The organism is Tolumonas lignilytica (assembly GCF_000527035.1).
In the GTDB taxonomy this organism is placed as follows: Bacteria; Pseudomonadota; Gammaproteobacteria; order Enterobacterales; family Aeromonadaceae; genus Tolumonas; species Tolumonas lignilytica.
On sequence record NZ_AZUK01000001.1, the window covers coordinates 1 to 57,671 of the forward strand.

The window sequence follows — 57,671 nt, forward strand, 5'->3', positions numbered from 1 at the left end:
TTTTTGTTATGTGATTTTGGCTGCAGCAAAAGACGGTTTTTTTGAGAGCAAAAGCTACCGCACTGACTATCGACAATCAGATGCCCAACAACCGTGTTCTGCTCTTGATTTACTCATATGAACATGATGCCGAATGGTACTGAAAGAGACAAATGAAATTGGGGACTCAATTAATGAAAACTGAGCTATATCAATGCTGTGCATCATATCTGTGCAAGGTGATGATAGATTAATCAGCATTAGAATTTAGCACTGGTAACAACACCCGAAAAATTAAGGCAGTCAGATATGCGCTGTTGCTGGACAGCACTGAGTTCTGAAATTGAGGCATAACGAAATTCAGAATGTTCATGACTGAGAATGATGTTAGAAGGCGAGGGCAGTTCGCAACGGAAAATGAAAGCCTGTGAATTATAGGCAGAATGGAAATACACACCGCTGAGATAATGGATAAGAATTTCAGACCCGAGTTCTTCTCGGCACTCGCGGATCAACGCTTCGTGAATGGTTTCACCGGGCTCTAATGCACCACCAGGAAGCCCCCAGGATTTGGAACCGTAATCGGCTTTTAAGAGTAAAACTTGCCCTTCGGAATTAAGAATGACCGCATGACTGCTGAGCCTGAATTTATCATCAAAAGCCATGACAACCCCTTAATCACATAACTTCGAATTGTGCGGTGGCTGAAAGCCATCCGACACTAATTTTTTGTTATATTGGTTTTTTTGTGGACAGGTGCTCTATTTTATATTTTTGAGATAAGTGAAAAATGTGAGATTTAATACCATCATATATGGCGATATTGTTATCACCAACCTCTATTAATAAACCTGTGACATTGATGTTGGAGTCTGAATCGAAATAATTTATACAATTGTTGAAATTCATTTTTGATTTTTCAATGCAACCAACCTTATTGAATCGAGCTAAATCAGCAAATGAATTGTCATAACCTGTTTGATATGCCCAGTATGGCAATAAACAAAGTAGCAACATGAAAACAAAAATAAAATAACCAATGGTGAAGATTGGCGATAAGATGTGAGCAAGGATTTTTGTTATTTCTATTTCGTAACTATTAGTTATGCTGTCAATTAGTTTGTTGAATTTTATTGAACTTATTTTTATATTCTTAGTGCGTCTAAATATTTGAGCTAGAGCCAAAATTAAAACCGCCACAACCAAAACAACCCAATGTATGTTTTTAATGATAAAGCTAAATTTTTCTATGAGCCATATGGTTATGTAAGTTGTTTTATAATAAATAAAATAAAAAGCATTTATATAATAATTAGGTATAGATAGCGGGAAATAACCAGAGTCTACACCATATGCATTTAGTATCCCTTGATGATAAAAAAGACCAATCATATATGATGTCGGAGCAATGATTATTGCTATGGTTGAGTAAAGTATTGTGGATATCTTCATAGATTAAACTCACAGAACCAATATAACTTCGAATTGTGCGGTGGCTGAAAGCCATCCGACACTAATTTTTTGTTAGGTTTTAGTCGAAAAAATCGTTTATATCGTTTTCTATGTTGTTAGCATTAACAATTATTGATTCGTATAAATGCTGCATAATTGAATAATCATCTTCATCATCTCTTACTGTAAATGGTGTTGATTTACCATCTGTAACCAGTCTGAAATGAAAAGAAGACATGCATCGATCTTCATCAAAATGGGAATTTATATGTAAAGTATGGTTTTTATGATCACAAAAATATGCTAGAGAGTCAGCTTCTTGCCATGATAATTGATTATTTTCAGTTGCGGACTGAAGTTTGAATATAAAATCTCTTAATTTTTTAGGAATCATTTTTTATACTCCGTGAAATTATTGGTCGCACCCTGAATCTCAGCTAAGTGACTTGTGATTGCAAATAAAGCTTGTTTAGTTTTCTTTGTCGAGGCATTCAGCTTATTTGTATTCGGATTATAAGCATAAGCCGCTATTATAGAACGATTTTTTCTGTAATCAGAGTTTTGGTCTTTAAGTTGCTCATGAAAAACTTGGGAATATAACCGAACAATCTGACAAAGTGTTATTGAAGCGATTGGTTTTCCTTCATCTAAAGTTGATATTGCTAAGTTTATTACACTTTGACACTCAATGATTTCTCTTGCACTAATCAACCCAGTTACAGCATGCAACGCTCGTTGAACTTCTTCACTTGCATGTTGAGATGCATTTTTCGTTCTTTTTAATTCGATTATTGCAAATATAATTCCGTATGCTGTTGCAAATGAACTTATTGTACCAAGCGTAGATGGTGGATCTTTGATTAGATCAGATTTCCATTGAACAACAGTTATAAACAATAGAGTTATGATTGTTGCACTAATGATATGAGTATGTTTTTCAATCATATTAATACCTGATTTATCATGAAACCTAACTTCTAATTAAACGGCGGCACGCAGTGCCGTCCAGTGAGCGAAGCGAACGTGTTTGAATTATTTGTTATAAGTCGTTTTGATTAATTATTTGTGCGGTCAGATTTTTATACGAACAGAGATTTATCTCATTTAGAACACCAAAAAACTCTTCATCAGCATTTTCAACCGCAATAATTGCATCAGCAATAATGTTATTGCCTTGAGCTGTTAACTGAACATTGACTGCTCGTTTGTCATGTTCATCAGGTGTTCTTACGACTAGACCGAATGATTCTAGCTGTCTAATTGCTTTTGACAGCGTCATTTTTTCAATTTTTGTATGCGTAACAAGTGCTGCTTGAGTAGATAGTTGTTGGTGCTCCTGAAACCAACGCAAAGAGGCAAGAATGGCATATTGTGTTTGAGTGATTTCAAACACAGAAAGCGCTTGCGATAATCTGGCTTGCCAGAGCCCCATGAGTTTCCATAATAGAAATCCTGGACTGGCATCTGCGACATCATATTTAAAAGGGCTGTTTTCTGACATCGCGCACTTTCTTAAGTAGATTTTCAGTTTGAGTCGGTAAGCTTTCAACAATGCCTTTTGCGATAAGTCGTTTCCATAAAAAAGCCAAAGGCCCGCAAATGCGGATAGTTGATTTCAGTTCAATACAGTCAGCATGAGATATAATTTCATGTTTATCATACATTTTGGCCAGAGGTAGTTTAGTTAAGTCTGTGAAGAGACTATTTTCAACTACTTCGGTGATTTCAATTGAGAAGGTCGGCGCACCTTTGGGTTTAAATTTAAAAACGGAGCCAACCTTAAAATCAACATCTAATCGAGCAAATTCAATGTCATCTTGCCAAATATGCCATTGATTAACATCTGTCCAGACATTCCATACTTCTTCGACGGTAACGTCCGACACCATCTGACTATAACTTTGCTGCCACATAACTAACTCCTCATGCTGTTGTGTTATCAATATAGTAAACTAGTTTACTATATGCAACAACGCGCGAAGACTTATAACTTCGTTTTATGCGGTGGCACGTAGTGCCATCCGACATTAAAATTTTGTTAGATATGAACAAATAAATGCTGTTTATTATCAACCAAAAAGCACGCTAATTGGTGCCACGGACTTTCGTTTTTCACTGTGCTTGATTCAAACAACCGCTTGGAATTACTCGCCGGCAATATCGAATCAGCGAACTTTGCCGAATTTTCGAATCAGCTGATTTATGAGCGGGAAGTGGTTGCTAAAAAAACTACGCCCCGATGATGAGCCGCTTAGGCGTTACACGCTGACGGCGTTGAAGGTTGCCGAAGACGTAACCCGCGCAGGCTTTCAGTTTGCCGAATCAACGTGAATTCATGTGTTGCGCGAGGCAACCCACGCACAGATAGTGAGCCGTAAACACCACTGGACCCTCTGCACAGCCGCTTTAAGGCTTGAATTCACCCGCCAACAATTAAGCCGTTTTTATTATCTAACTTTTACTTAAATGGCTGCACGAAGTGCAGTCCAGTGAGCGAAGCGAACGTATTTCAAGTTTTTGTTAGATTTTATTATCTGGGCCAAAAATGATGCTGATTATATTTTTTGATGATATATCACTGCTATTGATAAATTTGTCATGATGTTTTTTTATGGTGGATTGTTCTAGTAAAAAATTATCAATCGAATTAATTGATTCATATCTGATTTTGCTTAATACCACAAAATTAATAATCATATCCAAGTAATAATGAGCTATTTCAACAATATTTTCACCTCGTTGAATTAAGGCGCCTTGGTGAACAATCCTATTTCTTGTTCTATATACTCGACGTATATCTTTTATAGATTTTTCTTCTATGAATTTTTTTGATTTCTTTATGAGTTCTTTATTTTGGAACTCCTTAACTAGCAGCATGAATTTATATCTAAGAAGTGGGACCTCATTCATTTCTGCCAACAATAATTCTGCTTGAGGCTCAAACTCTTTGAGCGCAACCAATGCTAAAGTGCTTCGAATATCGCTAACTCTCCAAAGCTCGGGAAGTTGTTGAACTACTCTATAAAACAAATCACTATTCCATTCTTTAAGATAGACGCATAAGATGTCAACTCTATGTTTTAAATATTGATTCGATATTACAGTTTGAATTGCGTTTTCTATCGATGATATATGAGAATCTTTTGTGTTTATTAATAATGTTTCAAGACAGATCCATAAGTTTAAAATCTGAGACGAAGCATCTTTTGTCTCTAAGGAAAGTGAATGAATGTCAATAGCTCTGGTGAATCGTTTTAATGAGTCATCTAGTAAGCCAAACTTGCCAATAAAAACCGGTAATATCTCTTTTGTATCCTCAATATCATAATCGTGCAATTTAGACATCGAGTTCATTGTCGCATTTGCTTGAAACGCACGTTTTTTATGATCATCTCTAACTAAACAATAATTTGATATCCAAACCTTTTTCTTGTGGTGGAATAACGTGAATATATCACTTATTCGAGATATTAGATCTTCAGCTCGTTTCATTGCCCCTAGATAATCTTTCGCTTTGACATTATTGCATTTTATTATAGATCTTGAGTTATTTCTTTTAAAAAATATTTTCTCTGCTTTTGAGTTATATTCAAAATCTTTATTTTCGATTATTTCAGCGTTGAACTCACTGCATGAGTCTTGAATTTCATCAAATAACTTTGAACAGTGAAAATACACGTCATAAACTCTATCTCTTAGATCGAATTTATCTAAAAATAAATTAATATCTTCGTTTTTTGTTATTTTTTGTTTTTTGTTGAAAAAGGTTGTATTTATAAAGTGATATATCGTACCTTTAGCATAACCATTTGATATTAAAAACTCAAACATTAACGTTGCAATATTATGGATTTTTCCTTTTTGTTTTGGCTGTTGTAAAATTTCATTAATATGTTTTCTTAGTGTTTTAAGGTAATTTTTTGGGCTTAGCTTAAGCTTTAATAACTCAAGTGTGTTAATTTTGTTTTTTTCATTTCCATCTTTTAATGAAATAATATATTCCTTTAACTTATCACCTATTAGCTGTGTGGAAATAGGGTCGTTTTTAATTTTTTGCTCAAGCTCTTCTTGTAATAAATCAACTTCCTTTGCGTTAACGCTTAAAGAAAATTTCTCATATGTTTCTAACAGTTCGATATATTCATCAATTATATCTTGCACTGTGGCTGATATGTTTTTTTCTAAAAACTCTGAATGATCGTAAGATAGTTCTTGTATTCGTTGCACAAAAAATAGCAGTGATTCTAATTGTATTATGTTTTGCCAGTTGTCTGTTGTATTAAAAATCATAATTTCCCTTAAAATCTAACTATAAGTTAAACGGCGGCACGCAGTGCCGTCCAGTGAGCAAAGCGAACGTGTTTAAACGCCTTGTTAGGTAGGAGAATAAAGGATATATCTTTTATTCATCACCACTGAACTGGCTAATTGGTACACGGACTTCAATGCGGCCACTGCACCTGCTTTAAACCACCGCTCGGAATTACCCACCGACAGAGTTGAAACTGCCGGTTTACTTTGTGTTTCACTGACATCATTCAGGAAATGGGGAGTGGGCATCTCAAATCGAAACGCCCGGATGATGAGCCGCTCCAGGCATACACACCGACGGCCTAGAAGGTTGCCGAAGACATAACCAGTGCGGAATCGAATTACACACCGGAAGTGAGATCATGAGTTATGCAAGGCAACCATTTCACCGGAAGTGAGCCGCAAACAACACGGAACCCTCATACCAGCCGCTTTAAGGCTCGAATTTACCGCAAAAAATTAAGAAAATTAATTACCTAACAATTTATTACTACGAAATTATCCCCAAATACCTCAAAAAACATCATTAAAAGCGGAAAGATCTCTTCGCTAGTAAAAGCGATATCGGGGCATACAGGGGGATGAAATACGGAAAAAATCCGCAAATCAGCTTTAGGAACGCTACCGCCCCTAGCTGTCGTTGCCAGAGCCCGTGAATGTCTGTTGTGCTTGTGGATATGCCGTAACTGTCATCTTTAACAGCCTAAATATGTCTGTCTAAGTTGGCAATTGAAACCATAAGGTTGGAAGTGATCTAGATCAAGGTTGGTTGTTTTCATTTGAGGAAATGCCCCTCTGTGGTGGCTCAGAGGGGAGTGAAGCAGGGGGTTAATCTTGTAATTTGATACCGTTTTCTTCAATAGTGATGAGCCCCTGTTTGTATAGGCCACCAATCGCTTTTTTGAAGGTGCCTTTACTCATGCTGAACTGAGAATATATTAATTCTGGCGAGCTTTTATCGCTGACGGCGAGATAGCCTCCGGATTTTTTTAAGCGGGCGAGAATTTTCTCACTTGCTTCATCTTTACGGGCCAGACCTGGTTTGTTGAGTGTAATATCCAGTTTGCCATCATCGTGAATTTTCTTGATATAGCCTTTGGTTCGTTGCCCAATTTTGATATTGGCAAATATTTCATTGCGGAAAATGAGACCCCAGAATTTATTTTCTACAATCACTTTATAGCCAAGATCTGTTTGTTCACAAATTAAAAGATCAACTTCCTGCCATGGTTCATAGCGAGGCATCTCGATGCTCAGATAATGATCCAAACGGCTGGTTGCGACAGTTCTGCTTTCGCGATCGAGGTAGATATAAACGACATATGTATGGCCTGTCTGCATCGGTTTTGCCTGCTCTCTGGCCGGAACAAACAGATCTTTTTTTAATCCCCAGTCCAGAAATGCGCCGATTCGACTGGCTGAAATGACTTTTAAACCTTCAAATTCGCCTACCTGAGCCCGTGGTTTTTCAATACTGACTTGCAGTGTTCCATCACCATCTAGAAACAGGAAAACAAGAAGTGTTTGCCCAACAGTACAGCCTGCTGGAAGTTGGCTTTGGGGGAGAAAAGCTGTCCCTAAGTCATCTGCATCCAACCAAGCGCCTTTTTCGTTGATTTCTTTTATGTGTAAGGTATTCATACGGCCAAGTTGGATCATGGGTTTCAGTCTCTATGATAAATAACGAATAAATATGTTCACATGATATCACTTTCTGATGAAGGTCTGAGAATTTTGCCGTTGGGTGAATATTATCGATTAAACTTTATATAGGTTTTCGCATGTAGCCATTGGATGGGTGAGTAAAGAAGGTTGATATGAAATGGAATAGTTACATATGCCTGTTACTCATATTTGCGTTTCTGGATCCGCTCAGCGTCTATGCGTATACAGGGTTAATTCCTGACCGGATAGAACTGAGTTCACAGACAATTGGTGCAACATTAATTTTTGCTCTCGTCCTTATTATTTATCTGTCGTATCAAATTTATCGGCTAAAAACTCGGCTGCACACCAGTCTATTGCACGAAGATCGCTTACGCACGCTTTACACCGCAATAAATCAAAGCCCGGCTTCCGTTGTCATTGCAGGGCTTGATGCCAATATTCGGTATGTTAATCCGCGCTTTACCGAAGTAACGGGGTATTCATTACAAGAAGTGATGGGGCTTAATCCCAATATTCTTCATTCTGGATTAACAAGCACTGATGTATATGAAGAGATGTGGCAAACACTACAGAGTGGACGGGATTGGTCAGGTGAGTTCATTAATCGTAAGAAAAATGGCGAAATATATTGGGAGCAGGCACATATTTCTCCAGTTTTTAACGCGGAAGGGCAAGTTATTCAATATGTTGCCGTAAAATTGGATATTACAGAGCGTATTCACAGGGAGCGCTACCAAAAAGCACATAATCGGGTGTTGGAATTGCTTTCGAAAGGCGCGCCGTTGAACGAAATATTACTGGCTATCGTGGCTGGCGTGGAAGCTGAAAACCCGGAGATGATGTGTTCAATCTTATTGCTGGATAAGGCTGGAAAGCATCTCTTAACGGGCGCAGCGCCCAGTCTTCCCGATTTTTATAATCAGGCGATTAATGGCGTAGAAATTGGGGAAGGGCGCGGTTCTTGCGGAACGGCAGCTTTTACTGGGAAACGAGTTATTGTTGATGATATTGCCACGCATCCCTATTGGGTGCCTTATCTGGAGCTTGCTACGCAGGCACATTTAGGCGCCTGCTGGTCTGAGCCTATCTATGGTTCAACTAACAAAGTGCTGGGAACATTTGCCATTTATCACAAAGAGAAACATTCACCACAAGAAAAGGACATTAAGCTCATTGAAGCATCGGCTAATCTGGCCGCCATTGCGATTGAACGTTATCTCGCCACTGAAGCATTACGGTTAAGTGAAGAAAAACATCGGCTCTTAGCTCATTATGACTCGCTGACAGGGTTGCCAACACGGGTATTATTTTCTGACCGACTGAAACAGGCGATACGCTCGGCAAAACGTGGTGGCAAGAAATTTGCGCTGATGTTTATTGATTTAGATAACTTCAAACCGGTGAATGATTCCTTCGGACATGAAATTGGTGATCTGCTGTTAAAAGAAGTCGCAGATCGGATGGTTCATTGTTTGCGGGATTCAGACACGGTCTGTCGAATTGGTGGGGATGAGTTTGTCATTTTATTAGACGATGTCTCTTACGCCGTGAATGCAGTAGGTGCTGCAGAAAAAATTTTGATGTCATTGAGTCAACCGTTTGAGTTGGCTGATACACAAATCAATATTTCCGGCAGTATTGGTATTGCTTTATATCCTGATCATGGCACGGATGAACGTACACTCACTAAAAATGCCGATGCAGCTATGTATCAAGCAAAAGAAAATGGTAAAAATCAAATACAAGTGTTTTAAACTAGCGGCTTTCATATTGTGGAATAGGGTATCTCATGGCGCTGAAAGCCACTATCTTCAAGGCCGTATTGAATATTGCCGATATTGACCGAGGGATTTATCTCGACGCAAACCTGACATTGGCGCGACATCCGTCAGAAACAGACCAGCGCCTGATTGTCCGGTTATTGGCCTGGGCACTGAATGCTGACGACGCGCTGACTTTTACTAAAGGATTGTGCGCCGATGATGAGCCGGAATTGTGGTTGAAGAATTTACATGGCGGAATCGAACACTGGATCGAAGTCGGTTTACCCGATGAACGTCGTCTAAAAAAAGCCTGCAACCGTTCAGAGTTAGTGACGCTTTATACCTATGCCGGGCGTAATGTTGATCTTTGGTGGCAACCAAACGCCGCTTTGCTAAACAAACATGACAATTTGCGTATTATTGACTTGCCTGAAGAGGAATTGATCCCCGTGGTGGCATTGGCTGAACGAAATATGCAGTGGCAAGTGACCATCAGCGAAGGACAGATCTTTATCACCGCAGGTGAAACAAATCTGACGATCACACCTAAAGTCAGAAAAGAATGGGTGCAATAAGCACCCACTTGATCTATTTAAATCTTTTTATCAGCATCAAAAACTAATCCTATTTGCTGACGGATCGTCTGCATAATGTCAGCTACGCGTAAAGCCAAGGTGTAGTTATTCAGGGCGGATTCTGTTTTCCCTTGTTGGATGGTGCTGATAAATTCGGCCAACTCATATTGCATCGGTGAGGATGATTGAAACTCGGTGATATCTTCCTCCCGACCATCTCTGTAGACAATTTTGACGCTATTTTGCTGAGAGATATGTTCGATCAGAATAGAACCTTCTTCACCCTGAATTTCTGATGGCGTTTTCATGTCGCTGATTTTGGAATAAGAAACCGTAGCCACCAGATCGGGATATGAAAGTAATGCGGAACCCATACCGTCTACGCCAGTGTGTAACATTACTGCACTGGCTTTGATGTCATTTGGCATGCCAAACAAATCAATGACGGGATAAAGTGCATAAACACCAAGGTCCATCAATGCGCCATTTGATAATTCAGGGCGGAACGCATTCATAATTTCACCCGCCTTAAATTTGTCATAACGGGATGAGTACTGACAATAATGGCTTTGCACGTAGTGGATCTTACCTATTTTATGCAGATGCTTTTTCAGTGATAGGTAATTAGGCAATGTTGGCGTTTTCATCGCCTCCATGAGTAATACGCCATGTTGTCGGGCGGTTGCTACCATTTTTTCTGCTTCAGGAAGATTGGAGCAAAGCGGTTTTTCACATAACACATGTTTACCATGTTGCAGGAAAAGACAAGTTTGTTCGCAATGCAACGCATTGGGGCTGGCAATATAAACGGCGTCAATTTCCGGTGATTTTGCCATTAACTCTAAATCGTCGAAGGTATAAGTAGCACCATATTTTTCCGCAAAAAGCTGCGCTTTCTCCATGGTTCGGGAATATACCGTCGTGAGTTGAAACCCAGTCGTATTCTGTGCAGCAGTAAGAAAGGATTCTGTGATGGTATTGGTACCGATGATGCCGAATCTGATCATGAAGTTGTGTCCTGCGGAATAATTGCCGGGAAGTGTACGTTTTTACTGGCGATTTAGGTGATGCAAATCAATACTGTAAGTGAATAACGCATACAACGCCATCTGCTTTTCTGCGGCTTTTTGATGTTCGTTCAGCCTTACTGTCGCTGTTTTAAGGAAACCACAGATGCAGATGCGGCACATAAAGGAGCGGGCGGTATGGATAAAATCACCAAATATTCTCTTTATTCGATTGGCACCATTGCAGTTATAGTGGCGGGCGCGGCGGTTTATGTCTCTTCGGTGTTTGATGCAAACACCCTTAAGCCGAAAATTGAGACATTGGTTAAGACAGAAAAGCAGCGGACCCTGAAATTTAATGGGCCGCTAAGTTTAACGTTGTTTCCAAAGCCGGGCATCGTGCTCTCTGATGTCAGTTTATCTGAGCAAAATTCGGATCAATTGTTTGCGCATGTGGCTAATGCCAAGGTTGTGATGCAGTTCTGGCCACTGTTATCGAAAAAAATAGTCATTGACCAAGTTGCTATCGACGGCGCCTCGATCAATCTGCTCAAGGATAAGACCGGGCAATATAATTTTGCCAACTTGCTCGCCACAAACAATGCGGTTCCTGTCGAAAATCATCAACCCGTTACCCCTGTAGTCAATTCATCTGCAGCCGGTGATGCAGTGGCTCCCAGCTTTAAACTTTCGCATTTCAGTCTCGCTAAGAGTGATATTAAATATCAGGATGTAAAATCAGGTCAGCAATTTGCGCTGAAAGATTTATCGCTGTTTGGTGATTCGCTTACGGCTAATGGCGGAGAACATATTGATTTCAGTTCCCGATTACAAAGTGTATCGCCAGCTTTAGACGTGCATATAGTGACCAAGCTGGATCGGGTTAATTTCGATCAAAAATCAGGGGGGGTAAAACTTGAAGGTTTACAGTATGCCATCGACGGGAAAGCCAATAGTGATACTTTAAAATTAACACTCAGTGCACCCAAGCTGAACATTGCTGGGAATAAATCTGACGCGGATATGTTGCTGTTATCTGCGCAACTTGATGGTCCAACTCATAAAGCGGATGCGTCTTTGAAATTGGATGGTATTTCTGGCGATAATCAGCAAATCAGTGTCAAAACACTGAAGCTGGATCTAGCTGCCAACCAAGGTAATCAGTCAGTGAAACTGACCGCATCCAGCCCGGTAACTTATAGTTTGGCGGCACAAAATATTAATTTGCCGCAACTGACTATTCACAGTGATGTTTCAGCCGGTGATGTAAAGTCAACACCGATTGAGCTGAACGGAAAACTGGCCGCTGCACTCAATGCACAGCAAATCAGTACCGCAATGAAGGGCACTATCGATCATAACCCACTGGATTTTGATGCCAATATAAAAGGGTTTGCAAATCCTGCGGTTCATTTCAATGTTAATGCGCAATCACTGGATCTGAATCGCTATATCACGCCCAATCAGAAATCTTCTGGCAATGAACAAGGCACCAATAATTCAGCCAATTCAGCATCTTCCTCAAAGATCGATCTATCAGGGCTTAATGCTTTAAATCTGGACGGGAAGGTCACTCTGGGGCAATTGAAATATGCAGCGATGGACGCCAGCGACATCCGATTAGCGATGAATGCGCAAAAAGGGTTAATTTCGGTACAGGAATTAAGCCTGAAAGCGTTTGGTGGAACGATAACGGCAACAGGAACCGCGACAGCAACATCCAACCCTAAGTTTACGGTTAAACCGGCGATATCTGGTGTCGATATCTATGCGCTACTGAAGCAATTTGCTGGTTTTGAAAAGATAGAAGGAAAGGCGACGGTTAACGGCAGCCTTGTTACTCAAGGGGCTGATACCACTGCACTGAAAAATAACCTGAACGGTAATATGAATATCAGGGTTAATGATGGTGCCTGGCGAGGGATCAATATTGCTAAAACGATTCGTGATGCTAAAGCTGCATTGTCAGGTATGAGTGGGGGTGAACAAGCAATAGCGGCGAATAATGTAGAGAAGACAGACTTTACTGAATTAACAGCTTCCATTTTATTCAATCAGGGTATTGCAACGAATAAAGACCTTGCTATGAAATCACCGTTGCTGCGGGTAAGTGGTGACGGTGAGGTTAATTTGAGAACAGACACAATCGATTATTTATTGAAAGCGGCGCTGGTTGATAGCATCAAAGGGCAAACAGGTGCTGAGCGATCTCAGTTAAGCGGCGTCACGGTACCAATCCGCATTAAAGGGCCTGTCGCCACACCCAAATATTCACTCGATTTAACGGCGTCACTTAAAGACAACGCCAATGCGAAGCTGAATGAAAAGAAACAAGAGCTTCAGCAAAAATTGGAACAAAAGGCTGGTGGGGCATTGTCTCAGGGGCTGAAAAAGTTGTTCTAACCTCTCACTTGGTAATTGCATCAACCATATAAAAGAAGCCGCAATAAGCGGCTTCTTTATTCTGAATTGTCAGATTACAGATAACGTGACCAGACATAACTGACATTGGGGGACGTGTTAGGAGGGGTGTTGTTATTGTTATTGTTATTATTGTTGTTACCACCGGAGTTGACCTGTGATGGATCATAAGTCGCAGGCAAGTTGCTCAAATCAATGGTTGTGCTGCCTTTGAAAGAGGAACCGTCAGTGCTATTACTCTGATTACTGATCGTGATATAGCCGTAAACCTTGGTGCTTCCTGTGGTGGAGAGCAGATCCCCGGCCATGATATCGCCATGCACATCATTAGATGAGCCCAGACTGATGTCACCGCCTGAAAAGACATTTGACACATACCCTCCCGCCAGCAATGCAATATTTCCAAGAGGGCTGGAGACATAAGCGCCGTTCTGACAGAAATTGGTCGGATAAAAGGTTAGGAAGTTACTATTAACGCATACACCAGAATAACCCGCATAATTAGGGGCATATAACGAAGTGCTGCCTTGTGTAGCAATATTTCCCGTCGCAATAATGGTGTTATTGTAAGTGCCATTCCCGGCTGTGACATTACCATTAAACCAAATAACCCCTGGTGCCATCATGCTGCCATTAAGGCTCCATGTTGCGGTTTTGGTGTTGTAGTCAAAGCAACTGTTATAGTCAGAATAGCCAACGCAAACTTTTTTATAGCAAGTATTGGCATTGTAGGTTGAAGTTGAACAGAGATAGTCCTGATTGCCTTTACTACCAACAAGGAAGTAGGTGCCGTTACTGATCCCATACATATTGGAGACAGTGACCTTGATGTTGTTTGAGGCATCTACATCAAACGCAAGATTGGCAGAGGATTTCAAGGGCCACGCATCAATCACCGTTGTTTTTATTGTTGTCGCAGTTAATGGTGTGATCGGCACGGTTAATCCATTCACCACGGTGACATGAATATTATTATTCCAGTCGGGTTTAGTTACGGTTCCACCTATTTGCCCACTGGCAACACTACCGTTACTGGCTTCCGTCAGGTTACCTTGGGCCATCAACAGGCTCGTGATTGAGCCGTTGCTCATCGTGACGTTACCATCTGTATATACGTTAGCGGCCTCAGCGCCGCCTCCGGTCAGGGCAACATTACCGATAGATTTTATCGTAGTGACTTTGGCACTGGAGTTCAGTGTTGTTGTGCCGTTGGTATTCACATTCACGGCCGAAACACCACCACTCATGGTCACATTAGTTAATGAATTGATGGTTGTGTATGTTCCGCTTCCAGAGAGTGTGACATCCTTTTCGGCACTGACAGTGTTAATGTTTGACTGAGAACCCGATAAATTAACCGTACCGGTTGCATATAGCAGGCTAAAGCCACTGATGCTTCCACTGGCCGAAATATTACCATTAACAATGAAATTCGTATTTACATTAGACCCATTGATGACGCTGATATTTCCTGACAGCGTCAAGTCACCATTGATATTGATGGTATTAATAATAGTTGGTGGAGTATTACCTGAACCACCTGTAACACAATAAACCGATTGCACCGTGGCGGTAGCATTGGCGCTGGTTCCCGTTAAATTCGCGGTTACTTGTGTACCACTGCTGCATGTTGTGGCAGTAGTTGAAACAGCGACAACAGTGCCGGTCACGCCGGAGATCCCGGTAAAGGTAATCGCGTTGCCAGCAGCAAGGGATGCAGCACCACTACTCTTGATCTGGTAAAGATATTGGCGAAAACCTTCTGCACCGCTCCATGCGCGCATTTGTGCCTGTGTGAGGGCATGCGAGGCAATGGCGCTATCCTGATCGCTACGGGAATAGTGCATGGCTCCCATGACAATGCCCAGCAGAGAAACACCGATGATTAGCGTAAACAGGATAGCGGCAATTCCTTTTTGCTGATGCATTGAATTGCTACGATACATATGCATTTCTCACGAAGTAAAGTTGATTAAACAAGACAACCAGGGCGTGCTGCCAGACAGTGTGCTCCAGTTGAATTGCAGTTTTAGCCCGGCTGTACTCGCTGACGGTGTGTTTATTCCTGCATCATCAGAAATTGCAGTCGACAAGGCCGTTGACGCAATTTCTGCACCGAACGGGGAACATTTTGCAGTATCCAGGAAGGCGGTAAACGTTAACGCGGTTGCCAATGTATTAGGCGATACAATGCGGGTAACCGTCCAGATTTGAGAAGCCCATTGCGTATAAACCGGATGACAGGAAGTGGTCGACGTCAGGAAATAAATTGCCTTGGTTGTTTGGTCTGATAAAAGCCCCTGACAACCCCAGCTAGCATCTAGTGTTTTATTGATTTCCCAGAATATGGCATTTCCACTCACGCTACTGGCGGCAATACTCTGCAACGAACCCGCAGTTGTTAATTGGGCGTTACCACTGACAGTATTGAGTGCAGCCCCCGTCAGTAGAATAAATTGCCTGTTTGTCGCAGGTGAGGTGACCCCGAAACCGGCTCCCTGAACCAAATTTTGTATGGTCAAAAGCCCAGTAGCAAGCTGACGATCCTGTGCAGCGCGTTGTTGTATACCTGAGTTTGTATCAAACAAATTATGTATGACAACCCGATAGAGTGACATGATTGAAATGGTCGCAAACATGGCTACGGTCATGCCTATCATGATACTGATCAAACTGTATCCTTGTTGTCTTTGCCGGATCCGGATCATCTTTCCCTCTATATTCATCGCGGTTCAGTTTTGTAACAGTAATGAACTAGCGCCTAACCGACTGTCAGTTACTGAATAACTGACGGAAGGAAGCAGAACGGTTTTGGTTGTTGCACTGACGGTGACGCTCAATTGTGTCAAAGTACATGAACGAGTTAATGTACTTTGTGCACTGCTGTTGGCCGTAGAGAGTTTAATTGTGGTATTGGTCGATGAGTTGGTCGTTGTGCAGTTACTGTTCATCCCGGAACTTTGCACTTCGCCTCTGATTTCATTCAACGCAGAGATCTGAGCATTTAATTTGCCTTGCTGTAACGTCCCTTTGGCCAAGTTATAGGTAATGGCTAGCCCCACAATAGTCATGAGCAAAATGGCAATGAGTGCTTCCAACAAAGAGGTGCCATGCTGTCGGCTGAATGGCTGATAGCCGCATTTATTCAAGGTAGCCGGTCGCATTCTGACCTCCGCTTGAAATTGAATAACTCAGGGTGGTAGTACAGGTGGTACCGCCCAGCGTGGCGGTATCTGGCAGGCCCATACTATTCCAACCAATACATTGCGTTGATGCCGAGTCGATACTCGCTGATACGGATAATTGAGTTTGCCAGACAGGGTTCGTGCAGCCTAAGGTGTTCGCTGTGCCATTGAGTACGCACAACGTATTGTTTTTCAATACCAAAAATGAAGACACCGTATTGCTGTTAGTGCCCGAGCCATTCCGTAATGCCAGTGATTTGGCATGGGCTGTACCCTGTGTCAGCAAATTTTTCCCGAGCTGCAACTGGTTAGCACTACTCCAGCTTTGTGTCAGTGCAATACCCAATGTGGCTAAGATGCTCATGACAGCTAAAACGACCATTAATTCGATTAATGAAAATCCAGATGATAGCTGTAATGGGGGCTCTCTTTTTACCATGATGTAAACCCACACTGGCTGGTTGCTGTTCTGGCATTACTATTATCAAGCGTTAATACGCATCCACTCAGGCCGGTTCCCGTCTTGCCTGTTGCCGTCAGGGTATAACTACTCGTTGAACTGTTTACGGTATATGTAAAAGAGGAAGATGCGGTTGGGCTCCAACCACTAAACAACGCAGTGGTTGCGGTTGTGCCTGCACTATAAACCGGGTATTGCAGTTGTAGTTGATAGGTATTTTCAAAATTCAGTGCCAATGCCGTGAGATCAGATGAAGCATCTTTTGCTTTCCCTGAATTAATGAAGCTGCTGTATGAAGGTAATGCTATTGCCGCTAATATGGCCACAATACCCACAGAAACCATCAGTTCAATGAGTGTAAATCCAGGCGAATGCCGCCGGGAGATTGTGTTTTTATGTGGAGTATTTGCAGACATTCTCTCTGGTCTTCATCTTAAAAATTTCAGTCGAATAACCATCATATATGAAACTGGACTCAAAGAAAGCGATAAATGTCAATTAAATAATTCCATATTTGCCCTGTTAGTTATGGCAGGTTTAGTTAGGTAAGTTTTTTATATTGTAAGTTAATAATTCGATTCGCCTTTTTACCTCTGTGCTATATCTGCTAAAAAACTCAAAAGGTACACTGATGAAACAAGCCGTATTTTACATTTCTGACGGCACCGCCATTACCGCAGAAGTATTAGGGCATGCCGTATTATCTCAATTTCCGATTGACCCAGAGTTTCACACGATCCCTTTTGTCGATAACATCAATAAGGCAATCGCGGTACGAGACAAGATCAATGAAGCCTATCTGCAGTCAGGTATTCGGCCTCTTGTTTTTTTCTCTATTGTGTCAGAGCAGGTCAGGGACCATATTCTGAGCAGTAAGGGTTTTTGTCAGGATGTTGTTCAATCACTCATTGCCCCGTTGCAGCAAGAGCTGGGCATTGCGCCCATCGCATCATCACTGCGTCGGCCTTACGGGCTAACTGAAAATAATATGCTCAAATATGACGCCCGAATTGCTGCAATTGATTATACCTTGGCGCATGATGATGGAATTTCGCTGCGAAATCTTGAATTGGCTCAAGTCATTTTGTTGGGGGTTTCCCGTACAGGAAAAACACCCACCAGCCTGTATCTGGCTTTGCAATTTGGGGTATATGCGGTGAATTATCCCTTTATTGCTGATGACATGGATCATCTTACGCTGCCATCAGGCTTGTTGCCGCATAAGGCAAAGCTATTTGGTCTGACTATTGATGCGGAACGGTTATCGGCCATTCGGCAGGAGAGGCGGGAAAACAGCCGATACGCGAATTTACGCCAATGTCGTCTGGAATTGTCTGAAGTTGAAGCCCTGTATCGGAAACATCAAATTCCCTATTTAAATACGACGAATTTCTCAGTAGAAGAAATCACTGCAAAATTGATGGAAACCATGAATTTGCAGCGACAAAAATAACAGGCATTACCAGAGAAAAAAGCCACCGGCTTAGTGTAGAGGCACACAATCTCTCAGCTAAGAACGGTGGCAAACGGACTCAATTATTCAGCTAAGTCTAGCCAGGTTTGAACAACGGTATCAGGATTGAGCGACAAACTGTCGATACCTTGTTGTTGTAACCAGGCAGCGAAGTCAGCATGGTCTGAAGGGCCCTGACCGCAAATACCCACGTATTTCCCTTGTCGTTTTGCTGCTTGAATCGCCATGGCTAACAATGCTTTGACGGCATCATTTCGCTCATCAAACAGCTCTGAAACCAGGCCGGAATCACGATCAAGACCGAGTGTTAATTGGGTCATGTCATTAGAGCCGATAGAGAAACCATCAAAATGGGCTAAAAACTGATCCGCTAAAAGCGCATTCGCCGGAATTTCACACATCATGAATATTTTCAGATCGTCTTCACCCCGTTTCAGCCCTTCTTTCGCTAATTGTTCAATCACGGCTTGTGCCTGCGCAACGGTTCGTACGAATGGGACCATCAGTTGGATATTGGTTAATCCCATAACGTTGCGTACCCGTTTTACGGCTTCGCATTCCAAGGCAAAACAATCGTGGAATGATGAGGATATGTAACGACCAGCGCCGCGGAAACCCAACATCGGATTTTCTTCTTCAGGCTCATAGCGGGCTCCGCCCAACAAGTTCGCGTATTCATTGGATTTAAAATCGGACAGGCGAACAATCACTTGTTTCGGCCAGAATGCGGCCGCCAGCGTCGAGATCTCTTCAGCCAAGCGGCTAATATAAAATTCAACAGGATCATCATAACCCGCCATGAGCTTGCAAATTTGCTGTTGCAGTTCAGGCGTCTGCTGGTGGAATTCCAGCAAGGCCTTAGGATGGACACCAATCATACGGTTAATAATAAACTCAAGTCGTGCCAGACCTACACCCTGATTGGGCAGGCGCGCAAAATCAAAAGCGCGGTCGGGATTGCCCACATTCATCATGATCTTCAGAGGTAATTCCGGCATTTCATTAACTTGTAACCGACGAACGGTGAAATCCTGCAGATCGCGGTATACAAAACCGGTATCACCTTCAGCGCAGGATACCGTCACATTTTGCCCTTCCTGCAGTCTCTCTGTCGCGTCACCACAACCCACGACGGCAGGAATGCCCAGCTCACGAGCGATAATGGCGGCATGACAGGTGCGACCACCCCGGTTAGTCACAATGGCCGATGCGCGTTTCATGATGGGTTCCCAATCAGGATCAGTCATATCAGTCACCAGCACATCACCCGGGTTAATGTGGTCCATTTCACTGATGCTATGCAGTATTTTGACCGGACCGGCACCAATACGCTGGCCAATCGACCGGCCTTCGACCAAAACCTGCCCCCGAGATGCCAGCTGATAGCGCTCCATGACTTGTTCATTAGATCGCACTGTTTCCGGACGCGCCTGCACAATATAAAGTGCACCGGTATGACCATCTTTGGCCCATTCGATATCCATCGGGCGACCGTAATGTTGTTCAATTAACAATGCCTGATGGGCGAGTGCTTCAACTTCCTGATCCGTCAGTGAAAACCGACGTGAAAGTGCTTCAGGAACATCCTCAATTTGTACTTGTTGCCCATGCTGCTGATTGTTGGCATAGACCATACGAATTTTCTTGGAGCCCAATGTGCGGCGCACAATCGCGGGTTTGTTTTTGTTTAACGTTGGCTTATGAACGTAAAACTCATCAGGGTTAACCGCGCCCTGAACAACCATTTCACCCAAACCGTAAGAAGAGGTAATAAATACCACCTGATCAAAGCCTGATTCCGTATCTAAGGTGAACATGACACCAGAGGCGGCCAAATCTGAACGAACCATACGTTGTACACCCGCAGAGATCGCTACTCCCTGATGGTCATAGCCTTGATGAACACGGTATGAGATTGCGCGGTCATTAAACAAAGACGCATAAACATGCTTGATAGCCAGCATGACCGCATCGATACCTTGCACATTCAGGAATGTTTCCTGTTGCCCGGCGAATGAGGCATCCGGCATATCTTCTGCCGTTGCCGAAGAACGTACAGCAAAAGAGGCTTCCGGCTGATCAGAAACGAGTGTGGCATAGGCTTCGCGAATGGCTTGTTCAAATTCGAGCTGGAATGGCGTATCAATGATCCATTGCCGGATCTGTTTGCCAGCCATATTTAATGCTGAAATATCATCGGCATTTACCTGAGACAGCAGTTGGTAGATTTTGCTGTTAAGATCGCTTTGTTCCAGAAAGGCATTAAATGCCTGCGCGGTAGTTGCAAAACCATTCGGTACAGATACACCGGATTCGGCCAGGTTTGTGATCATTTCTCCCAGAGAGGCATTTTTACCTCCCACTCGTTCAACATCCTGCATATTGAGTTGGTTATACCAAAGCACATTATTCACTTTGCTCTCCCTATTGGAACTGACCTGACGACATGTCATATAGAAAGATCCTTCTTCCGAAGTGATATTTCCGGTTATTGGAATTTGTCGTTGTAACCACTTTGTAACATCAATATTCCAAAGGTGCGGTTTATAGGGAAACGAATAAAAATTACAAAACTTATGAAAGCGGCAAAGAGAGAGGCGGCTCTTAAAAATAATAATATTATTAGACGATGAACCCGCGTTGATTTGGTAAAGTGATAGTGAATCGGTTTTGCCATTCTCTCTGATAGAAGGATAGGTCAGTTGAAACGATGCATTCTGATCACTGAATTCCTTTCTTGGCGCAACGCGAAAACTCGTGTGATTTACCGTCTCTTATTCCTTTGGGTGCTTTGTTTTTCCAACGAAACAACGGCTATGAATCTGTTTTCAACAGAATCTAAGTCTGAAGAAATTGTTCATCTCTATATTGTGATTGCAATAGTGACAGTGATCAGTTTCTTGTGCGTTGGCTTGGCCGCTATTTTTATTCGTCTTAATCGGCAATTGAATACAGAAATTAAAGCGCGGCAGGCCACTTTGGCTGAACTCAGGGAAAATGAACGAAATTTACGGTTCATCACCGAGAATTCTGCCGATGTTATTTGGACGATGGATATCGAATCCGGCAAATTTACCTATGTCAGCCCATCGGTATATAACCTGCGGGGTTATACGGTTGAAGAAGTGATGGCGCAATCTGTAGAAGAGCTGATGACGCCAGACTCTGCCGAGCGGGCATTTAACTCATTGGCAGAGTCAATCACCCGCTGGAATTCAGGTGATCACAGTGATACCCGTCGAGTGACTGAAATTGATCAACCGCATAAAGATGGTCATCTGGTTTCCACTGAGGTGGTAACTACTTTACATGCCAATTCACAAGGGCAACTGACATCGATCATTGGGATCAGCCGTGACATTACCGAGCGGAAAAAATCAGAGGAAGCAATTCGTAATCTGGCATTTTATGATCCGCTGACAACGCTACCGAACCGGCGTCTGTTATTTGATCGTCTTGAGCAAGCTATTTCACATGCCAGAAGAAACGAAGGTAGGTTGGCATTGATGTTTATTGATTTGGATAAATTCAAACCAATTAACGACCAATATGGCCATGCAACAGGGGATAAACTATTACAGACTGTCGCCCGACGTATGCAACGTTGTTTACGTGAAACGGATACGGCAGCACGCATCGGCGGTGACGAATTTATCGTGTTATTACCCGAGATTAGTAATCGGGATGATGTATTGATGATTGCTGAAAAGATCCGTGAAGCACTTAACAAGCCGTATCCGAATATCAACAGTAACGAGCTGCATATCTCTGCTTGTATTGGAATTGCGTTATATCCCGAGCATGGTCACACAGAAAAACAATTACTGAAAAATGGAGACAGTGCCATGTATCAGGCGAAAGAATCGGGCAGAAATTGTGTCTGGATTTATCAGCCTGAGGCTGATGTCATCGCCGAGCAGGAAACGCAACTTCTACGTTTAAATTGGAAAAAGGCATATGAGAGTGGCAATGACCAAATTGATCATGAACATAAAGAACTTTTCCAGCTTGCCGCGATTCTGATTAATAATGCCATGGAAAAAGACCGCTATCATGAAGCGTTTGATCACGCATTTCAGGCATTGCATGATCATGTGGTTCAGCATTTCGCGGAAGAAGAGAAAATACTGGCTGCTTACGACTATAGCGATCTTGCCGAACATACCAAACTGCATCGTGAGCTTATCGATCAAGTTGAACATCTGTATCAGTCTATGCGGGCTGAACAACTCTCAATGGGATCACTGATCGATTTCATTATTGATGATTTAGTGAAAGGTCATCTGCTGAAAAAAGACAGAAAATTTTATCCTCTGTTTCGACAGGCACATAAACAGCACTAATTCACATATCACCGTCAATTTTCGATAATGACGTGATTTCCCGTTCTTCTTTCTGAATAATGTTTTGGCATTCAGTACATTTCTTCGAGGATCACAATGACAGACATGGTTTTTAGCCTGCCCATTTTCGTGTTGGCATGCGTGTTTACCGGTGCAATTACCTGGTTATTATCTTATGTCCGATCACAAAAAATAATTGCGGAAATACACATTCAACTCGCCAAATTTGAAACAGAGCGGAATTTGCTACAAGAGCGTATTAACGAACATGATTTATCGAGAAATAAACAAGAACTCGAACTGAGCCAATTACAGGGCAAACACACAGAATTATTACGTCAATATAGTGTGCTCAGAACATCGCTTGATGAAAAACAGAACCATTTCAATGAACAATTGCAACAGCTCTCAGACAGTCGGGCAATACTGAAGCAAGAGTTTGAAAATCTGGCCAATGAAATCTTGGAGCGTAAGGGGAAAGCATTCAAGGAGTTGAATCAGGAAAGTCTCTATCACTTATTGAAACCCGTACAGGCAGAAATGCAGGGATTCCGTCAGAAAGTGGAAAGTATTCACGTTGAGGAATTGAAACAGCGCAGCGAATTACGTGCAGAATTAATTAATCTCCAAAATCTGAACCGGCAAATTACAGATCAAGCCGATAAGCTCACGAATGCACTCCAGGGACAGAAAAAGGTGCAGGGGAACTGGGGAGAATTAATGCTGGAAAATGTGCTGGATAATTCCGGCCTTCGTTTAGGCGAAGATTATCAGCGGGAAGTGAGTTTTTCGACAGAAGATGGGCGTCAACGACCCGATGTGATTGTGTATTTACCGCAAAACAAACATTTGATCATTGATGCCAAAACCTCTTTGGCGGCGTATACCCGCTATGTGAATGCAGAAAATGAGCTCGAATCTCAGCAGGCATTGGCTGAACATGCGCAAGCTGTTTCTGCCCGCATTAACGAACTGTCAGAACGCGATTATTTCAAATTGCCAGGGCTGAACTCGCCAGAAGTCGTGATCATGTTTATTCCTATAGAATCCGCTTATGTAGAGGCATTGAAATTTGATCATACCCTTTATCAGCGAGCCATTGAGCGCAACGTATTGGTTGCCACGCCGACCACCTTATTGACCAGTCTCAATATTGTTCGTCAACTTTGGCGTTTCGAAGATCAGAATAAGCATACGGCCGAGCTGGCAAACAGAGCAGAGCGGTTTTATACCAAATTAAACAATTTTCTGAGCAGTATGCTCGAGGTTGGTAAACAACTGGATAAAGCCAAAATCAGCTACGAAAAGTCTTTTTCACAGCTTTATTCCGGGAAGGGTAATTTGATCAAGCAAGCGGCAGAATTTAAAGATCTGGGCGTATCCATACAAAAAGAATTGCCGGATGAGCTGATTGAACTGGCACAATTAGAAGTAGGCGAATTGGAACCAAGAAAATTAGAAATAGGAGAGAGTTAAACTCCCTCCTGTCGGATGAATCAATCAGGGGTGGGGTGTTTCGGTTGTCAGAATATGGTGATACAAAGCCCCAACCAGATTGGCATCATTCATGAAATGGCATCGAACAACTTTCGGTGTAATGAGGCGCATGGGCAATGTTTCTTCCAGGTAAGCGATATTTTGGTTGATGTATTGCAAGAGTAACGGTTGCGCGCTGATCCCACCGCCAATAGCAATTAATTCTGGGTCAAACAAAGCCTGCAAATTGAATAACTGCATGGCTAAACGATAGGTGTAGGCATCCAGTGCCTCACAGACATCGGCGTCGCCTTCATTGACCCAGGCAAATACCTGCTTCCCGGTGACACTTTTGGCGGGTAACCGTTTGATATGTTCAACTGCCCGACACAAACCCCGCACACCACCATCATGTCCCCAATAATGGTAGGGTTCACCTTTACAATGCCAGCTATCCGTCAGCAGAAAACTGAGTTCCCCGGAGGCGAAATGAGCGCCTTTATAGAGTTGACCATTCAGAATGACGCCACCACCCACACCGGTTCCCAGAACGACAACAACGCCATTTTGACACTCGGCTAAACTGCCTTTCCAGGCTTCAGCCAGTGCGGCGCATTTGGCATCATTTTCAATGGTAATCGGTATGTGACAGTGCTTTTCCATCTCAGCGACAAAATCGCGGTTCTTATTGTAGGATAAAGAGCCACCGGTAATACTGCGCCCCTGTTCGCTATCAATAATGCCCGGTAAACTGAAGGCTATCCCTGAAATCTGAGTCTGGTATTGCTGGTATAATTTGACGATTTCAGCCTGGAAAAGATCAAACCTTTCCTGCGGGGTAGGGATTTCCCCTTTTTCCAGACTGTTTGCCTGATGATCTAATAACGCATATTTGATGGCAGAGCCGCCTACATCTATTGCAAGATATTTCATGACGATACACCTCACGGTGGGATTGTTTTTCTTAGTTTAGTTCAGATCGTCAATATCTTCGATTTGTGTATGTCGGACATCTTTTCCTTTCACGTAATAAATAATGTAATCACTGATATTTTGACAGCGGTCACCAATGCGTTCGATGGAATGCGCACAGCGGATAAGTTCCAGCACCTGAGGAATAGAACGCGGGTTTTCTGCCATGTAATTCATTAATTCTTGAATCAGCAATCCATATTGTTCATCAACGTGGGCATCTTCCTGATAGAGTTTTACCGCATCTTCAACGTCCATACGAGCAAACGCATCCAGCGCACGGTGCAGCATTTTATTGGTTAAACGACTCATGCCATCGAGATGTTGGGGCAATATATGCGGTTGGCCGGCATGTTTCCGCACTAAACGAGCTACTTTTCGGGCTGAATTCCCGATCCGCTCCAGATCTGACACGGTTTTGATAATGATCTGGATAAAACGTAAATCTCTTGCGGCGGGCTGACGTTTTGCAATGATACAAGTACATGCTTCATTGATTTCGACCTCCATGGAATTTACTTGCCGATCGACCTCAATAATTCGATGTGCCAGTTCTAAATCCTGACTGTGTAATACATGAAGTGAATCACGAAGTTGCTGTTCAACAATGCCGCCCATGGCCAGTAAGCTGTTTCGAATAACATTCAGTTCCCGGTTAAACTGACCTGAAACATGATCTGCGATTTCCATTGTTACCTCTCAGGTCAATCAATAAAGCAGTTTTGTCTAATTTACATGCAGCAAATGACATTATCATGACCAATTCAGATAAAAAAGCAGGTGAAATGATAGGCAATATAGGCACCAACACAGAAAAACCGGGGAAACCCCGGTTTTTATATAAATCACAATACGGCAGAAATAAAACTTTGCAATTCGGGTGTTTGAGGGTTACTGAAAAGAGCCCGGCTGGGGCCGCTTTCCCATATTTTGCCTTGGTGCATGAATACGATCCTGTCACCCACATCGCGTGCAAAGTTCATTTCATGAGTCACCAGAATGAGTGTCATTCCATCTGCTTTAAGTTGCTCCAGCACTTTCAGCACTTCACCAACTAATTCCGGGTCTAATGCGGATGTAATTTCATCGCATAGTAAGACTTTCGGATTCATAGCCAATGAACGGGCAATAGCGACACGTTGTTGCTGACCACCAGACAGATTTCCCGGAAATTGATCGGCTTTATCTGCCAGGCCCACCTTTGCCAACATATTTTCTGCCAGTTCCCGGCATTCCGTTTTGCTCTTTTTCAGCACTAGCCTTGGAGCCAGCATGACGTTTTCAGCTACGGTCATGTGCGGAAACAGATTAAAATTCTGGAAGACCATGCCCACTGAGCGGCTTAACTCCCGCAAATGATTTTCATCGTCAGAAACCGCCTGACGGTCAACAATAATTGCACCATCATCGAATTTCTCCAGCCCGTTAATACACCGCAGTAACGTACTTTTGCCTGAACCGCTGCGCCCGATGATCGAAATTACTTCACCTGCCGCTATTTTTAGTTCAATACCTTTCAATACATGGTGTGAACCATAATATTTATGAACATTTTCAATGCTTACCAGAGACATTTAATTTCCTCTCCAGAAATTGGCTAAACAGAGACAGTGGATAGCAGATCATGAAATAGATCAGTGCAACCCATGCGAAGACTTTGAATGGTTGGAATGTTGCGTTATTCAGCATCGTGCCGGCTTTGGTGAGTTCGACAAAACCGATGATAGAGGTCAGCGCAGTGCCTTTAACGACCTGTACAGAAAACCCGACCGTAGGCGCAATCGCAACTCTCAGCGCCTGAGGCAAAATGACATAACGCATGGTTTGGAAAAAAGAGAGCCCCAGACAGCGTGATGCCTCCCATTGTCCTTTCGGTAATGATTCTATACAGCCGCTCCAGATGTCGCAGAGAAAGGCACTGCTGAATAACACCAAAGCCAGCGTAGCGGCAGTCCAGGCACTGACATCCAGACCCAATAAAGACAGCCCGAAAAATGCGAGAAACAACTGCATCAGTAAGGGCGTTCCCTGAAACAGCTCTACAAATCCGCGCACTAGCAACACCAGTGGCTTGCGTCGTGATGTGCGCATAAATGTCAGGACTAGGCCAAACAGTGTGCCGCCAATAAATGCAATCAGGGAAAGCAGCAATGTCCAGCGAGCTGCCAGCAGCAAATTTCGGAAGATATCCCAATCAGTAAATTGCATCATCGTGACTGACTCCTGAAAACATAGCGGGCTAACAGGCCGAATCCTCGACGCATAAGCATAGCTAGCAGCAGATACAGCAGGGCTGTTACCAGATAACTTTCAAAACTGAGAAAGCTGCGTGACTGGATGAAGTTGGCGGCAAATGTCAGTTCCTCTACCGAGATCTGTGATATGACCGAAGAGCCGAGCATGACAATAATGCACTGTCCAACCAGCGAGCTGTAAATACGCTGAAATGCAGGCGGCAATACAATGCGGGTAAAGATTTGAAACCGGGTCAGACCGAGCGTACGACCGGCCTCCCATTGTCCTTTCGGTGTGGCTTCAATTCCGGCACGCAATATTTCGGCACTATAAGCCCCCAAGTTAACCACCATCGCGATGAGACCAGCCTGCCAGGCGGTGAGTTTGATATTCAACGCGGGTAAACCGAAAAAAATGAAAAAGAGCTGCACGATGAAAGGCGTATTTCGAATCAACTCGACATAAACACCGGCTAATAAACGGGTAGGGCGAGTTCGGCTGATTCGCGCTGCAGCAACGATTGTTCCGAGCAGTATGCCACCAACCGTGGCATACAATGTCAGCTCCAGTGTGACCAGTAATCCTCGGCCCAGTTCAGGCAGATAAGGAATCAGATCATGAAAATTCAAGCGATAACTCATAGCGTCATCCGTTTTATAAATCAGCCGGGAGCGGTGCTTTCAACCAGTTTTCAGAGAACTTATTCAGTGAACCATCCTGATGAGCGTCATTGATTAGCTCGTTAACTTTCTGCTGCAAGCGAGTTTCACCTTTGTAGATACCGATATAACACGGTGAATTTTTCAGCAGGAATTTGGTGAGTGGTTTACGATTTGGCATGCGGGAAGAGATGTCGGCGACAACAACGTTACCTGTCGCAATCAAATCGATTTGACCGGAAAGATAAGCCGATAACGTTGTATTGTTATCTTCAAAGCGCTTGATGGTTGTGGAGGCCGGAGCAATTTTACTTAACTCCATGTCTTCGACTGCGCCACGGGTGACACCGATAGTTTTATTTGCCAACTCGTCAGCTTTTTTAATAGCAATCGATTCTGCACCGAAAACACCTAAGAAAAATGGGGCATAGGCATTACTGAAATCGAGCACTTTTTCTCGTTCAGGATTCTTACCCAAACTGGAAATGACCAGATCGACCTTTTTAGTTTGTAAATAAGGTATGCGGTTTGCACTGGTTACAGGGATCAGTTCCAGCTTAACATTCAGTTTGTTAGCCAGATAACCTGCCATATCAATGTCATATCCATGTGGTTGCATGTCGGCACCCACCGAGCCAAACGGAGGGAAATCCTGTGGTACAGCGACTTTCAGTACCCCTTTTTGCTGAATGTCAGCAAGTTGATCTGCGTTTGCGACACCGAACATGCTGAGACTTAATAGTAAAGCGCCAGATAACTGTTTCCATGCTTTCATAACCGACCTCTCATCCATCTTAAAGTAACTATCATTTCACTATCGAGATTGTTAGAAACAAAAGTTTCTTTTTATCCTAAAGCAAATACAATACCAACCTGCTATTAACCTCAAAAGCAGTAGCAAATAGTGGCTTTCCGGGGTCATTCAAAGCCTTTTTTTGGGCGAAACAATGAAGTGGTATGAACATACAGAAACCTTGATGCACCATTAATGAGCAACCAAATCATTGTAGTGCACAACAATAGAGATAATAAGGAATCACAATGGAGTTAAATAATGCAGAGGTCATTGCTGAAGTTACCGCCCTGTTTATGCAGTATGAACAGGCATTAGTGACAAATGATATTGCCGTGTTGGATAAACTTTTTTGGAATCACCCTAAAACCATTCGTTACGGTGCAACTGAAAATTTAGTCGGATATGAACAGATTAAGGCATTTCGCAACCAACGTTCCTCTATCGGGCTGGCAAGAACATTGGATGATACAGTGATCTCGACATTCGGTTCAGATATGGCAACAGCCAATACCACCTTTACCCGTGAAAACGATAACCGAGTTGGACGTCAAAGTCAGACGTGGATCCGTTTTCCTGAAGGGTGGCGAATTGTAGCTGCTCACGTTTCGTGGATGGGGTGAACATATGTGTATTTTCTTGGCTAATCACTGTCTCTTGTTTATATTAAATTAACAAATTCTTTTTAACTTTAAGCAGTTATGGGGGAGAAAGTCATTTATGCAGCCCATTCCTCATTTTCCCCCAAATAATTTTACCGATTTATTATTGGATGCGGTGTGTGTGGTTGACCGTGAAGGGTATTTTCTATTTGTCAGCGCTGCCAGTGAGCGGATATTCGGATATAAACCAGATGAAATGATTGGTCAGCCCATGATCAATTTTGTTTATCCGGGTGATCGCGAGCGGACACTGCAAACGGTCAACGAAATTATTAATGGAGAGCCGAAACCTTATTTTGAAAATCGTTACGTGCGAAAGGATGGGAAATTAGTTGATATCATGTGGTCTGCTCGTTGGTCTGAAACGGATCAGGTCAGAGTGGCCGTAGCCCGCGATGTGACTGAACGTAAACGGGCTGAATCCATGCAGGAGGCAGTCTATGCGATTTCTGAGGCTGCGAATGCACCAGGAAATCTGAATACATTGTTTCAACGCATTCATGATGTTGTCGATGCACTGTTGTTGGCTACTAATTTTATGGTGGCTCTCTACGATGCAGAAAAAAAGGAATTAACTTTTCCGTATTCAGCCCATCCATTTGGCGATGCCGATTCAGCAAAATTGATGGTTGAAATGATAGCCACACAAGTTATCCATACGGGGCGTACGCTGTTGCTGACTCCGGAAACGCTTCCGTTAGTGTTACCTAAAACAGTCATCGATTCATACACCGAACCACTTAATTGGTTGATAGCCCCCATCAGAGCGCCAGATGGTATTAAAGGGGCTTTGTTGATCACCAGCGCAGGACCCAGCGGACGTTTTACTGAACAAGATAAAGAACTATTACAATTTATATCTGTTCAGGTTGCCGCCGCGATTGAGCGTAAACAGATGCTTTCACGATTAGAGTATATGGCTCAGTATGATCAACTGACACATCTTCCTAATCGAACATTGTTTTTGGATCGCTTAAAAAATTCGTTGGGAAGAGCGCATCGAGAAAAAACATTGCTGGCTGTTTTTTATCTGGATCTGAATAAATTCAAACAAGTAAATGACACCTATGGCCATGCAACGGGTGATCAATTGTTGTATGAAGTAGCTCGTCGTTTGACGCATAGTGTTCGGGAGTCAGATACGGTCGGAAGAATTGGTGGTGATGAGTTCGTCGTTCTTGCGGTGAACATTAAACGACATGAGGATATCGGTAAAATACAGACTAAAATCATGTCAACATTATCTGTGCCCTATATATTTAATGAGATACAACTCCAGATTTATCCCAGCATTGGATGCGCTATTTATCCTGACAATGGACAAAATGAAAGTGAGTTAATTCATTTTGCCGATAGTGCTATGTATTCAGTGAAAAAAGAACATACCCTTGAACGAATTGCTGGGATTCAGCCAGAAGAAAGCCATCTTTATACAGATGGCTTTCAGACTGCTATGTCCAGTGGTTATTTAAAAAGCGAAAGGTGACTGCGAACATAAGCCGTCAATGTACGCGGTGCATGCCCCGTTAATTTCTCTACTGCATCCGTCGTTAATGCTGTCCAGCCTTCACGTACCGGATAAAAGATCGAAGCAAGAAAACCGGCATAATCATTGGGAACACCAGCCTCTGTCAGGATATTAACGAAGACACTGTCTTCAATCGCCTGATATTGGATCGGATGTCCGGATTCTTTACTCAGTATTTCTGCAGCCTCGGTATAACTCAATGCAACCGGGCCTGTAAGGTTGAATGCCTGCCCATCAAATTCACTGGTTGTCAGCGCACTTGCGGCTGATTCGGCAATATCCCGAACATCAATAAAACTTGATTTTCCTTGTCCGGCAGGTACAGCAATCACACCTTGTTTGATCCCTGCCAGCCAGAAGGTATGGAAGTTATCAGAAAACCAGTTAGGACGCAGGATCACAAATGGTACACCTGAGCGTTCAATTTTTAATTCCAACTGGCGATAGGGAATATTGTCATCGGCATCAACACCCAAAACAGACTGGAATACAATTTTAACGCCTCTTTTAATGGCAGCATCTAAAACCGGAGTCACTAAAGAAACCACATCAATGTGACCGGTTGGTACCATGACATAAATTCGGTTAACGCCCTCAAGTGCATTATCAATGGTTGTCAGGTCGGTAAAGTCAAAGATCACCCCTTCGGCTCCTACAATGGCTTTCCCAGTTCGGGAGGCTGCTTTCACTGTTTCACCTTTTGCAATTAATGCGGCTGTCAACGGTTTGCCTATGTTGCCGGTTGCGCCCAGAACCAGAATTTTATTTGTCATAATGAACTCCGTTTATTTAGTTTGAATTAACTATTTTGAGAACTAACGAACTGTTTAATTGAATGAATCAGTTGGGATGCGCCGTTATATAGATCGGCACCGTGCAAAATCAGCATCTGCTCATGAATGCAGACAAGCAGCATTGGAACGCCTGAAATGCCGAGATGTTGCATATATTGTTGCGTCAGCCCGATCCTTTCTTTTGTCGTCATTGCCAATGATGGATCACTGCTAATTTGTGCTGAAAATTGGTCTGCAGAGATATCTAAACCCCGCAGAGCAGCAAATTGTTCCGCTATCTGACCCAATATTTGCGCATTGGCGGTGTCCATCCCCTGGATATAACGAGCCTGTTGAATCGCACTCAGAAATTCATGCTCCAACGTCGGTTCTATCGATCGGATAAGTGTCATGGCTCGCGAAGCCGGACCCGAATCAAAAAGCAAACCATCACCATGCAAAACGTGGTTGTAGTACGCAGCACTAAATGGCTGACCTGTCATCTGTTCAATTCGTTGGTCATTTTTCCAGGCATATGCAGCCCATTCTGGTGAAATATCCCGTGCGTTTTCGTCAGAGAAAAGACCTGAGGGCATCAGCAGTAACGAATTCGGGAACGCTTCGGCCAAATCAGGCAAGACGGGGGCACTGGCATAACACCAACCGCATAGTGGGTCGAAAAAATAATAAAGTTTTAATGTGTTCATAGATTGCTCCAGAGCAGTAATAACCTGATGGATAAAGTCTATTGGATATTGAAATGAGCGAATAGAGGTATATAGTTGACTATTTGTTGCATATTTTGAGCATATATGGATAAGTTCACTGCAATTAAGGTGTTTCTCGAAACCGTAGAGCGAGGCAGCGTCTCTGCTGCATCAGAACATCTGGATATGTCGCGGGCGATGGCTTCGCGTTATGTGGCGTTTATGGAAGAGTGGGCCGGAGCGCGCTTGTTGCACAGAACAACACGAAAGCTCACCCTCACTTCAGCGGGTACCCAACTGCTGCCTCTGTGTCGTGAAATGCTGAATTTAGCCGAAAATATGGAAACCACCGTGGCAGAGCAGGAAGGGGAGCCTCGAGGGCAATTACGTATCACCACCAGCGCTGTATTTGCGCATCCGCATATGACCAGCGCGGTGATGGCTTATCTTGAGCAATATCCATCGACATGTATTGATCTGCAAGTGGTTGATCGCACGGTTAATCTGATTGAAGAACGTATTGATCTGGCTATCCGCATCACCAACAATCTGGACCCCAATTTAATCGCCCGAAAAATTGGCATGTGTCGATCGGTGTTATGTGCATCACCTGCGTATTTGGAGAAAAAAGGGGTACCCACTTCACCTCAGGAACTAACCCTGCATAATTGTCTGACGTATGCGTATTTCGGGCAGAGCTTATGGCAGTTTGAACATCAGGGGCAGCCCATTTCGGTGCCGGTACAAGGTAATTTCAGTGCCAATGAAGCTTTGGTATTACTGCAAGCCGCTGTCGCTGGTGGAGGGATCACCATGTTGCCGACATTTGCCGCAAATGACTACCTTAAAACAGGGAAACTACAACCCGTGTTACCGGATTATCGAATGGCAGACATGGGAATTTATGCGGTTTATTCATCTCGAAAGCAGATGTCACAAGCGTTGCGGACCATGATTGATTGTCTGGTTGCGCGTTTTAATGAGAACCCAACCTGGGATTAGTAATTAAAGGCGTATCAAGAAAAAAGGGTATGTTTCCATACCCTTTAACTGACTGGTTGCTATAGATTATTTATTTTCAACCTGTGGCAGACCAGTACTGGTAGAAGCCGTCAGCAAACCTGTCTCAACATAATTCATCAGTTTGGCACGGGTATCTGTGATATCCAGATTACGCATGGTCAGTTGACCAATACGATCGTCAGGAGAGAACATGGATTCACCCTTTTCCATCGTCAGACGTTCTGGCTGGTAAGTCAGATTGTCAGATACTGTATTCAGGATGGAGTAGTCATTACCGCGGCGCAGTTCCAGAGTCACTTCACCGGTAATGGCACTGGCAACCCAACGCTGTGAAGAATCACGCAGCATCAGCGCCTGAGAGTCGAACCAACGCCCCTGGTATAAGAACCGACCCAGTTGACGGCCATGCGCATGGTACAACTCGATGGTATCTTCGTTATGAATGCCCGTCACCAGACGCTCATAGCAGATGTGCAACAGAGCCATACCTGGTGCTTCATAGATACCACGGCTTTTCGCTTCGATGATGCGGTTTTCAATCTGGTCGCTCATACCCAGACCATGACGACCACCGATTCGGTTAGCTTCCAGCATCATTTCAACGTCATCCGCGAAAGTCATGCCGTTGATCGCAACCGGATGACCACGTTCAAAACGGACTGTGACCGTTTCAGCCGGGATCTTCACGTTTTCATCCCAGAATTTCACGCCCATGATTGGGTTAACAATCTTGACGCTGGAGTTCAGGTATTCCAGATCTTTTGCTTCGTGGGTAGCACCCAGAATGTTTGAGTCAGTTGAGTATGCTTTCTCAACAGACATCTTGTAGTCAAAACCAGATTTGATCATGAATTCAGACATTTCATGACGGCCACCCAGCTCATCAATGAAGTCAGTATCTAACCATGGTTTGTAAATCTGTAATGATTCATTGGTCAGCAGGCCGTAACGATAGAAACGTTCAATGTCGTTACCTTTGTAAGTGGAACCATCGCCCCAGATGTTTACGCCATCATCTTTCATGGCGGCAACCAGCATGGTGCCAGTAACGGCACGGCCCAATGGGGTCGTGTTGAAATAAGCAACACCAGCGGTTGTATTGTGGAAAGCGCCACATTGAATTGCCGCGATCCCTTCGGCAACCAGTTGCTTACGGCAGTCGATTAATCGGGCATTTTCTGCACCATATTCCATAGCTCGACGCGGAATGGCATCATAATCTTCTTCGTCTGGCTGACCCAGATTAGCAGTATAAGCATAAGGAACAGCCCCTTTCTGACGCATCCATAACAAGGCTGCGCTGGTATCCAGACCACCAGAAAAAGCGATACCAATACGTTCGCCAACTGGAAGATGCTTGAGAATTGTAGTCATAAAATTTAATCCTGCTCGAAAGAACGATGGGAAAACGCACAACCAGATTGAATATGCGTTTTCCCTCAAACCCGTGATTGAAACCTAAAGTTATGATAGCCCTGATTTTCTATTAAATGGCCATCTATAGCTTACATCCATGCACATCAACAAGAAAATATTCTGCAATTGTTTGCGGGTCAATGACTCTGAGCAAAGCAGGGTCATCATCTTTTTCCTGTGCTGCCGAATTTAATTCAATTATGCATATTTATGCACAATTAATGAGTGAGAATTTAAACATCTTTTTCCGCTTACGGGAAGAGAAATGCAGATATTTATTTGAAAAAAATATGGTTTAACGGCAAAGCACGCGATTTTGTTCCTACTTTGACATGGTGAGCTGCAATTTAACACGATTGAGATCTGCCTCTAGGAAATGAAACCGCTCTCTGTAACCGGTTTCATTTTTGGTTATAATGATTTCAATTTCACTGAACATCATTTTAGGAAATGAGAATATGACTAGTCTTTTACCAAAAAATTTTTTATGGGGTGGGGCTGTTGCGGCGCATCAGGTTGAAGGTGGTTGGAATGAGGGCGGTAAAGGCGTCAGCATTTGTGATGTTCTATCGGGTGGTTCTGTCAACGAAGATCGGGTGATCACGGGTGACATCAAAAATGGTTACTACTATCCGAATCATGAAGCGACTGACTTTTATAACCATTATAAAGAAGATGTCGCCTTATTTGCTGAAATGGGCTTTAAATGTTTCCGTACCTCTATTGCTTGGACTCGTATTTTTCCGAATGGCGATGAAACCAAACCCAACGAAGCGGGTTTGCAGTTCTATGATGATCTATTCGATGAACTGCTGAAATATGGCATCGAGCCGGTGATCACGCTGTCGCACTTTGAAATGCCGAATCATCTGGTCAAGGAATACGGTGGCTGGGCAAACCGGAAGGTGATTGATTTCTTTGTTCATTATTCCGAAACCGTGATGAAACGGTATAAGAATAAAGTGAAATACTGGATGACTTTCAATGAAATCAATAACCAGAAAAATCATCAATATCCGTTGTTTGGTTACTGCTGCTCTGGCGTGGTGTTCAACGATTATGAACGTCCGGAAGAGGTGATGTATCAGGTGGTACACCATGAATTGGTGGCCAGTGCCAAGGTGGTTAAATTAGGTCATCAGATCAACCCTGATTTCAAAATCGGTTGTATGATTTCTTTTGTTCCGCTTTATCCTTTCTCTTGTCACCCTGATGACATCATGTACGCGCAGGAGTCGATGCATGATCGTTATCTGTTTGGCGATGTACATATGCGCGGTGAATATCCGGCCTATGCGTTGAAAGAATGGGAACGCAAAGGGTATCACATTGAAATGGCTCCCGAAGATGCGAAAACCCTAAAAGAAGGCTGCTGTGATTATGTCGGGTTCAGTTACTACATGTCTAATGCTGTCAAAGCGGATCAGGTTGCGGCAGGAAATGGGATCACGGGTTTTGCGGGTAGTGTTCCGAATCCTTATGTGAAAGCATCAGATTGGGGATGGCAAATTGACCCTGTAGGTTTGCGTTTCGCGTTAAATGCACTGTATGAACGGTATCAAAAGCCTTTGTTTATTGTTGAGAACGGTTTTGGAGCTTTCGATAAAGTCGAAGAAAATGGTGAAATTAATGATGATTATCGTATTGCCTATCTGAAAGCACACATTGAACAGATGAAAAAAGCAGTGACGGTGGATGGTGTTGACCTGATTGGTTATACCCCATGGGGATGTCTGGACTGCGTTTCTTTCACTACCGGTGAATATCGTAAACGTTATGGCTTTATCCATGTTGATAAACATGATGATGGTTCTGGCACCATGGCTCGAAGCCGCAAGAAGAGCTTTGGCTGGTATCAGAAAGTCATCAGCAGTAACGGCGAAGAATTATAATTAGAAACCTTAAAATCCCCGCTCTGAAAGCGGGGATTTTTTTATTATCGATATAGTTCAATGAAATAGATCTCAGGGAAAAAATTGTTCATTTTTTATTCGTTTTTATGAGGCGATTTTGCGATCTCTGACTATAATACTAATGATAATGATTTCTATTGGTGTTTATTTCCAAAAGAGAGAGGTGTTCAAAGAGGATTGTTTTACACTGGAGGTAATTACATCTGATATAAATCATTAGGTTGTGTTTTTGGCAACGCAGTTCAGGAGTAATAGACATGAAAAACTCAGTATCTCTGACGGCTCTGGCAGTTTTTTCACTGATTACAGCAGTTGCTGCTCAGGCTGAGATAAACAGCTATCGAGTCCATGGCACTGTGCAACAAATCGATGAAGCAAACCAACAGGTTACCTTAGCGCAAGATGGTGTTTCCGAACTGGGATGGCCAATGCGCACAATGACCTACAAGGTCAACAGTAATGATGCTCTCAAGGGGTTGGCAAAAGGTCAGCCAGTAGATGCCTCTTTTACTGCCGATTCTCCATTTAGTCCTGTCATTCATGATATAAACAAAACCGCTCATTAATCATCGATTCGGCAGCCGGATTATCATCCGGTTGCCTTTAAACTGTTCCTGCCTAAATCATCTTCAGTATTGTCTATGTAAAGTGCAGCAAGGTAATGCAGTAGTTTGTTATTGCTTTGATGAGAGGCATGATCGGCAAGATCTGTATTTTGGTGTTAACCTGGATCAGGATGATTAGTAGCAACCCCCATGTGCCATACGTGTACACCAATTGAAATAGTCTGGGATTTGTTTTCTGCAGGAAGGTTGTATAGATATGGGAACCATCGAGTGGGGGGATAGGGATAAGATTAAAGAAGAAAAGTCCGAAATTAATGACAGCCCAGGAAACCAGTAGATTAATGATTTCTATTCCCGTCGCTGTGTAATGGAAATAGGGTAAAACGAACAAACCTCTGGCGCAAAGCAATAAGAAAAATGCCAGCGCAAAATTAGAAATAGGCCCCGCCAGCGAAATCAGAATTTCGTCTCTGTGCTTATTTTTAAGATGTTCCGGATTAAAGCTAACTGGTTTTGCCCATCCAAATCCCGCAATAACAATCAGAATGAAACCCAGCGGATCGATATGTTTCAGGGGATTGAGCGTTAATCGCCCCTCATTTTTGGCCGTCATATCTCCAAGTTTGAAAGCGGTATAAGCGTGAGCTAATTCATGTATGGTTAATCCAAGAATGACGGCAGGAAGTGATCTGAATAACCAGAACAAATCAAAATTCATATTTTCTCACTTAGGTGGAATGCCTTTGATCTTCATTATGACAAAAAACGACACTGGCTAATGTTGCTATTCCTTTAAATAAACGCACCGGAGTCTTTTTTTATATCTATTTTATGGGGATCTCCTTCATTTTTATCACGTCTTTATCTCCTCTTTCTTATGCTTAATGAAAGGACGCCATATCTGAAAGGAGATAACAATGTCTTTTGTCTTGTGGTTAGCCGGGCTGATGGCCGCGGCTTTGTTTGTCTATTTGATTTATGCGCTGATCCGGGCTGAGGAGTTCTGAGATGTTCAGTTCAGGTGTATTGCTGCTCATCAGCTACATAACGGTGTTATTACTGCTGGCGTGGCCGCTAGGTATTGCGTTGACTCGGCTGGTTGATGAGCGTTTACCGTTATGGCTGGTCAGGTTTGAGTCACGTATAAAAATTGTAGATAACAGCCATATGAACTGGCAGACCTATGCGGCTGCCGTTCTGCTTTTCAATATTTTGGGTGCAGTCGTGTTGTTTTTCATGCTGCTGTTTCAGGATCTATTACCGCTGAATCCGCAACATTTGCCCGGTGTTTCACCGTTGCTGGCGATGAACACTTCAATTAGTTTTATCACTAACACGAACTGGCAAGCGTATTCTGGGGAAACGACTTTGTCGCCGTTGAGCCAGATGCTGGGGTTGACCGTGCACAATTTTCTTTCTGCTGCAAATGGCATCGCCGTGGCCTTTGTGTTGATGCGGGCACTGGCCCGTACCGGCACACAGCAACTGGGTAATGCCTGGGCAGACATCTGGCGGATCACGGTTTATCTGTTGCTCCCCTTAAGCCTCGTTTATGCGCTGTTTTTGGCTCAGCAAGGGGTCGTGCAGACCTTTGCTGCTCAGATCGATGTGCCGGGTCTGAATGGTGTTGCACAACATATCCCGCTTGGGCCGGTTGCTTCACAGGAAGCGATCAAAATGCTGGGAACAAATGGCGGCGGTTATTTCAATGCCAACTCGGCTCATCCTTTTGAAAATCCAACTGCACTGACCAATTTTGTGCAGATGATTTCTATTTTGCTGATCCCAGCAGCCTTGTGTGTTTGTTTCGGCCGGGTGGCCGGCGATCACCGGCTGGGCTCATCATTACTGTGGACGATGGGGATCATGCTGGTTGTTGCCGCATTAACCATCATGTGGGCGGAAAGCCACGGTCACCCTGTGCTGGCCCAGTTACCGGTCGATCAACAGATCTCTGCCTTACAAAATGGCGGTAACATGGAGGGCAAGGAAACCCGCTTTGGTATCTGGGCTTCTTCGCTGTTTGCCACGGTAACGACGGCCGCCTCATGCGGTGCCGTTAATGCGATGCATGATTCGCTGACTCCGCTGGGCGGCATGGTACCCATGATATTGATGCAGCTCGGAGAAGTAGTATTTGGCGGTGTCGGCAGTGGTTGGTACGGCATGATGCTGTTTGTTTTTCTGACGGTCTTCCTTGCCGGATTGATGATTGGACGCACGCCTGAGTACATGGGCAAGAAGATCGAAATTTATGAGATGAAGATGGTGACCATCGCGATCCTCATTCCGCCTGCTCTGGTGTTGTTAGGCACGGCGCTGGCACTGATCTTACCGCAGGGGCTGGTTAGTCTGCATGAATCCGGTGCACATGGATTTTCTGAAATGCTGTATGCCTTTTCATCGGCCGCCAATAACAACGGCAGTGCTTTTGCTGGTCTGAATGCCAACACGCCGTTCATGAATATCACACTGGCAGTGATGATGTTTATCGGTCGTTTTGGTGTCATGGTGCCGGTACTGGCTGTAGCAGGGTCATTGGCGGAAAAACGCCATCAGCCATCCAGTGCCGGTAGTCTGGCCTGCCATGGCCCCTTGTTTGTCGGCATGTTGATTGGTGTGGTGCTGTTGATCGGTGCTCTGACATTTATTCCTGCGCTGGCATTGGGTCCGGTTGTTGAACATCTGATCCTCTGGCAGACTCATTAAGGGATTATGTATATGTCTCGTAAACAATTTTCACTGTTTGATCCTGAATTACTCAAACCGGCCCTGTGGCATGCGGTCTTAAAACTCGATCCGCGTGCGCAATGGCATAACCCGGTCATGATGGTGTTATGGTGCTGCTGTGTTTTACTGACCATTGTCTGTGGAGTACAACTAGCAGCGCATGCCTCATCCGAAATTATTTTTACTGTCGGTGTAGCGGTGTGGCTTTGGTTTACCCTGTTGTTTGCCAACCTGGCCGAAGCATTGGCCGAGGGGCGGAGTAAGGCGCAGGCGGCCAGCCTGAAAGGGCTGAAGAAAACCGTCGTTGCACATAAGCTGTCTGCACCTAATCACGAAGCTGTCAGTCAGCCAGTGGCAGCCGACAGTTTGCGCAAGGGCGATTATGTTCTGGTCTCTGCCGGTGAAGTGATCCCCTGTGACGGTGAGGTCATTGAAGGGGTAGCATCGGTTGATGAAAGTGCAATCACCGGCGAATCCGCACCAGTGATCCGGGAATCCGGTGGTGATTTTTCTGCTGTTACCGGTGGAACGCGTGTACTGTCTGACTGGCTGGTGATCGGCTGTACGGTCAATCCCGGTGAAACTTTCTTGGATCGCATGATCTCGATGGTCGAAGGCGCCAAACGGCGTAAAACTCCGAATGAGATCGCGCTTTCGATTCTGTTGGTGGCGCTGACGCTGGTCTTTTTATTGGCGGTGGTGACCCTATTACCGTTTTCCCAATACAGTGTGAATGCCATCGGGCATGGTGAGCCTATCTCTGTCACCGTGCTGGTTGCATTGCTGGTTTGCCTGATCCCAACCACGATCGGTGGGTTGCTTTCTGCCATCGGGGTGGCGGGAATGAGCCGTATGCTGGCCGCCAATGTAATTGCCACCTCCGGACGTGCGGTAGAGGCGGCAGGGGATATCGATGTGCTGTTGCTGGATAAAACTGGCACCATCACGCTGGGTAACCGCCAGGCTGCGGCTTTTTTACCAGCCCCGGGGGTTAAAGAGCTGGATCTGGCCAGTGCGGCACAACTCGCCTCGCTAGCTGATGAAACGCCGGAAGGGCGCAGCATCGTCGTACTGGCCAAGCAACGTTTCAATTTGCGTGAACATGATCTACATGCGCTGGGCGCAACCTTTGTGCCATTTTCGGCGCAAACCCGCATGAGTGGCGTCAATATCCATGAACGCATGATCCGCAAAGGCTCGGTGGATGCGCTACGCCGCCATGTGGCGTCCAATCAGGGCTATTTCCCTCCGGAAGTAGAAAAATTGGTGGAGGATGTCGCGAAAACCGGGGGAACACCACTAGTCGTTGCCGAAGGTGCCCGTGTTTTAGGTGTGGTTGCTCTGAAAGATATTGTGAAGGGCGGGATCAAAGAGCGTTTTGCCGAATTGCGCCGAATGGGCATTAAAACTGTCATGATCACCGGTGATAACCGGCTGACTGCGGCCGCGATTGCCGCCGAAGCCGGGGTTGATGATTTTCTGGCGGAAGCAACACCAGAAGCCAAGCTGGCGCTGATCCGTCAGTATCAAGCTGAAGGCCGACTGGTGGCAATGACCGGTGACGGCACCAATGATGCGCCAGCCCTGGCTCAGGCCGATGTCGCGGTCGCAATGAACAGTGGTACACAGGCCGCGAAAGAGGCCGGAAACATGGTGGATCTGGATTCCAACCCGACTAAGCTCATCGAGGTCGTGCATATCGGCAAACAAATGCTGATGACGCGAGGTTCGCTGACTACCTTCAGTCTGGCTAACGATCTGGCTAAATATTTCGCCATTCTGCCGGCGGCATTTGTGGCCACTTATCCGCAACTGGGAGCCCTGAACCTGATGCATCTGGCTTCGCCGCAATCGGCCATTATGTCGGCGGTGATATTTAATGCACTGATCATTATTGCACTGATCCCGCTGGCACTCAGAGGTGTTCATTATCAGCCATTGTCAGCCAAGTCATTGTTACGCCGTAATTTATTCTATTACGGGTTGGGCGGGATTATTCTGCCGTTCATTGGCATCAAAGCCATCGATCTTTTTCTGGCACTGATGGGTTGGGTTTAATATGAAAATGTTCCGAACAGCGTTACAAATGCTGATACTGATGACATTACTGACCGGGGTGGCTTATCCGTTACTGGTAACGGGAGGAGCACAAATCATGTTCCATAAACAGGCAAATGGTTCCATGTTATATCGCGACGGTAGAGCGGTTGCCTCTGCGTTGCTGGCACAGAATCTGACCGATCCCCGTTATTTCTGGCCACGCCCTTCAGCTGGGAACTTTGACGCGCTCTCCTCCGGTGGCAGTAACTATGGCCCGAGTAGCCCGGATTTAATGCAGCAATGGAAAACGCGTATCCGATACTGGCAACAAACAACGGAACGAACGAAACCTGTTCCGGTGGATTTGATCCAGGCTTCTGCTAGTGGCTTAGACCCGCAGATCAGTCTGGCTGCTGCTTATTACCAGTTGGATCGGGTAGCGCAAAGCCGTGGGCTGAAAGATACTCAAGTGAAAAAAATACTGGATCAGTATGTTGACCACTCAGGTTGGTTTACCGGTGTACCGATGGTGAATGTGATGATTTTAAACTTAGCATTAGACCTTCAGGATGAATCTCATGCCGCTCGATGATGAAGATCTGCGTCCCGATCCGGATGTGTTACTGACAGAAGTCAGACCACCGCGAGGGCATCTGAAAATCTTTTTCGGAGCGTGTGCCGGCGTAGGGAAAACCTACGCCATGTTGCAAGAAGCACAACGGTTACGTTCCGAAGGATTGGATGTGCTGGTTGGTGTGGTTGAAACTCACGGGCGAAGTGAAACGGCGATACTACTGGAAGGCTTGACACCTCTTCCGTTAAAACAGGTTCATTACCGAAAACATACGTTCCATGAATTTGATATTGATGGCGCACTTGCTCGTGCGCCTGCATTGGTTTTGGTCGATGAGCTGGCGCATTCCAATATGCCAGGCTCTCGGCATCCGAAACGCTGGCAGGATGTTGAAGAGTTGCTGGCGGCGGGGATCGATGTATTAACGACATTGAATGTTCAGCATTTAGAAAGTCTGAACGATATCGTCGGCAGTATTACCGGGATCAGAGTCCGGGAAACGGTGCCTGATCGGTTATATGAAGAGGCCGATGAAGTAGTGCTGGTGGATTTACCACCAGACGATTTGAGACGGCGTCTTGATGAGGGAAAGGTATATCTGCCCCAGCAAGCCGAACGTGCTATTGAACATTTTTTCCGCAAAGAAAATCTGATTGCGCTGCGCGAATTGGCTTTACGATGCACGGCTGATCGGGTGGATGATCAGATGCAGGCTTTTCGCCGGGCCAATGAACCGGTTTGGCATACCCGTGATGCGATTCTGGTTTGTGTCGGGCCGGGCAGTGGTAATGAAAAATTAGTGCGTGTCGCAGCCAGATTGGCAGGAAGGCTGGGGTGTGTTTGGCACGCCGTTTATGTTGAAACGCCACGGTTACATCGACGCCCAGAACAGGACCGGCGCCGAATTTTATCAACGCTGCATCTTGCTCAGGAACTGGGTGCTGAAACCTCAACACTACCTGCACAAGATGAGGCAGAAGCCGTGCTGCATTATGCCCGTGAGCATAATCTGGGCAAAATTCTGATCGGGCGTCACAGCCAACGGCGCTGGCACCACTGGTGGAAAGGCAGTTTTGCGCATCGTCTTGGAACGCGGGGGCCCGATCTCGATTTATTGATTGTGTCCCTTACCGAGAGCGAATCGCTTCCCGGTTCGGTTTTACCGGCCGATATTCGCCATAAGGATGAAAAATGGCAACGTCAGTTTTCAGGGATCGGCTTTGCCTTATTGAGCTGTGTCGCCATTACGCTGTTGTCTTCATTGCTGACCGATTATTTGGCTCCTCTTAATATCATCATGCTTTATCTGTTAGGCGTTGTGTTGGTTGCGTTGTTATATGGTCGGTTGAGTGCCAGTGTCTCTGCCATTATCAATGTGGCTAGTTTCGATTTCTTCTTTGTGACCCCGCGCTTTTCATTTGCTGTCAGCGATGTGCAATATTTGTTCACGTTCGGCGTGATGTTACTGGTTGGTGTCATTATCGGGCAGTTAACTGCCTGGGCCCGCTATCAGGCACGTGTCGCTCAGTATCGTGAGGAACGTGCGCGAAATTTGTTTGAAATGGCCAAGGCACTAAGCTCGGCATTGACGGCAGAAGATATTGCCCGAACGGCGGAGCATTTTCTCAAGCGGAGTTTCCGAGCCGGTTCAACATTGTTATTACCCGATGAACAACAACCACGGTTAAGAGTGATCGGACGAAAACAGATACAGTTTGATCAGGCGATTGCACAATGGAGTTTTGAACGCAGCGAACATGCAGGCATGGGAACCGATACATTACCCGCAGCAGCGCAACGCTATGTGCCGTTGATTACGCCGTTGAAAACCTTAGGAGTATTGGTTTTAGAGCCCACGAATCTGCGTATATTGATGATCCCGGAACAACAACGCTTACTCGATACCTATGCGTTGCTGATTGCAGTGGCACTAGAGCGGTTATTGCTAGCGCATATGGCTGAAGAGGCAAAATTGCACAGTGAGACTGAGCGTTTGCGCAATGCATTACTGGCTGCTCTTTCGCACGATTTGCGAACACCGTTAACGATATTGTTTGCGCAGGCAGAGATGCTGATGCAATCACTGGCAATGGATAATTCGCCACATACGCAACAAGCGAATGCCATTCGATCACAAGTTTTGGGTACAACGCGTCTTGTTAATAATTTGCTGGATATGGCCCGTTTGGAATCGGAAGGCTTCTACCTGCGAAAAGAATGGCAATCATTGCAAGAGATTGTGGGTAGCGCACTGACCACCTTGAATATTCCGCTGACCGGGCATCCTTTAGAAATCAATATTCCACCGGAATTACCGCTATTGAATTGCGATGGCGTACTCATCGAACGTGTTTTTGTGAATTTGCTGGAAAATGGCTGCAAATATGCAGGAAATGGCGTCACGATCGGCGTTGATGTAGAAGCCCTTGATACCGAATTATTGGTCACAGTATGGAATCTGGGGCCCGTGTTACCAGCCGGACAGGAAAAGTTAATTTTTGAAAAATTTGCCCGCGGTGAGAAAGAATCAACGATCCCGGGGATAGGGTTGGGTCTTGCCATTTGTCGGGCAATAGTTGAAACCCATAGCGGGCGGATCTGGGCCGAAAATCGGTTGGGAGGTGGAGTGAATTTTTATTTCACACTGCCTTTGCAACCTTTACCCGAATTGGAGCAAGAACCAGAATCAGAATCTACCGAAGCTCAATGAGGATGAGGCCTTATTGGGCCTCTTTATTCATTTCTTTGAAATCATTGCCGAAGTCAGCAGGTACGCCCAGTTCTTTATCAATGTCATACATCATCGCATGAGCGACGTTGGATATCGGTGTATTGGCATATTCCGGTTTCTGGCAATACTTGTCGAAACGATTAAAGAAATCATCGGCAGATAATGTGGTGTATTGAATATCATGGATCAGGCTGTAAGCACTGATAAAACCCGCAATCCAGTGCATATCCATGACATGAGAGAAACTCTTATTACGATGTTGGTTGTATTCAGTACAGGTTTGACCGCCTGCACCCAGCATCGTTACTCCATGTGTAAAATTCGGGTTTTCGACAGGCTTGGTTTCGGCAAGACAGGTGAAACTCAATAAAAAAAGGCTTAATAGGCTGAATTTTATTTTCATATCCGGTTCCGGTGGATTTATTCGGGTGGCATGTGGCAGACATCATGATCGTCTGAGTCGATCATACCAGCCCGAATAAAGGAAAAGGATGCCTATCTAGCCTTATTTTTTCACTTCAGTCTTTATTCGCTCTACCAAGGGACCAACAAGATCCATGGGCAGAGGGAAGACAACCGTCGTATTTTTATCCGCACCAATGACCGTCAGTGTTTCCAGATATCGCAGTAAGATGGCTTGTGGTTCTTGCGCAAGAACTTTGGCTGCATGATAGAGTTTTTCAGAAGCCTGCAGTTCACCTTCCGCATGGATCACTTTGGCGCGCCGTTCACGTTCTGCTTCCGCTTGTCGAGCGATAGCCCGGATCATAGATTCGGTCAGGTCGACCTGCTTTATTTCGACGTTGGAAACTTTGATCCCCCATGAATCAGTCTGCGCATCGAGAGCATGCTGAATATCGGTGTTTAATTTTTCGCGTTCAGCCAAAATGTCATCTAATTGATGCTTGCCCAATACTGACCGCAACATCGTTTGTGCCAATTGACTGGTGGCATTGAGATAATCCATCACCTGAATAATGGCTTTCTCTGGGTCAATCACACGTAAATAAACGACAGCACTGACCTTAACGGACACATTATCTCGTGAAATAATATCCTGCGTAGGAACTTCCAGCACAATGGTTCGGAGATCAACGCGCGCGATCTTTTGTATAAAAGGGATGACGATAACCAGCCCTGGTCCAGCCACTTTCGTGAATCGCCCCAGAGTAAAAACCACACCGCGTTCATATTCACGAAAGATATAAATGGCTAAAGAGATCAACCATCCCAATCCTACAGCAGCAATCAGTATTTCAACCCACGTCGATGTATAGTCAATCAGCATTTTGTATCTCCTTTGATTTATTCAGGAGATGTCTTTGTGTTATCAGGCACAGAAACATCGGGTCAGAGCCCAGAGAGACAAAGGTTCTTTAAAAAGTATGGTTCTGAGGTGTTATAAAGCAAGCGGGAAAGCAAAATGAATGATTTGCGCCAGGTGAGACTGGCGCAAATAGTTAAACTTTGTTCGGTATATGTTTTAAAGCATTATTTGGTCGGTGTGACAAAGTGAACTGATGCGTTATAAGGAGAGTCAGCAGAGAAAGATACATCAACACTTTGGCCGACCTTTACGCCGTCAAGAATGTTTTTACCATCGACATTATAAGTCATTGTTCTTTGTGGCCATCCTAATTCTGAAACGGCATCCTGAGACAATGTGATACGATTGTTTGCCGCATCAATTCCTTTTACCATGCCGTGGGTTTGATATGTTTCTATATCAGCTTGAGCGACGCTCATGAATAACAATAAAGCTGAAGAAACGATTAAACCAGATGCGAAACCTTTCATGTTATCCTCCAAATCGGTATTGAGATTATTTATTAAATTTGAACAGGCAATCCCAATTACCGAGCCATTTAAAAATTATATGTAGATATCGTAACGTCAAATTGGTTTTCGATATCTCCGCGAAAGAGATGCATCGTTTCTTCTGCATTTCTTTCGATATACTGAGTATTGAACATCTTTGTAAACCAAGTTTGTTACGTTAAATTTTTTTGTAAATGAAATGTGATAATTTGCGACTTTTACATCTGCTAGTGGTATTACATATATAGAGGCATGATGAAGAGGCTCTATAGATAATTATGCATAATAAGATCCTTGTGGTAGATGATGACTTAAAACTAACCTCCCTGTTGGCTACGTATTTGGGTTCTCATGGCTACGATGTTGCTGTGGCTCATGATGGTTCTGCTATGTTTTCAAAACTATCAAGCTTCAAGCCTGATCTCATCATTTTGGATTTAATGCTTCCGGGTGATGATGGGTTAGTTTTATGTAAAAAAATCAGGCTAGATTCATCGGTGCCTATCATTATGCTGACAGCACGGGGCAACGATGTCGATCGCATCATTGGATTAGAAACAGGTGCCGATGATTACTTACCGAAACCCTTTAGCCCACGAGAATTAGTTGCACGAATAAAGTCGGTATTACGACGTGTTACTGATACCGCAACTCAAACAAATAGTAACACCATAAAAAGATTAAAATTTGCCGATTGGATCTTGGATCTTGGTTCTTACAATCTAATTAATACATCGGGAGTCGTTACAATATTATCAGCAGGGGAGTTCAAGTTATTACGTTTATTTGTTGAAAATCCAAATAAAATTTTATCCCGAGACCAGTTGATGGAGTCATTGGCCGGTCATGATATTTCACCGACAGATAGAACTATTGACGTCATGATTTCAAGACTACGACGTCGTCTGAATGATAATCCCAAAGAGCCAGCATTAATTATCACGGTAAGAAGTGAAGGATATAAGCTTGCGAGTGATGTTATATGCGATTAAACATAGTTAACGACAAATCTCTGCAGGTAAGGGTGCTTTTCACTTTAGCATTGAGCCTTTCTGTTTTTCTTGTAGTGGGATTTTTATTTGTATTTGATGACCATAAAAGAATCAATACACATCTTTTAAATGAATATTCGGCACAACGCTTGGCTGGTCTCATTTCTGTTCTGAATAATGTATCACCGGATGAACGTAAAAAAATCGTACATTCATTAAGTGTTTTACCAACAACAATTTCTCTGTCAATTCCATGGCAAGATCAACTCTCAGGAAAAGACAGTTATTCTATATCGCTGTCAAAAGCAGTCCTTTCTTATTTAGACAAAAAAATAAAACTAAATGTGGTGAGAATGAAAAATGTCCCACAAGTCATATTAAAAACACTACATTTTGAAAATGACAGTAAATTTTTGATGTATCATGAAAAGGATAAAAATTTTTCATATCCAAGAGAGTTGTTTATACAGGCCAGATTAAACGACGGTCAGACTGTAACTTTTCATTATTTTTTACCTGATAATGTTGATCCATTTTTATTTCGATTCACGTTGTTTGTTATTATTCTTTCTATTGCCATCTTATTGTTTACCTATTGGAGTGTACGACGACTAACTAAGCCCCTTGATGATTTATCTAAAGCGGCAATAAGTTTGGGTTCTGATATGAATGCTCCGCCATTGCCAGAAAATGGTCCTGCAGAAGTTGTTGCTGCATCAAAAGCTTTTAATTTGATGCAAAAAAAATTGAAAAAATATATCGAGACAAGAACTCAAGCATTATTTGCAGTGTCACATGATTTGCGATTGCCATTGACAAGAATAATGTTGCAACTGGAAGGGAATATAAATAGCGAAGTCAAAAAACAGATCTCACAAGATCTTGAAGAAATGAATAAAATGATCGGGCACACTCTTGATTACTTGCGTGCAGGTCAGGAAACAGAATCCTTTGTATTACTAAATTTGAATTCTTTGTTGGATACTTTAGCGGATCGAATGGAAGATCTTGGTATTACTATCATTAACCGTGCACATATTGAAAAGCCAATATTTGCTCAACCGCAAGCATTGACACGATGCCTGACAAATATACTGGATAATGCAAGACGCTATGGTGGTGATACCATCTGGTTAACAACAGAAGAGTTGCCATCACATGTAAAAATAATAATCGAAGACAATGGAAACGGGATTCCAGAAAGCGAGTTTGAAAATGTCTTTGAGCCCTACTATCGCGTAGAGGCATCCCGTTCAAAAAATGGCGGCGGCACAGGTTTGGGATTGGCCATTGCTAAACGAACCATTGAAAATCACAACGGAACCATTACGTTATCATCACCAGAAAATAAAGGTCTGATAGTGACTATTATTCTGCCATTTCAGGTATAGCTATACGTTTTATTTACGTTTCAAGCGGACAGCCCAAAGCCGTCGACCTAACTTATGTAGGGTTAAGAATAATAGAAAGATTGAAGCTGCGATTAATAATCCGGGAGTCAGTGTCTTCATTGCAACCTCCAGTATCATTTCATAATGCCATGAAACAAAAAATGTTCAGTGCGGACTTAATAAATAGCATATATCAGGCCAAAAACAGAACAATGAGACTGCAAATCTCTTTGAGATAAAGTATCAAGCTAACATTTTGATACTTAATATGTTTTTCTTCTTGTATAGCTCACTCTATGCGGATTTTATCTGATTAGAGTGAGCGGTTTATTTCAATGTAGATCCTACAAGCATCGCTACAGCGCGGATTTGCACTAAAATGGCGCAAATTATCACGATGAGAGTTTAAGTGTTGTGAGCGTATGTTTTCTGATTTTGCCTAATAGCTGGGCATCAGTAATGAGTGAGCTACCATAAGACGGTATCATCGTTTTTATTTTATCTTGCCAGATTGCCGACTGAACTTGTTGTGGGAAACAACGTTCGAGTACTGCCAACATCGTTTTAACGCTAACTGAAGCACCAGGGGACGCACCAAGTAATGCAGCCAAACTGCCATCTTCTGAGGCAACAATTTCAGTGCCGAACTCAAGTTTTCCCCACTTTTTATCGCATTGCTTGATAATTTGCACACGTTTACCAGCATGTGCCAGTTGCCAGTCGTCTGCATGTGCATTTGGAACAAATGCTTGTAATGACGACATGCGCTGACTATGGGTTTGCAAGACTTCTTTGATTAAGTATTTGGTTAAATCCAGATTATCTTTGCCTGCACCAATGAGACTTTTCAGATTATGAGTCTTGACCGATTTCATCAAATCAAGACGAGACCCATGCTTTAAAAATTTAGTCGTAAACCCGGCATAAGGTCCAAAGAGCAGGCTGGGTTTTCCATTAATGATTCGGGTATCTAAATGAGGAACTGACATCGGCGGGGCATCAACAGCGGCCAAGCTATAGACTTTTGCATGGTGTTGCTGAATGAGATCTTGATTCTGACAAATGAGCCATTGACCACTGACTGGGAACCCACCGTAGCCTGCGGCTTCTTTAATACCTGATTGCTGCAACAAATGCAGTGCGATGCCGCCGGCACCTAAAAACACAAACGGACTTTCTATAGTGAATTTTTCGACACTATTTTGTTTTTTAGCTTTAATCACCCAGCATTTTTTCAGGTCATTTTTACGGTGTAAATGCGTCACTTTCGTGCTGGTCATCAGTTCAAAATTAGCGTGTTTTTGCAGATAACCAACCATGATCCGCGTAAGTGCGCCAAAATTAACATCAGCCCCATGCTCAACTCGGGTTGCTGCTAATTTGGCATCAGCTCCGCGTCCTTGCATCATCAGGGGCATCCAATCAAGTAGCGTTTGTTGGTCATCGGCCCATTGCATATCTGAAAAAAGATGGTGCGATTTAAGCGCGGTATAGCGCGCCTTGAGGTAATCAATGTTTTTATCGCCCCAGACAGCACTCAAATGAGGGACGCGATTAATGAATTCCGCAGGGTCAAGATTTTGATTATCTGAATGAATCAAATGAGACCAAAATTGTAATGAAACCTCAAAGGCAGCATTAATTTCTAAAGCACGTTGGATCTGTATCTGACCCTGTTTGTCTTGCGGGGTGTAGTTCAGTTCGCAATATCCGGCATGTCCGGTGCCCGCATTATTCAGAGCTTGAGAGCTTTCCAAGGCAATTTCAGGCAGTTTTTCAATCATACAGATATGCAACGAAGGATCGAGACGGTGAATCAACATCGCCAGTGTTGCACTCATTATTCCACCACCAACTAAAGTAACATCTGCATGAATTGAAGCCATGAAACGAACCTGATAGTAATTTCGAAAGGACTAAATTATATACATAATTTACATATTTGCGTTGATTTTCTACACATTACATTAACAATTTTAAAACTTTGACCGCAAATTCATGCCTTTGCTACAACGTCGATAAATCCGTTATATGAAGATTATCTAATTGAATTTTAATTCAATTTAATTCCTTTGTTATGCTGGCTTTTATATCACGATCAAATGTATGGTTAATTTGTTAGGAGTCCGGAATAAGGAGATTTACATGGCTATTAGTGCTCGCAATGTATTTGCTGGAACAGTAAGTGAAATTCGCGAAGGTGCAGTGAATGCTGAAGTTGTACTTTCGGTTGGCGGTGACGTGATTGTTGCTACCGTCACATTAGACAGTCTGAAAGCGTTGGGGCTTGCGGTCGGTGTCGCTGCAACAGCCTTTGTGAAAGCACCATCAATTATGTTGGTCACCGGTGACGACAGCATGCAATTCAGTGCGCGTAATCATCTGAAAGGCGTGGTTTCTGAAATTAAAACGGGGGCCGTCAACAGTGAAGTGATCATAAAACTGTCAGGTGGCAGTGAAGTGAAAGCGATCGTGACCAATGACGCGGTAACAGAACTGGGTTTAAGCGTTGGTGCTGTGGCTGGCGCGCTCTTTAAGGCTGGCAGCGTTATTCTGGGTGTATCGGCCTAAACCTGTCGCGTTATATCAAGCGCCTGCTTATAAGCAGGCGTTTTTGTTTATGTCCTCTTCAGTCGATATGGGCGTGCTATGCTCATAACAAGTACAGTACCCATGATCATCCACCAGCATTGTGAGCCAGATGTCATCATCTGACAAAGCAGGGAGGACATTGAGAAATGTTGCTGACTGAACAGGAAAAAACCAAAGAATTCATTGGGGAGGTTGTAAACAAATATCCCCGACAAGCATCGTCGTTGCTTTCTATTCTTTGGGCGGTTCAGGTAGAGTATGGGTATGTCTCTGATTTTTCAATGCAATATATCGGTGACTTGCTGGATATCTCACCCGCTAAAATCTATGGTGTCGCCACCTTTTATCATTTCATCAATAGAAAACCGCAAGGGAAATTCATTATTCGCCTGAGCCGGGATATCGCCTCCATCATGAAGGGGGCTTTAGTGATTGCTCGTCAGCTAGAAAATATTCTGGGTATCCCGTTTGGTGAAACAACCACTGATGGCATGTTCACACTACGGTGGGTCAATGGTATCGGTCTGGATGATCAGGTGCCCGCCATGTTGGTTAACAATACGGCATTTTCTAATCTCACCTCACTAGCCATTCCTCAAATCATTGAAGAATGCAAAACAACATATCAAACGCATCAACCGCTAGTCGGCAAATGCAAAGAAACGGTCACCAATACACTGACTTATGCTGAACACCAATCCAATAGTGGGCTTCGTAAAGCGGTACAACTCAGCCCAGAGCAGGTACTGGCGGAGATAGCATCATCTGGCTTGTGTGGACGTGGTGGCGCAGGGTTTCCAACCGGCAAAAAATGGAAAATAGCCGCGTCCATGAAAAGTGATATGAAATACCTGATTTGTAATGCAGATGAAGGTGAACCAGGCACTTTTAAGGATCGCGTCATTCTTTCTCGATTCGCTGATACGCTCATGGAAGGCATGACCATTGCTGCATATGCCATCGGGGCCAGCCAGGGCATTATTTATCTTCGGGCCGAATATGCCTACATACGGCCTCAACTCGAACAGGTTCTGAAGGTCAGACAAGAGGCTGGGCTATTAGGAGAAAATATTCTCGGGATACCCAACTTCACGTTTGAAATCCGTATTCAGATGGGGGCAGGTGCTTATGTCTGTGGGGAAGAGACGGCGCTCATCGAGTCGTTGGAAGGAAATCGTGGTGAGCCACGCGATCGTCCGCCCTATCCGGTCGAAGTGGGTTTGGATGGCAAACCAACCGTCGTTAATAATGTAGAAACGTTAGCCACGGTCAGCATGATTTTGGAACGAGGTGCCGCCTGGTTTTCCAATATGGGTACTGAACGGTCGAAAGGCTTCAAGTTATTCAGTGTGTCAGGTGATTGTCTTCGTCCGGGGCTGTATGACTTGCCATGGGGACACTCGATATCAGAGATACTGATGCTCGTCGGTGGTGAACATGCGAAAGCCGTTCAGGTGGGCGGATATTCAGGAAAATTATGGCCCGCGTCAGCATTTGGGCGACGGTTAGCCTACGAAGACCTGGGGCCAGGCAGCTCCATCATTATCTATGGGCCTGAACGCGATCTGCTTTGGGTGGCGCAATATTATCTGGAGTTTTTTGTCGAAGAATCATGTGGTCAATGCATACCTTGTCGTGATGGAAACGTGGTTTTGCTGAATGGGATCCGCGCATTAAGAGACGGTCGATGCTCCGAACAGCAACTCACCGAACTGTTGGATCTGGCGGATACCATGCGGCTGACGGCGAAATGCGGTTTGGGTCAATCCAGCCCCAATATACTGATTGCACTCAACCAATATTTTCGCGATGAACTGATAACTCGCAGAAAGGAATAGTTAAATGTCTGTCTCAACTGAAGGTACCGATAATGGCATTATCCATTCTGTTGCGGTGAACATCGACGGTGTTGAAGTGAGCGTTCCCTCGGGCACGACTATTCTGGCGGCTGCGAGAAAAGCCGGTTTGCGAATACCAACATTATGTGATCATCCTGATCTCCGTCCGATCGGCGTTTGCCGAATTTGTGTGGTAGAAATTGAAGGGCAGCGCGACCTTCAGACAGCATGTACTTATCCCATTACAGAACCCATTCAGGTGCGAACGACAAGCGCCAGAATACGCAAAGCGCGGCGTCATCTTATTGAATTGCTGCTTATGGATCACTGCGGTGACTGTAACACCTGTCATCGAAATCATAACTGTGAGTTGCAAACGCTGGCCGCCGAGTTTGGGGTGGATACATTTCGTTTTGGTCATCCGATTACACCGAAATACAGCATTGATAGTTCCAGCACCTCGTTGGTATGCGACATGAACAAGTGTATTTTATGTCGCCGATGCATCCGTGCCTGTAATGAGCTGCAAACCGTCGGCTGTCTTGCCATTTCCGGCCGAGGCGAGGATACCCGTGTCACCACCTTCGAAGAGCTTCCTCAAGCTGCGGCCATCTGCATTGAATGTGGTCAGTGTATTGTTCACTGTCCGACTGGCGCGCTTACTGAAACTGATCAAACCAATGAAATCTGGGCAGCGCTGGAAGATCCGAGTAAACACGTGATCATTCAGACCGCACCATCACCCAGAGCCGCCATTGGAGAATGTTTTGATCTGGAACCCGGCATCCCGCTCACCTTTGAAATGAACACGGCAATCAAACGGATGGGATTTGATGCGGTTTTTGACACCAATTTTTCTGCCGATCTGACCATCATCGAAGAAGGAACTGAGCTGCTGATGCGGCTGTATTCGGCGTTGGTCAACAAGAATGCCGCGCCAAAATTGCCCTTACTTACCAGTTGTTCCCCCGGCTGGGTTAAATACATCGAGTATTTTTATCCTGAATTTCTGGAGTTTTTGTCCACGGCAAAAAGCCCACAGCAGATGTTTGGTGCCATCATCAAAACTTATTACGCCAGTAAGAAGGGTATTGATCCTAAAAATATTGTGTCTGTTTCGTTGATGCCATGTACGGCCAAAAAGTTTGAATGTAACCGGCCAGAGATGACGGCATCAGGGCTAAAAGATGTTGATTACGCGCTGACCACACGTGAGTTAGCCAAAATGATGCGGGAATCCGGCATTGATTTACCTAACCTGCCCAAAACACCGTTCGATGACCCATTTGGTATGCCCACCGGTTCTGGAGTTATCTTTGGGGCGACAGGCGGGGTCATGGAAGCTGCGCTGCGAACTGTGATTGAAATAGTCACCGGTAAGAAAGTAGAAGATTTCTATGCAAATGCCGACATTATTCCAGTGCGCGGTTTTGACGGTATTCGTCTGGTTGAAATTCCGATCAAACAGACAGGGCCGGTGCCTGAATTGCTCCAGCATCTGTTTACTGACTTTGACTGGTTGCAAGGCGTGACGCTGCGTGTCGCGGTGGCTCATGGGGTTGCCAACCTGCATAAGGTCATGGAAGACATCAAGGGCAAAGGCTTTTTCAGTAAATGTCATTTTATTGAGATGATGGCTTGTCCGGGGGGGTGTCTGGGTGGTGGCGGTCAACCGATCCCGACCAGTGCTGAGATCCGCGCTAAACGGGCAAAAGCAATTTACAGCGAAGACGCTAACTATGTGGTTCGTAAATCACATGAAAATCCGCAAGTGCTCCAAATTTACCGTGAATTTTTGCAAGATGGCCCTTGTAGTCTGAAAGCACATGAGTTGTTACATACGACCTATATACCGCGTGGTAAGTTCATGCCCTGATCAGAGAAGGATAAAGCATGGCTAACATGGCTCTGAGCGATAGACAGAAATCGCTATTTACGATTGCGGCACTGGCCACGAAAGGGGATCTGGATGCATTGCGGGAGAGTCTGCGAGTCGGGCTGGATGCTGGCCTGACTATCAGTGAAATCAATGAAATTCTCATTCAACTGTATGCATACACCGGGTTTCCTCGCAGTTTGAATGCGATTAATACGTTTATGTCCGTATTGGATGCCCGCAAGATACAGGGTATTCAGGATGTCATCGGGCAAGCACCGCATCCATTTCCTGCTCATAAAAATAAATTTAAACTCGGTTGTGAGAATCAAAACCGATTAATGGGCGCGGCGCATCCGGCAATGCCTGCCTTAAATTTTGTTCCAATCATGGATATTTTCATTAAAGAACATCTGTTTGCAGACATCTGGGGGCGTGATAATCTTGATTTTCAATCACGTGAGCTGGTCACGATTGCGGCATTGGCGTGTTTAGGCGGTGTGGATTTACAACTCTTCACTCATCTGAAAATCGGGTTGGAGAATGATCTTACGCCTGAGTTACTCGCTGAACTAGTTGTGGTTTTATCGGCACAAGTTGGAAAAGAGGAAGCTGATAATATGGGTCAGCTTCTAACGCGTCTTTATAAGGTTTTTCATGGCGAACATTTGGCTCCACCGCAAACAGACACTCATCAAAGCCATTAATCAGATCACCGATACCGATTATGATGACTTGGATATCTCGGTTGTATTGAATGTGTTGTGGACTGTGGAAGATGAAGACCGTGATTATTTATATGCCACGCTCAGAAACATGACATCCGGCAGTTTCGACGATACCAGTTATTCAAAATCATTTCTGGAACAATTGGATCTGATTTGCAGCATTCCTGTTGAAGTGCCTGAGTATGATGAAGAAAAATCAGGGCTTGATGAAACAGACGATGAATCAGAACTCGAAGAGTCGGAATCAGAAGAAGAATTCATTGAGGAACAACCTGACAATCTGAAGAACAGTGCAGTGGTTTGCCTATGCTCATGCATCCTGTTGTTTTTTTCTTTATATATGAAAAGAGAGACATTCAACAGTTCCGCTATTTTAGAATCCTTTCCGAAATGGCCGTATTTCTGGATTGAGTTTATCGTGATTGTGGCAGGTATCATCTTTGCGGCTTATTTGATCCGATCTATCACTAACAGCATTGCTGAACACATTGCTACGGTAGGTTATCTCATTTTGTTTATGCCATTCCTATGGTTGTTAAAGGGGTTTGCCTTCAGTTCATCTTTCGGATTTTATTTTAACGGCACCTTATTCATTATTTTCATTGCGTCATTAAGTCGTATTTGCAGCCGAAAAACCATTGAATGACGCAACAGATCAAATCTGTTGCACATCAACGGAGACATACAACGCCAACGTTTTCCCGCCATCAAAAATGACGCCCTGCAGGGGCGTTACATCGGCATAATCGCGTCCCCATGCCGTGACGATGTGTTGTTCACTAGGCATCATATTGTTCGTCGGATCAAACTCAACCCAATCGAAACCCGGTACAAAAACTGAAAACCAGGCATGAGACGCATCTGCACCGATCAGTTTTTCCTGCCCCGGTGGTGGTAGTGTTTCCAGATAACCGCTCATATATCGAGCCGGTAGCCCGACAGAACGAATACAGGCGATCGCAAGATGCGCGAAATCCTGACAAACGCCCCGTTTTTCCGT

Annotated in this window: 53 protein-coding genes (1 of these 53 running past the window's edge); 23 read left to right on the forward strand and 30 right to left on the reverse strand. The window is 44.1% G+C overall.

What is annotated here, in order from left to right; all coding sequences use genetic code 11:
• Positions 1-239: 239 nt before the first annotated feature.
• The 8 genes from H027_RS0100010 to H027_RS0100045 all read right to left on the reverse strand — a co-directional run bounded on the left by H027_RS0100010 (position 240) and on the right by H027_RS0100045 (position 7,401).
• Entirely contained in the window at positions 240-644 is a 405-nt protein-coding gene (locus H027_RS0100010) for an NUDIX hydrolase (RefSeq protein WP_024870486.1), read from the reverse strand.
• A 67-nt stretch (positions 645-711) separates the two neighbouring features.
• Positions 712-1,431, reverse strand: a complete 720-nt coding sequence (locus tag H027_RS0100015; protein ID WP_024870487.1) for a hypothetical protein — start codon at positions 1,429-1,431, stop codon at positions 712-714.
• A 79-nt stretch (positions 1,432-1,510) separates the two neighbouring features.
• The gene (locus H027_RS0100020; protein ID WP_024870488.1) at positions 1,511-1,825 is read right to left on the reverse strand and encodes a hypothetical protein; all 315 of its coding nucleotides are present in this window, start codon (positions 1,823-1,825) and stop codon (positions 1,511-1,513) included.
• Positions 1,822-2,376: a hypothetical protein gene (locus H027_RS0100025; protein ID WP_024870489.1), complete on the reverse strand. Its 555-nt coding sequence runs from the start codon at positions 2,374-2,376 to the stop codon at positions 1,822-1,824. Before H027_RS0100025 ends, H027_RS0100020 begins: the two co-directional genes overlap by 4 nt.
• 94 nt (positions 2,377-2,470) lie before the next feature.
• Positions 2,471-2,932: a MarR family winged helix-turn-helix transcriptional regulator gene (locus H027_RS0100030; RefSeq protein ID WP_024870490.1), complete on the reverse strand. Its 462-nt coding sequence runs from the start codon at positions 2,930-2,932 to the stop codon at positions 2,471-2,473.
• Complete coding sequence (locus H027_RS0100035) at positions 2,910-3,344, reverse strand: SRPBCC domain-containing protein (protein ID WP_024870491.1); 435 nt, start codon at positions 3,342-3,344, stop codon at positions 2,910-2,912. The genes H027_RS0100030 and H027_RS0100035 overlap by 23 nt, the downstream gene beginning before the upstream one ends.
• A 607-nt stretch (positions 3,345-3,951) precedes the next feature.
• Positions 3,952-5,721 carry a hypothetical protein gene (locus H027_RS0100040; RefSeq protein WP_024870492.1) on the reverse strand — a complete coding sequence of 590 codons (1,770 nt, stop codon included), beginning with the start codon at positions 5,719-5,721 and terminating at the stop codon, positions 3,952-3,954.
• Positions 5,722-6,570: 849 nt separating this feature from the next.
• Positions 6,571-7,401 (reverse strand): CvfB family protein, encoded by an 831-nt coding sequence (locus H027_RS0100045; RefSeq protein WP_024870493.1) that lies wholly within the window; start codon positions 7,399-7,401, stop codon positions 6,571-6,573.
• A gap of 158 nt (positions 7,402-7,559) precedes the next feature.
• On the opposite strand from H027_RS0100045, the gene H027_RS0100050 reads away from it, so the two are divergent.
• Positions 7,560-9,164, forward strand: a complete 1,605-nt coding sequence (locus tag H027_RS0100050; RefSeq protein ID WP_024870494.1) for a diguanylate cyclase domain-containing protein — start codon at positions 7,560-7,562, stop codon at positions 9,162-9,164.
• Positions 9,165-9,199: 35 nt separating this feature from the next.
• Complete coding sequence (locus H027_RS0100055; RefSeq protein WP_024870495.1) at positions 9,200-9,748, forward strand: YaeQ family protein; 549 nt, start codon at positions 9,200-9,202, stop codon at positions 9,746-9,748.
• 17 nt (positions 9,749-9,765) lie between these two features.
• Here the strand turns inward: H027_RS0100055 and H027_RS0100060 are convergent, their stop codons facing one another.
• Positions 9,766-10,755, reverse strand: a complete 990-nt coding sequence (locus H027_RS0100060) for a Gfo/Idh/MocA family protein (protein ID WP_024870496.1) — start codon at positions 10,753-10,755, stop codon at positions 9,766-9,768.
• A 198-nt stretch (positions 10,756-10,953) separates the two neighbouring features.
• Between H027_RS0100060 and H027_RS0100065 the strand changes: the two genes are divergently transcribed.
• Positions 10,954-13,158 carry an AsmA family protein gene (locus H027_RS0100065; protein WP_024870497.1) on the forward strand — a complete coding sequence of 735 codons (2,205 nt, stop codon included), beginning with the start codon at positions 10,954-10,956 and terminating at the stop codon, positions 13,156-13,158.
• A gap of 74 nt (positions 13,159-13,232) precedes the next feature.
• Here H027_RS0100065 and H027_RS0100070 read toward each other — a convergent pair whose 3' ends face one another.
• The 5 genes from H027_RS0100070 to H027_RS0100090 are packed head-to-tail and all read right to left on the reverse strand — an operon-like array spanning position 13,233 to position 17,237.
• Positions 13,233-15,122, reverse strand: coding sequence for an autotransporter outer membrane beta-barrel domain-containing protein (locus H027_RS0100070; RefSeq protein WP_024870498.1), 1,890 nt, complete (start codon positions 15,120-15,122; stop codon positions 13,233-13,235).
• A gap of 9 nt (positions 15,123-15,131) precedes the next feature.
• Positions 15,132-15,848, reverse strand: a complete 717-nt coding sequence (locus tag H027_RS0100075; RefSeq protein WP_152536676.1) for a hypothetical protein — start codon at positions 15,846-15,848, stop codon at positions 15,132-15,134.
• A 60-nt stretch (positions 15,849-15,908) separates the two neighbouring features.
• A complete protein-coding gene (locus H027_RS0100080) occupies positions 15,909-16,340 on the reverse strand; it encodes a hypothetical protein (RefSeq protein WP_024870500.1) in 432 nt (143 codons plus the stop codon).
• Positions 16,318-16,800 carry a pilus assembly FimT family protein gene (locus tag H027_RS0100085; protein WP_081741315.1) on the reverse strand — a complete coding sequence of 161 codons (483 nt, stop codon included), beginning with the start codon at positions 16,798-16,800 and terminating at the stop codon, positions 16,318-16,320. The genes H027_RS0100080 and H027_RS0100085 overlap by 23 nt, the downstream gene beginning before the upstream one ends.
• A complete protein-coding gene (locus H027_RS0100090; RefSeq protein ID WP_024870502.1) occupies positions 16,794-17,237 on the reverse strand; it encodes a type IV pilin protein in 444 nt (147 codons plus the stop codon). The genes H027_RS0100085 and H027_RS0100090 overlap by 7 nt, the downstream gene beginning before the upstream one ends.
• A gap of 215 nt (positions 17,238-17,452) precedes the next feature.
• Here H027_RS0100090 and ppsR point away from each other — a divergent pair, with 215 nt between their 5' ends.
• On the forward strand, positions 17,453-18,274 hold the full coding sequence (gene ppsR, locus H027_RS0100095) for a posphoenolpyruvate synthetase regulatory kinase/phosphorylase PpsR (RefSeq protein ID WP_024870503.1): 822 nt from the start codon (positions 17,453-17,455) through the stop codon (positions 18,272-18,274).
• 83 nt (positions 18,275-18,357) lie between these two features.
• Here the strand turns inward: ppsR and ppsA are convergent, their stop codons facing one another.
• Positions 18,358-20,748, reverse strand: a complete 2,391-nt coding sequence (gene ppsA / locus H027_RS0100100) for a phosphoenolpyruvate synthase (protein ID WP_051448936.1) — start codon at positions 20,746-20,748, stop codon at positions 18,358-18,360.
• A gap of 363 nt (positions 20,749-21,111) precedes the next feature.
• Between ppsA and H027_RS0100105 the strand changes: the two genes are divergently transcribed.
• Entirely contained in the window at positions 21,112-22,638 is a 1,527-nt protein-coding gene (locus tag H027_RS0100105) for a diguanylate cyclase domain-containing protein (protein WP_152536677.1), read from the forward strand.
• 96 nt (positions 22,639-22,734) lie between these two features.
• Positions 22,735-24,114, forward strand: coding sequence for a DNA recombination protein RmuC (locus tag H027_RS0100110; protein WP_024870506.1), 1,380 nt, complete (start codon positions 22,735-22,737; stop codon positions 24,112-24,114).
• A 24-nt stretch (positions 24,115-24,138) separates the two neighbouring features.
• Here the strand turns inward: H027_RS0100110 and H027_RS0100115 are convergent, their stop codons facing one another.
• The 6 genes from H027_RS0100115 to H027_RS0100140 form a co-directional block, all read right to left on the reverse strand.
• Positions 24,139-25,047 carry an ROK family protein gene (locus H027_RS0100115; RefSeq protein ID WP_024870507.1) on the reverse strand — a complete coding sequence of 303 codons (909 nt, stop codon included), beginning with the start codon at positions 25,045-25,047 and terminating at the stop codon, positions 24,139-24,141.
• A 36-nt stretch (positions 25,048-25,083) separates the two neighbouring features.
• Complete coding sequence (gene phoU, locus H027_RS0100120; RefSeq protein WP_024870508.1) at positions 25,084-25,776, reverse strand: phosphate signaling complex protein PhoU; 693 nt, start codon at positions 25,774-25,776, stop codon at positions 25,084-25,086.
• Positions 25,777-25,931: 155 nt separating this feature from the next.
• Positions 25,932-26,660, reverse strand: a complete 729-nt coding sequence (locus H027_RS0100125) for an amino acid ABC transporter ATP-binding protein (RefSeq protein WP_024870509.1) — start codon at positions 26,658-26,660, stop codon at positions 25,932-25,934.
• Complete coding sequence (locus H027_RS0100130; RefSeq protein ID WP_024870510.1) at positions 26,641-27,297, reverse strand: amino acid ABC transporter permease; 657 nt, start codon at positions 27,295-27,297, stop codon at positions 26,641-26,643. The genes H027_RS0100125 and H027_RS0100130 overlap by 20 nt, the downstream gene beginning before the upstream one ends.
• Positions 27,294-27,962, reverse strand: coding sequence for an amino acid ABC transporter permease (locus tag H027_RS0100135; RefSeq protein ID WP_024870511.1), 669 nt, complete (start codon positions 27,960-27,962; stop codon positions 27,294-27,296). Before H027_RS0100135 ends, H027_RS0100130 begins: the two co-directional genes overlap by 4 nt.
• A gap of 13 nt (positions 27,963-27,975) precedes the next feature.
• A complete protein-coding gene (locus H027_RS0100140; RefSeq protein WP_024870512.1) occupies positions 27,976-28,755 on the reverse strand; it encodes a transporter substrate-binding domain-containing protein in 780 nt (259 codons plus the stop codon).
• A 266-nt stretch (positions 28,756-29,021) separates the two neighbouring features.
• Between H027_RS0100140 and hpxZ the strand changes: the two genes are divergently transcribed.
• Together hpxZ and H027_RS0100150 are read left to right on the forward strand one after the other, a co-directional pair.
• Entirely contained in the window at positions 29,022-29,396 is a 375-nt protein-coding gene (hpxZ, locus tag H027_RS0100145) for an oxalurate catabolism protein HpxZ (RefSeq protein ID WP_038149110.1), read from the forward strand.
• Positions 29,397-29,493: 97 nt separating this feature from the next.
• A complete protein-coding gene (locus H027_RS0100150) occupies positions 29,494-30,921 on the forward strand; it encodes a diguanylate cyclase domain-containing protein (RefSeq protein ID WP_024870514.1) in 1,428 nt (475 codons plus the stop codon).
• On the opposite strand, the gene H027_RS0100155 is transcribed toward H027_RS0100150, so the two are convergent.
• Positions 30,900-31,736, reverse strand: coding sequence for an SDR family oxidoreductase (locus H027_RS0100155; protein ID WP_024870515.1), 837 nt, complete (start codon positions 31,734-31,736; stop codon positions 30,900-30,902). The genes H027_RS0100150 and H027_RS0100155 overlap by 22 nt on opposite strands.
• A 26-nt stretch (positions 31,737-31,762) precedes the next feature.
• Positions 31,763-32,443, reverse strand: a complete 681-nt coding sequence (locus H027_RS0100160) for a DsbA family protein (RefSeq protein WP_024870516.1) — start codon at positions 32,441-32,443, stop codon at positions 31,763-31,765.
• Positions 32,444-32,548: 105 nt separating this feature from the next.
• Between H027_RS0100160 and H027_RS0100165 the strand changes: the two genes are divergently transcribed.
• Positions 32,549-33,445 carry a LysR family transcriptional regulator gene (locus tag H027_RS0100165; protein ID WP_024870517.1) on the forward strand — a complete coding sequence of 299 codons (897 nt, stop codon included), beginning with the start codon at positions 32,549-32,551 and terminating at the stop codon, positions 33,443-33,445.
• A 66-nt stretch (positions 33,446-33,511) separates the two neighbouring features.
• Here H027_RS0100165 and argG read toward each other — a convergent pair whose 3' ends face one another.
• Positions 33,512-34,840 carry an argininosuccinate synthase gene (gene argG, locus H027_RS0100170; protein ID WP_024870518.1) on the reverse strand — a complete coding sequence of 443 codons (1,329 nt, stop codon included), beginning with the start codon at positions 34,838-34,840 and terminating at the stop codon, positions 33,512-33,514.
• Positions 34,841-35,340: 500 nt separating this feature from the next.
• On the opposite strand from argG, the gene H027_RS0100175 reads away from it, so the two are divergent.
• Positions 35,341-36,774 (forward strand): 6-phospho-beta-glucosidase, encoded by a 1,434-nt coding sequence (locus H027_RS0100175; RefSeq protein WP_024870519.1) that lies wholly within the window; start codon positions 35,341-35,343, stop codon positions 36,772-36,774.
• Positions 36,775-37,052: 278 nt separating this feature from the next.
• Positions 37,053-37,361, forward strand: a complete 309-nt coding sequence (locus tag H027_RS0100180) for a copper-binding protein (RefSeq protein WP_024870520.1) — start codon at positions 37,053-37,055, stop codon at positions 37,359-37,361.
• Positions 37,362-37,434: 73 nt separating this feature from the next.
• Here the strand turns inward: H027_RS0100180 and H027_RS0100185 are convergent, their stop codons facing one another.
• Positions 37,435-38,079 (reverse strand): site-2 protease family protein, encoded by a 645-nt coding sequence (locus H027_RS0100185; RefSeq protein WP_024870521.1) that lies wholly within the window; start codon positions 38,077-38,079, stop codon positions 37,435-37,437.
• A 199-nt stretch (positions 38,080-38,278) separates the two neighbouring features.
• On the opposite strand from H027_RS0100185, the gene kdpF reads away from it, so the two are divergent.
• Genes kdpF through kdpD form a run of 5 tightly spaced genes read left to right on the forward strand, consistent with a single transcriptional unit; the run spans position 38,279 to position 45,415 of the window.
• Positions 38,279-38,368: a K(+)-transporting ATPase subunit F gene (kdpF, locus tag H027_RS17305; RefSeq protein WP_038149111.1), complete on the forward strand. Its 90-nt coding sequence runs from the start codon at positions 38,279-38,281 to the stop codon at positions 38,366-38,368.
• 1 nt (position 38,369) lies between these two features.
• Positions 38,370-40,070 (forward strand): potassium-transporting ATPase subunit KdpA, encoded by a 1,701-nt coding sequence (kdpA, locus tag H027_RS0100195; protein ID WP_024870522.1) that lies wholly within the window; start codon positions 38,370-38,372, stop codon positions 40,068-40,070.
• A 12-nt stretch (positions 40,071-40,082) separates the two neighbouring features.
• Positions 40,083-42,149 (forward strand): potassium-transporting ATPase subunit KdpB, encoded by a 2,067-nt coding sequence (gene kdpB, locus H027_RS0100200; RefSeq protein WP_024870523.1) that lies wholly within the window; start codon positions 40,083-40,085, stop codon positions 42,147-42,149.
• Between the two features lies 1 nt (position 42,150).
• Positions 42,151-42,723 (forward strand): potassium-transporting ATPase subunit KdpC, encoded by a 573-nt coding sequence (gene kdpC, locus H027_RS0100205; RefSeq protein WP_024870524.1) that lies wholly within the window; start codon positions 42,151-42,153, stop codon positions 42,721-42,723.
• On the forward strand, positions 42,710-45,415 hold the full coding sequence (kdpD, locus tag H027_RS0100210) for a two-component system sensor histidine kinase KdpD (RefSeq protein WP_024870525.1): 2,706 nt from the start codon (positions 42,710-42,712) through the stop codon (positions 45,413-45,415). Before kdpC ends, kdpD begins: the two co-directional genes overlap by 14 nt.
• Before the next feature lie 10 nt (positions 45,416-45,425).
• On the opposite strand, the gene H027_RS0100215 is transcribed toward kdpD, so the two are convergent.
• The 3 genes from H027_RS0100215 to H027_RS0100225 form a co-directional block, all read right to left on the reverse strand.
• Entirely contained in the window at positions 45,426-45,839 is a 414-nt protein-coding gene (locus tag H027_RS0100215; protein ID WP_152536678.1) for a hypothetical protein, read from the reverse strand.
• 102 nt (positions 45,840-45,941) lie between these two features.
• The gene (locus H027_RS0100220) at positions 45,942-46,724 is read right to left on the reverse strand and encodes a slipin family protein (protein WP_024870527.1); all 783 of its coding nucleotides are present in this window, start codon (positions 46,722-46,724) and stop codon (positions 45,942-45,944) included.
• Between the two features lie 203 nt (positions 46,725-46,927).
• A complete protein-coding gene (locus H027_RS0100225) occupies positions 46,928-47,233 on the reverse strand; it encodes a copper-binding protein (protein WP_024870528.1) in 306 nt (101 codons plus the stop codon).
• Positions 47,234-47,532: 299 nt separating this feature from the next.
• On the opposite strand from H027_RS0100225, the gene H027_RS0100230 reads away from it, so the two are divergent.
• Both H027_RS0100230 and H027_RS18195 read left to right on the forward strand, forming a co-directional pair.
• Entirely contained in the window at positions 47,533-48,246 is a 714-nt protein-coding gene (locus tag H027_RS0100230) for a response regulator (RefSeq protein WP_024870529.1), read from the forward strand.
• The gene (locus H027_RS18195) at positions 48,237-49,637 is read left to right on the forward strand and encodes an ATP-binding protein (protein ID WP_081741316.1); all 1,401 of its coding nucleotides are present in this window, start codon (positions 48,237-48,239) and stop codon (positions 49,635-49,637) included. Before H027_RS0100230 ends, H027_RS18195 begins: the two co-directional genes overlap by 10 nt.
• A gap of 392 nt (positions 49,638-50,029) precedes the next feature.
• Here the strand turns inward: H027_RS18195 and mqo are convergent, their stop codons facing one another.
• On the reverse strand, positions 50,030-51,523 hold the full coding sequence (gene mqo / locus H027_RS0100240; protein ID WP_024870531.1) for a malate dehydrogenase (quinone): 1,494 nt from the start codon (positions 51,521-51,523) through the stop codon (positions 50,030-50,032).
• 259 nt (positions 51,524-51,782) lie between these two features.
• Here mqo and H027_RS0100245 point away from each other — a divergent pair, with 259 nt between their 5' ends.
• From H027_RS0100245 to H027_RS0100265, 5 genes are all read left to right on the forward strand, one after another.
• On the forward strand, positions 51,783-52,208 hold the full coding sequence (locus H027_RS0100245; RefSeq protein WP_024870532.1) for a TOBE domain-containing protein: 426 nt from the start codon (positions 51,783-51,785) through the stop codon (positions 52,206-52,208).
• 167 nt (positions 52,209-52,375) lie between these two features.
• Positions 52,376-54,067 (forward strand): NAD(P)H-dependent oxidoreductase subunit E, encoded by a 1,692-nt coding sequence (locus H027_RS0100250; RefSeq protein WP_024870533.1) that lies wholly within the window; start codon positions 52,376-52,378, stop codon positions 54,065-54,067.
• A 4-nt stretch (positions 54,068-54,071) separates the two neighbouring features.
• A complete protein-coding gene (locus H027_RS0100255) occupies positions 54,072-55,943 on the forward strand; it encodes an NADH-dependent [FeFe] hydrogenase, group A6 (RefSeq protein ID WP_024870534.1) in 1,872 nt (623 codons plus the stop codon).
• 17 nt (positions 55,944-55,960) lie between these two features.
• On the forward strand, positions 55,961-56,650 hold the full coding sequence (locus tag H027_RS0100260) for a carboxymuconolactone decarboxylase family protein (RefSeq protein WP_024870535.1): 690 nt from the start codon (positions 55,961-55,963) through the stop codon (positions 56,648-56,650).
• Positions 56,601-57,317: a hypothetical protein gene (locus tag H027_RS0100265; protein WP_024870536.1), complete on the forward strand. Its 717-nt coding sequence runs from the start codon at positions 56,601-56,603 to the stop codon at positions 57,315-57,317. Before H027_RS0100260 ends, H027_RS0100265 begins: the two co-directional genes overlap by 50 nt.
• A 9-nt stretch (positions 57,318-57,326) precedes the next feature.
• Here H027_RS0100265 and H027_RS0100270 read toward each other — a convergent pair whose 3' ends face one another.
• On the reverse strand, positions 57,327-57,671 hold the end of the coding sequence (locus H027_RS0100270) for a transglutaminase family protein (protein ID WP_024870537.1). Its footprint extends 537 nt past the window's final position; 345 of the gene's 882 nt are visible here — the last part of the coding sequence; its start codon lies beyond the right edge, outside the window; its stop codon occupies positions 57,327-57,329.

Bases quoted from the DNA above. Each gene is read 5' to 3' on its own strand.
- H027_RS0100010 (WP_024870486.1), bottom strand. From the start codon at position 644: ATGGCTTTTGATGATAAATTCAGGCTCAGCAGTCATGCGGTCATTCTT.
- H027_RS0100015 (WP_024870487.1), bottom strand. From the start codon at position 1,431: ATGAAGATATCCACAATACTTTACTCAACCATAGCAATAATCATTGCT.
- H027_RS0100020 (WP_024870488.1), bottom strand. From the start codon at position 1,825: ATGATTCCTAAAAAATTAAGAGATTTTATATTCAAACTTCAGTCCGCA.
- H027_RS0100025 (WP_024870489.1), bottom strand. From the start codon at position 2,376: ATGATTGAAAAACATACTCATATCATTAGTGCAACAATCATAACTCTA.
- H027_RS0100030 (WP_024870490.1), bottom strand. From the start codon at position 2,932: ATGTCAGAAAACAGCCCTTTTAAATATGATGTCGCAGATGCCAGTCCA.
- H027_RS0100035 (WP_024870491.1), bottom strand. From the start codon at position 3,344: ATGTGGCAGCAAAGTTATAGTCAGATGGTGTCGGACGTTACCGTCGAA.
- H027_RS0100040 (WP_024870492.1), bottom strand. From the start codon at position 5,721: ATGATTTTTAATACAACAGACAACTGGCAAAACATAATACAATTAGAA.
- H027_RS0100045 (WP_024870493.1), bottom strand. From the start codon at position 7,401: ATGATCCAACTTGGCCGTATGAATACCTTACACATAAAAGAAATCAAC.
- H027_RS0100050 (WP_024870494.1), top strand. From the start codon at position 7,560: ATGAAATGGAATAGTTACATATGCCTGTTACTCATATTTGCGTTTCTG.
- H027_RS0100055 (WP_024870495.1), top strand. From the start codon at position 9,200: ATGGCGCTGAAAGCCACTATCTTCAAGGCCGTATTGAATATTGCCGAT.
- H027_RS0100060 (WP_024870496.1), bottom strand. From the start codon at position 10,755: ATGATCAGATTCGGCATCATCGGTACCAATACCATCACAGAATCCTTT.
- H027_RS0100065 (WP_024870497.1), top strand. From the start codon at position 10,954: ATGGATAAAATCACCAAATATTCTCTTTATTCGATTGGCACCATTGCA.
- H027_RS0100070 (WP_024870498.1), bottom strand. From the start codon at position 15,122: ATGTATCGTAGCAATTCAATGCATCAGCAAAAAGGAATTGCCGCTATC.
- H027_RS0100080 (WP_024870500.1), bottom strand. From the start codon at position 16,340: ATGCGACCGGCTACCTTGAATAAATGCGGCTATCAGCCATTCAGCCGA.
- H027_RS0100085 (WP_081741315.1), bottom strand. From the start codon at position 16,800: ATGGTAAAAAGAGAGCCCCCATTACAGCTATCATCTGGATTTTCATTA.
- H027_RS0100090 (WP_024870502.1), bottom strand. From the start codon at position 17,237: ATGTCTGCAAATACTCCACATAAAAACACAATCTCCCGGCGGCATTCG.
- ppsR (WP_024870503.1), top strand. From the start codon at position 17,453: ATGAAACAAGCCGTATTTTACATTTCTGACGGCACCGCCATTACCGCA.
- ppsA (WP_051448936.1), bottom strand. From the start codon at position 20,748: ATGACATGTCGTCAGGTCAGTTCCAATAGGGAGAGCAAAGTGAATAAT.
- H027_RS0100105 (WP_152536677.1), top strand. From the start codon at position 21,112: ATGAATCTGTTTTCAACAGAATCTAAGTCTGAAGAAATTGTTCATCTC.
- H027_RS0100110 (WP_024870506.1), top strand. From the start codon at position 22,735: ATGACAGACATGGTTTTTAGCCTGCCCATTTTCGTGTTGGCATGCGTG.
- H027_RS0100115 (WP_024870507.1), bottom strand. From the start codon at position 25,047: ATGAAATATCTTGCAATAGATGTAGGCGGCTCTGCCATCAAATATGCG.
- phoU (WP_024870508.1), bottom strand. From the start codon at position 25,776: ATGGAAATCGCAGATCATGTTTCAGGTCAGTTTAACCGGGAACTGAAT.
- H027_RS0100125 (WP_024870509.1), bottom strand. From the start codon at position 26,660: ATGTCTCTGGTAAGCATTGAAAATGTTCATAAATATTATGGTTCACAC.
- H027_RS0100130 (WP_024870510.1), bottom strand. From the start codon at position 27,297: ATGATGCAATTTACTGATTGGGATATCTTCCGAAATTTGCTGCTGGCA.
- H027_RS0100135 (WP_024870511.1), bottom strand. From the start codon at position 27,962: ATGAGTTATCGCTTGAATTTTCATGATCTGATTCCTTATCTGCCTGAA.
- H027_RS0100140 (WP_024870512.1), bottom strand. From the start codon at position 28,755: ATGAAAGCATGGAAACAGTTATCTGGCGCTTTACTATTAAGTCTCAGC.
- hpxZ (WP_038149110.1), top strand. From the start codon at position 29,022: ATGGAGTTAAATAATGCAGAGGTCATTGCTGAAGTTACCGCCCTGTTT.
- H027_RS0100150 (WP_024870514.1), top strand. From the start codon at position 29,494: ATGCAGCCCATTCCTCATTTTCCCCCAAATAATTTTACCGATTTATTA.
- H027_RS0100155 (WP_024870515.1), bottom strand. From the start codon at position 31,736: ATGACAAATAAAATTCTGGTTCTGGGCGCAACCGGCAACATAGGCAAA.
- H027_RS0100160 (WP_024870516.1), bottom strand. From the start codon at position 32,443: ATGAACACATTAAAACTTTATTATTTTTTCGACCCACTATGCGGTTGG.
- H027_RS0100165 (WP_024870517.1), top strand. From the start codon at position 32,549: ATGGATAAGTTCACTGCAATTAAGGTGTTTCTCGAAACCGTAGAGCGA.
- argG (WP_024870518.1), bottom strand. From the start codon at position 34,840: ATGACTACAATTCTCAAGCATCTTCCAGTTGGCGAACGTATTGGTATC.
- H027_RS0100175 (WP_024870519.1), top strand. From the start codon at position 35,341: ATGACTAGTCTTTTACCAAAAAATTTTTTATGGGGTGGGGCTGTTGCG.
- H027_RS0100180 (WP_024870520.1), top strand. From the start codon at position 37,053: ATGAAAAACTCAGTATCTCTGACGGCTCTGGCAGTTTTTTCACTGATT.
- H027_RS0100185 (WP_024870521.1), bottom strand. From the start codon at position 38,079: ATGAATTTTGATTTGTTCTGGTTATTCAGATCACTTCCTGCCGTCATT.
- kdpF (WP_038149111.1), top strand. From the start codon at position 38,279: ATGTCTTTTGTCTTGTGGTTAGCCGGGCTGATGGCCGCGGCTTTGTTT.
- kdpA (WP_024870522.1), top strand. From the start codon at position 38,370: ATGTTCAGTTCAGGTGTATTGCTGCTCATCAGCTACATAACGGTGTTA.
- kdpB (WP_024870523.1), top strand. From the start codon at position 40,083: ATGTCTCGTAAACAATTTTCACTGTTTGATCCTGAATTACTCAAACCG.
- kdpC (WP_024870524.1), top strand. From the start codon at position 42,151: ATGAAAATGTTCCGAACAGCGTTACAAATGCTGATACTGATGACATTA.
- kdpD (WP_024870525.1), top strand. From the start codon at position 42,710: ATGCCGCTCGATGATGAAGATCTGCGTCCCGATCCGGATGTGTTACTG.
- H027_RS0100215 (WP_152536678.1), bottom strand. From the start codon at position 45,839: ATGAAAATAAAATTCAGCCTATTAAGCCTTTTTTTATTGAGTTTCACC.
- H027_RS0100220 (WP_024870527.1), bottom strand. From the start codon at position 46,724: ATGCTGATTGACTATACATCGACGTGGGTTGAAATACTGATTGCTGCT.
- H027_RS0100225 (WP_024870528.1), bottom strand. From the start codon at position 47,233: ATGAAAGGTTTCGCATCTGGTTTAATCGTTTCTTCAGCTTTATTGTTA.
- H027_RS0100230 (WP_024870529.1), top strand. From the start codon at position 47,533: ATGCATAATAAGATCCTTGTGGTAGATGATGACTTAAAACTAACCTCC.
- H027_RS18195 (WP_081741316.1), top strand. From the start codon at position 48,237: ATGCGATTAAACATAGTTAACGACAAATCTCTGCAGGTAAGGGTGCTT.
- mqo (WP_024870531.1), bottom strand. From the start codon at position 51,523: ATGGCTTCAATTCATGCAGATGTTACTTTAGTTGGTGGTGGAATAATG.
- H027_RS0100245 (WP_024870532.1), top strand. From the start codon at position 51,783: ATGGCTATTAGTGCTCGCAATGTATTTGCTGGAACAGTAAGTGAAATT.
- H027_RS0100250 (WP_024870533.1), top strand. From the start codon at position 52,376: ATGTTGCTGACTGAACAGGAAAAAACCAAAGAATTCATTGGGGAGGTT.
- H027_RS0100255 (WP_024870534.1), top strand. From the start codon at position 54,072: ATGTCTGTCTCAACTGAAGGTACCGATAATGGCATTATCCATTCTGTT.
- H027_RS0100260 (WP_024870535.1), top strand. From the start codon at position 55,961: ATGGCTAACATGGCTCTGAGCGATAGACAGAAATCGCTATTTACGATT.
- H027_RS0100265 (WP_024870536.1), top strand. From the start codon at position 56,601: ATGGCGAACATTTGGCTCCACCGCAAACAGACACTCATCAAAGCCATT.